At 62.3% G+C, this 44,595-nt stretch carries 44 protein-coding genes, 1 tRNA gene and 1 pseudogene (1 of these 46 cut by a window edge); 25 read left to right on the top strand and 21 right to left on the bottom strand.

Translation table 11 applies throughout. The features are described 5' to 3' along the window. Positions 1 to 216 precede the first annotated feature (216 nt). The 7 genes from ASD99_RS32745 (at position 217) to ASD99_RS33645 (ending at position 8,606) form a co-directional block, all read left to right on the top strand. The gene (locus tag ASD99_RS32745) at positions 217 to 2,508 is read left to right on the top strand and encodes an N-6 DNA methylase (protein WP_244497891.1); all 2,292 of its coding nucleotides are present in this window, start codon (positions 217 to 219) and stop codon (positions 2,506 to 2,508) included. Continuing rightward, positions 2,508 to 3,272 carry a hypothetical protein gene (locus ASD99_RS25070; RefSeq protein ID WP_057145234.1) on the top strand — a complete coding sequence of 255 codons (765 nt, stop codon included), beginning with the start codon at positions 2,508 to 2,510 and terminating at the stop codon, positions 3,270 to 3,272. Before ASD99_RS32745 ends, ASD99_RS25070 begins: the two co-directional genes overlap by 1 nt. A 346-nt stretch (positions 3,273 to 3,618) precedes the next feature. After that, positions 3,619 to 4,137: a hypothetical protein gene (locus ASD99_RS25065; RefSeq protein ID WP_156389071.1), complete on the top strand. Its 519-nt coding sequence runs from the start codon at positions 3,619 to 3,621 to the stop codon at positions 4,135 to 4,137. A gap of 77 nt (positions 4,138 to 4,214) precedes the next feature. Continuing rightward, positions 4,215 to 4,427 (top strand): helix-turn-helix domain-containing protein, encoded by a 213-nt coding sequence (locus ASD99_RS25060; RefSeq protein WP_057145232.1) that lies wholly within the window; start codon positions 4,215 to 4,217, stop codon positions 4,425 to 4,427. Further along, positions 4,420 to 6,630 carry a bifunctional DNA primase/polymerase gene (locus tag ASD99_RS25055; protein WP_057145231.1) on the top strand — a complete coding sequence of 737 codons (2,211 nt, stop codon included), beginning with the start codon at positions 4,420 to 4,422 and terminating at the stop codon, positions 6,628 to 6,630. Before ASD99_RS25060 ends, ASD99_RS25055 begins: the two co-directional genes overlap by 8 nt. A 560-nt stretch (positions 6,631 to 7,190) precedes the next feature. Then, positions 7,191 to 8,228: a tyrosine-type recombinase/integrase gene (locus tag ASD99_RS25050; RefSeq protein ID WP_057145230.1), complete on the top strand. Its 1,038-nt coding sequence runs from the start codon at positions 7,191 to 7,193 to the stop codon at positions 8,226 to 8,228. A gap of 216 nt (positions 8,229 to 8,444) precedes the next feature. Further along, positions 8,445 to 8,606, top strand: a complete 162-nt coding sequence (locus ASD99_RS33645; RefSeq protein ID WP_156389070.1) for a hypothetical protein — start codon at positions 8,445 to 8,447, stop codon at positions 8,604 to 8,606. 195 nt (positions 8,607 to 8,801) lie between these two features. Here ASD99_RS33645 and ASD99_RS25045 read toward each other — a convergent pair whose 3' ends face one another. Beyond that, the gene (locus tag ASD99_RS25045) at positions 8,802 to 9,362 is read right to left on the bottom strand and encodes a hypothetical protein (RefSeq protein WP_156389069.1); all 561 of its coding nucleotides are present in this window, start codon (positions 9,360 to 9,362) and stop codon (positions 8,802 to 8,804) included. A 68-nt stretch (positions 9,363 to 9,430) separates the two neighbouring features. Beyond that, entirely contained in the window at positions 9,431 to 10,162 is a 732-nt protein-coding gene (locus tag ASD99_RS25040) for a hypothetical protein (protein ID WP_057145228.1), read from the bottom strand. Between the two features lie 141 nt (positions 10,163 to 10,303). On the opposite strand from ASD99_RS25040, the gene ASD99_RS25035 reads away from it, so the two are divergent. After that, the gene (locus ASD99_RS25035; RefSeq protein WP_057145227.1) at positions 10,304 to 10,510 is read left to right on the top strand and encodes a helix-turn-helix domain-containing protein; all 207 of its coding nucleotides are present in this window, start codon (positions 10,304 to 10,306) and stop codon (positions 10,508 to 10,510) included. 82 nt (positions 10,511 to 10,592) lie between these two features. On the opposite strand, the gene ASD99_RS25030 is transcribed toward ASD99_RS25035, so the two are convergent. The 3 genes from ASD99_RS25030 to ASD99_RS25020 form a co-directional block, all read right to left on the bottom strand. Then, on the bottom strand, positions 10,593 to 11,705 hold the full coding sequence (locus ASD99_RS25030; protein WP_082583415.1) for a beta family protein: 1,113 nt from the start codon (positions 11,703 to 11,705) through the stop codon (positions 10,593 to 10,595). A 4-nt stretch (positions 11,706 to 11,709) separates the two neighbouring features. Beyond that, a complete protein-coding gene (locus ASD99_RS25025; RefSeq protein ID WP_244497890.1) occupies positions 11,710 to 12,984 on the bottom strand; it encodes an ImmA/IrrE family metallo-endopeptidase in 1,275 nt (424 codons plus the stop codon). Between the two features lie 308 nt (positions 12,985 to 13,292). Further along, positions 13,293 to 13,367, bottom strand: a tRNA-Gly gene (locus tag ASD99_RS25020). A gap of 261 nt (positions 13,368 to 13,628) precedes the next feature. On the opposite strand from ASD99_RS25020, the gene ASD99_RS25015 reads away from it, so the two are divergent. The 4 genes from ASD99_RS25015 to ASD99_RS25000 all read left to right on the top strand — a co-directional run bounded on the left by ASD99_RS25015 (position 13,629) and on the right by ASD99_RS25000 (position 16,478). Then, the gene (locus ASD99_RS25015; protein ID WP_056586787.1) at positions 13,629 to 14,126 is read left to right on the top strand and encodes a prolyl-tRNA synthetase associated domain-containing protein; all 498 of its coding nucleotides are present in this window, start codon (positions 13,629 to 13,631) and stop codon (positions 14,124 to 14,126) included. An 84-nt stretch (positions 14,127 to 14,210) separates the two neighbouring features. Then, positions 14,211 to 15,212 (top strand): thioredoxin, encoded by a 1,002-nt coding sequence (trxA, locus tag ASD99_RS25010; RefSeq protein WP_056585609.1) that lies wholly within the window; start codon positions 14,211 to 14,213, stop codon positions 15,210 to 15,212. Between the two features lie 176 nt (positions 15,213 to 15,388). Continuing rightward, positions 15,389 to 16,060: an LON peptidase substrate-binding domain-containing protein gene (locus tag ASD99_RS25005; RefSeq protein WP_056585611.1), complete on the top strand. Its 672-nt coding sequence runs from the start codon at positions 15,389 to 15,391 to the stop codon at positions 16,058 to 16,060. Between the two features lie 172 nt (positions 16,061 to 16,232). Beyond that, the gene (locus ASD99_RS25000) at positions 16,233 to 16,478 is read left to right on the top strand and encodes a Trm112 family protein (protein WP_056585613.1); all 246 of its coding nucleotides are present in this window, start codon (positions 16,233 to 16,235) and stop codon (positions 16,476 to 16,478) included. 55 nt (positions 16,479 to 16,533) lie between these two features. On the opposite strand, the gene ASD99_RS24995 is transcribed toward ASD99_RS25000, so the two are convergent. Genes ASD99_RS24995 through ASD99_RS24985 form a run of 3 tightly spaced genes read right to left on the bottom strand, consistent with a single transcriptional unit; the run spans position 16,534 to position 22,338 of the window. Continuing rightward, positions 16,534 to 19,887 carry an error-prone DNA polymerase gene (locus ASD99_RS24995; protein WP_057145225.1) on the bottom strand — a complete coding sequence of 1,118 codons (3,354 nt, stop codon included), beginning with the start codon at positions 19,885 to 19,887 and terminating at the stop codon, positions 16,534 to 16,536. Next, positions 19,884 to 21,362 carry a DUF6504 family protein gene (locus ASD99_RS24990; RefSeq protein ID WP_057145224.1) on the bottom strand — a complete coding sequence of 493 codons (1,479 nt, stop codon included), beginning with the start codon at positions 21,360 to 21,362 and terminating at the stop codon, positions 19,884 to 19,886. The genes ASD99_RS24995 and ASD99_RS24990 overlap by 4 nt, the downstream gene beginning before the upstream one ends. Beyond that, the gene (locus ASD99_RS24985) at positions 21,304 to 22,338 is read right to left on the bottom strand and encodes an ImuA family protein (protein WP_057145223.1); all 1,035 of its coding nucleotides are present in this window, start codon (positions 22,336 to 22,338) and stop codon (positions 21,304 to 21,306) included. The genes ASD99_RS24990 and ASD99_RS24985 overlap by 59 nt, the downstream gene beginning before the upstream one ends. Positions 22,339 to 22,520: 182 nt before the next feature. Between ASD99_RS24985 and ASD99_RS24980 the strand changes: the two genes are divergently transcribed. Beyond that, positions 22,521 to 22,943: a metallopeptidase family protein gene (locus tag ASD99_RS24980; RefSeq protein ID WP_023763026.1), complete on the top strand. Its 423-nt coding sequence runs from the start codon at positions 22,521 to 22,523 to the stop codon at positions 22,941 to 22,943. A gap of 21 nt (positions 22,944 to 22,964) precedes the next feature. Here the strand turns inward: ASD99_RS24980 and ASD99_RS24975 are convergent, their stop codons facing one another. Both ASD99_RS24975 and ASD99_RS24970 read right to left on the bottom strand, forming a co-directional pair. After that, positions 22,965 to 23,171 (bottom strand): DUF1737 domain-containing protein, encoded by a 207-nt coding sequence (locus ASD99_RS24975; RefSeq protein WP_056585621.1) that lies wholly within the window; start codon positions 23,169 to 23,171, stop codon positions 22,965 to 22,967. A 35-nt stretch (positions 23,172 to 23,206) separates the two neighbouring features. Then, on the bottom strand, positions 23,207 to 24,082 hold the full coding sequence (locus tag ASD99_RS24970; RefSeq protein WP_057145222.1) for an HpcH/HpaI aldolase/citrate lyase family protein: 876 nt from the start codon (positions 24,080 to 24,082) through the stop codon (positions 23,207 to 23,209). A 411-nt stretch (positions 24,083 to 24,493) separates the two neighbouring features. Here ASD99_RS24970 and ASD99_RS24965 point away from each other — a divergent pair, with 411 nt between their 5' ends. The 4 genes from ASD99_RS24965 to ASD99_RS24950 are packed head-to-tail and all read left to right on the top strand — an operon-like array spanning position 24,494 to position 29,529. Next, on the top strand, positions 24,494 to 26,038 hold the full coding sequence (locus tag ASD99_RS24965) for a DUF4173 domain-containing protein (protein WP_056585625.1): 1,545 nt from the start codon (positions 24,494 to 24,496) through the stop codon (positions 26,036 to 26,038). 3 nt (positions 26,039 to 26,041) lie between these two features. Continuing rightward, a complete protein-coding gene (locus ASD99_RS24960; protein WP_056585627.1) occupies positions 26,042 to 26,734 on the top strand; it encodes a response regulator transcription factor in 693 nt (230 codons plus the stop codon). After that, positions 26,725 to 28,326 (top strand): ATP-binding protein, encoded by a 1,602-nt coding sequence (locus ASD99_RS24955; RefSeq protein ID WP_057145221.1) that lies wholly within the window; start codon positions 26,725 to 26,727, stop codon positions 28,324 to 28,326. Before ASD99_RS24960 ends, ASD99_RS24955 begins: the two co-directional genes overlap by 10 nt. A 36-nt stretch (positions 28,327 to 28,362) precedes the next feature. After that, complete coding sequence (locus ASD99_RS24950) at positions 28,363 to 29,529, top strand: NAD(P)/FAD-dependent oxidoreductase (RefSeq protein WP_057145220.1); 1,167 nt, start codon at positions 28,363 to 28,365, stop codon at positions 29,527 to 29,529. Here ASD99_RS24950 and ASD99_RS24945 read toward each other — a convergent pair. The 5 genes and pseudogenes from ASD99_RS24945 to ASD99_RS24925 all read right to left on the bottom strand — a co-directional run bounded on the left by ASD99_RS24945 (position 29,526) and on the right by ASD99_RS24925 (position 32,132). Then, a complete protein-coding gene (locus ASD99_RS24945) occupies positions 29,526 to 30,257 on the bottom strand; it encodes a DUF72 domain-containing protein (RefSeq protein WP_056585632.1) in 732 nt (243 codons plus the stop codon). The genes ASD99_RS24950 and ASD99_RS24945 overlap by 4 nt on opposite strands. A gap of 74 nt (positions 30,258 to 30,331) precedes the next feature. Further along, on the bottom strand, positions 30,332 to 30,820 hold the full coding sequence (locus ASD99_RS24940; RefSeq protein ID WP_244497888.1) for an SRPBCC family protein: 489 nt from the start codon (positions 30,818 to 30,820) through the stop codon (positions 30,332 to 30,334). 46 nt (positions 30,821 to 30,866) lie between these two features. Further along, positions 30,867 to 31,313: an SRPBCC family protein gene (locus tag ASD99_RS24935; RefSeq protein WP_056585636.1), complete on the bottom strand. Its 447-nt coding sequence runs from the start codon at positions 31,311 to 31,313 to the stop codon at positions 30,867 to 30,869. Then, positions 31,313 to 31,630: an ArsR/SmtB family transcription factor gene (locus ASD99_RS24930; RefSeq protein ID WP_082525391.1), complete on the bottom strand. Its 318-nt coding sequence runs from the start codon at positions 31,628 to 31,630 to the stop codon at positions 31,313 to 31,315. The genes ASD99_RS24935 and ASD99_RS24930 overlap by 1 nt, the downstream gene beginning before the upstream one ends. A gap of 76 nt (positions 31,631 to 31,706) precedes the next feature. Then, positions 31,707 to 32,132, bottom strand: a pseudogene (locus ASD99_RS24925) (GNAT family N-acetyltransferase). A 291-nt stretch (positions 32,133 to 32,423) separates the two neighbouring features. Between ASD99_RS24925 and leuD the strand changes: the two are divergent. From leuD to leuB, 5 genes are all read left to right on the top strand, one after another. Continuing rightward, a complete protein-coding gene (leuD, locus tag ASD99_RS24920) occupies positions 32,424 to 33,029 on the top strand; it encodes a 3-isopropylmalate dehydratase small subunit (protein WP_056585642.1) in 606 nt (201 codons plus the stop codon). Positions 33,030 to 33,090: 61 nt separating this feature from the next. Next, complete coding sequence (locus ASD99_RS24915) at positions 33,091 to 34,014, top strand: hypothetical protein (protein WP_057145219.1); 924 nt, start codon at positions 33,091 to 33,093, stop codon at positions 34,012 to 34,014. A 222-nt stretch (positions 34,015 to 34,236) separates the two neighbouring features. Beyond that, positions 34,237 to 34,620: a RidA family protein gene (locus tag ASD99_RS24910; RefSeq protein ID WP_056585646.1), complete on the top strand. Its 384-nt coding sequence runs from the start codon at positions 34,237 to 34,239 to the stop codon at positions 34,618 to 34,620. 13 nt (positions 34,621 to 34,633) lie between these two features. Then, the gene (locus ASD99_RS24905; RefSeq protein ID WP_056585648.1) at positions 34,634 to 34,984 is read left to right on the top strand and encodes a VOC family protein; all 351 of its coding nucleotides are present in this window, start codon (positions 34,634 to 34,636) and stop codon (positions 34,982 to 34,984) included. Between the two features lie 167 nt (positions 34,985 to 35,151). Beyond that, on the top strand, positions 35,152 to 36,255 hold the full coding sequence (leuB, locus tag ASD99_RS24900) for a 3-isopropylmalate dehydrogenase (protein WP_057145218.1): 1,104 nt from the start codon (positions 35,152 to 35,154) through the stop codon (positions 36,253 to 36,255). Positions 36,256 to 36,323: 68 nt separating this feature from the next. Here the strand turns inward: leuB and ASD99_RS24895 are convergent, their stop codons facing one another. After that, on the bottom strand, positions 36,324 to 37,022 hold the full coding sequence (locus ASD99_RS24895; protein WP_057145217.1) for a DUF805 domain-containing protein: 699 nt from the start codon (positions 37,020 to 37,022) through the stop codon (positions 36,324 to 36,326). Positions 37,023 to 37,176: 154 nt separating this feature from the next. On the opposite strand from ASD99_RS24895, the gene ASD99_RS24890 reads away from it, so the two are divergent. After that, positions 37,177 to 38,592: a glycosyltransferase gene (locus ASD99_RS24890; RefSeq protein ID WP_057145216.1), complete on the top strand. Its 1,416-nt coding sequence runs from the start codon at positions 37,177 to 37,179 to the stop codon at positions 38,590 to 38,592. 23 nt (positions 38,593 to 38,615) lie between these two features. Here the strand turns inward: ASD99_RS24890 and ASD99_RS24885 are convergent, their stop codons facing one another. Continuing rightward, positions 38,616 to 40,487: a DEAD/DEAH box helicase gene (locus tag ASD99_RS24885; protein WP_057145215.1), complete on the bottom strand. Its 1,872-nt coding sequence runs from the start codon at positions 40,485 to 40,487 to the stop codon at positions 38,616 to 38,618. Positions 40,488 to 40,923: 436 nt separating this feature from the next. Here ASD99_RS24885 and ASD99_RS24880 point away from each other — a divergent pair, with 436 nt between their 5' ends. Beyond that, a complete protein-coding gene (locus ASD99_RS24880; protein WP_027059343.1) occupies positions 40,924 to 41,958 on the top strand; it encodes an aspartate-semialdehyde dehydrogenase in 1,035 nt (344 codons plus the stop codon). A 336-nt stretch (positions 41,959 to 42,294) separates the two neighbouring features. On the opposite strand, the gene ASD99_RS24875 is transcribed toward ASD99_RS24880, so the two are convergent. Further along, complete coding sequence (locus ASD99_RS24875) at positions 42,295 to 42,702, bottom strand: ACT domain-containing protein (protein WP_056585653.1); 408 nt, start codon at positions 42,700 to 42,702, stop codon at positions 42,295 to 42,297. Positions 42,703 to 43,026: 324 nt separating this feature from the next. Here ASD99_RS24875 and ASD99_RS24870 point away from each other — a divergent pair, with 324 nt between their 5' ends. Then, a complete protein-coding gene (locus ASD99_RS24870; RefSeq protein ID WP_057145214.1) occupies positions 43,027 to 43,290 on the top strand; it encodes a YMGG-like glycine zipper-containing protein in 264 nt (87 codons plus the stop codon). A gap of 84 nt (positions 43,291 to 43,374) precedes the next feature. Here the strand turns inward: ASD99_RS24870 and rpsP are convergent, their stop codons facing one another. The 3 genes in view from rpsP to ffh are tightly spaced (at most 39 nt apart) and all read right to left on the bottom strand, a layout consistent with a single transcriptional unit that may run on beyond the window. Next, positions 43,375 to 43,776 (bottom strand): 30S ribosomal protein S16, encoded by a 402-nt coding sequence (gene rpsP / locus ASD99_RS24865; RefSeq protein ID WP_013528800.1) that lies wholly within the window; start codon positions 43,774 to 43,776, stop codon positions 43,375 to 43,377. Between the two features lie 39 nt (positions 43,777 to 43,815). Continuing rightward, on the bottom strand, positions 43,816 to 44,142 hold the full coding sequence (locus ASD99_RS24860; protein WP_057145213.1) for a chorismate mutase: 327 nt from the start codon (positions 44,140 to 44,142) through the stop codon (positions 43,816 to 43,818). 8 nt (positions 44,143 to 44,150) lie between these two features. After that, on the bottom strand, positions 44,151 to 44,595 hold the 3' end of the coding sequence (gene ffh, locus ASD99_RS24855) for a signal recognition particle protein (RefSeq protein WP_056585657.1). It continues 1,154 nt past the right edge of the window; 445 of the gene's 1,599 nt are visible here — the last part of the coding sequence; the start codon falls outside the window, past its right edge; it ends in the stop codon at positions 44,151 to 44,153.

Below are 44,595 nucleotides of genomic sequence, written 5' to 3'. Positions count from 1 at the left end.
TGGATCATCTTCTACAACTACCAGCGGCCTCACGCAGCCCATGGCGGACAGCCGCCCGCCGTGGTCTACTTCAACAGCATCGAAACCGATCAGCAGGCGCGGAGAGTAGCTTAAACCACCCAGAAATCTGTCCGAAGATCGGGGAGTAGCTCAACCGGCGAGTTCGAACGATATCGATGGTCGAAGCTGGTCGCGTCCGGTGTGTCCGGGCAGGACATGCTCAACACATATTCTGAGGCGCTCGCCAAGATGGTCGAGAACGAGCGCCTACCGGCGCTCTTCCGCTCGATCTTCCGCAACGCCTATCTGCCCTATCGCGATCCCGAAACGCTCCGTAGCTTTCTGCGCGAGATTAACACGTTCACCTACGACCATAGCGAGCGGCTCGGCGATGCCTTCGAGTACTTGCTGTCGGTGCTTGGCAGCCAGGGAGATGCCGGCCAGTTCAGAACACCGCGCCATATCATCGACTTCATGGTCGAAGTCATCGATCCAAAGAAGAACGAGGTGATTGTCGATCCCGCCTGCGGCACTGCCGGCTTCTTAATCTCGGCCTACAAACACATTCTGAAGGCGAACTCGACCCACGTCATAAACGGCAACGCCAAAGGCGAGGAAACCGACGCTGCTGAACAGGCGCTTGAAAGCCCCATGCGATTTCCGGGCGATCTGCTGACGACGGAAGATCGTGACCGCCTGGCGCGCAACATCAAGGGCTATGACATTTCGCCCGACATGGTGCGCCTTAGCCTCGTGAACCTTTACCTGCATGGTTTTGCAGACCCGAAGGTGGAAGAATATGACACGCTGACCAGTGAAGAGAAATGGACCGAGATGGCCGATGTCATCTTCGCCAATCCGCCCTTCATGTCGCCGAAAGGGGGGATCAGGCCGCACACGCGGTTTCAGGTCCAGTCGAAGCGCAGCGAGGTCCTGTTCGTCGACTATATCGCCGAACACCTGACACCGCAGGGCCGAGCCGCCGTTATCGTGCCCGAGGGCATTATCTTCCAGAGCCAGGGCGCGTATGTGCGGCTTCGCGAGATGCTGGTACGAAACCATCTCGCCGCCGTCATCTCGTTGCCTGCAGGCGTGTTCAACCCCTATTCCGGTGTGAAGACCTCAATCCTGATACTCGACCGCGCCGTTGCGAAGGCAAGCCAGCACATCGCCTTCTTTAAAATCGAGAATGACGGCTTCGCCCTCGGTGCGCAGCGCAAGGCGATCAAGGGAGCGCAACTGCCGCAGGTGAAGGAAGAGCTTTCGGGATGGTTGGCGGCTGCTCGGACTGGCCGTGGCGAGGAATTGGACTCGCCTCTCGGCTTTGCGGTGGCACGGGAACAGCTCGCAGCAGGCGGCGACTACAATCTCATTGGGGAACGATACCGCGAGGAGGAACACAAGCAATTTGAAATTCCTCGTGTACCGATCGGCGAAATCTCTGTCTTGAACCCGCCGAAAAACGAACTGCGGAATATGGACCCGAGCACGGAAGTCTCGTTTGTTCCGATGGCCACTTTGAACGAATGGCGTATCGATTTCGACTCTGAGGAAACGAAGCAACTAGGTGAGGTCGGCAACAGCTACACCTATTTTGCGGAAGGCGACGTCCTGCTTGCGAAAGTCACTCCCTGTTTCGAGAACGGCAAGGCTGGCATTGCCAAGAAACTGAAAAATGGGATCGGGTTCGGATCGAGTGAGTTCTACGTGCTCCGACCGGGAGAGCGTGTTCTTCCGCAGTGGATTTATCGGTGCATCACGCACGAGGCTTTTCGGTCGCGCGCCATTCCGCAGATGACAGGGACGGGCGGTTTGCAGCGCGTGCCAAGGGCATTTGTCGAGCAGTTCAAGATTCCGCTTCCTCCATTGGACGTGCAGCGGGAGATCGTGGCGGAGATCAACAGCTATCAGCGCATCGTCGATAGCGCCCGCGCTATCATCGATAACTACCGGCCCCACATTCCGACTGATCCCGAGTGGGAGATTTTCACTCTGGGTGACGTGTGCGACCTGTATCAGCCCAAGACGATTACTTCTTCAGACTTGAAAGCAGACGGCGAGTACGTGGTCTACGGCGCAAATGGCATTATCGGACGCTATGATCAGTACAATCATGAGCATCCCGAGGTGTTGATCACCTGTCGCGGGGCAACATGCGGCACGATCAACATGTCACAGCCAAAATCTTGGGTCACGGGCAACGCAATGGTTGCGACACCTAAGGACGACAGGCTGGACAAGTATTTCCTGCACGCGCTGCTGCTGTCCTCTGACCTCTCCTCGACCATATCGGGATCGGCACAACCCCAAATCACCCGCCAGAGCCTTTCCCCTTACAAAATTCCGTTGCCGCCCATTGAGGAGCAAAAGGCAATCGCCGCCGATATCGAAGCCGAGCGGATCCTCGTTGACGGCAACCGCGACCTGATCGGCCGCTTCGAAAAGAAGATCGAAGCGGCCATCGCCAACATCTGGGGTGAGGCCTTTGAAGACGCGGAAGTTGCCTGATGGAAGAGGCGCTTGAACTCGGCGAACACCTTCCGCAATCCTTCGCGAACGCGAATGAGCAGACTTACCTCGAATTTCTCTGGTCGGCCTTCAGGACGAACTATGAAGCCGAACGTTACGAGTTCGCAAGCCTGGCCTTCCACCTACTATACATGAGCTTTGTCAGCTTTTCGATCTGGCAAATCAGGCTCGCCCGGCCTGAGCCGTTCGCAATGGCAATGGTCGGCTTCCGGTCGGAGGAAGAAGGCAGTTTAATGGAGTGCGAAAGCCCGTTCAAATTCTACGACAGGCTGAAGGAGTCCCAGATTTTCCGCTTTCTAAAGCTGACAGGCTGCAACAATCAGCAAGTGGGGGAATTCGCAAAATTCGTGAAGCGCCGCAACAAGATCGCACATCCGACCGGCACCATGTTCTTCAATGATCAGGCTGCCATAGATCAGGAAATTGCCGAGATGATGCGTGAGGTGCGCAATATTGAGATGCATATGCAGCCGGTGATCGGTCAGCTGTATAAGCGCTTCCTACGGGATAGCGCCGATCCAGACGAACGCGAATATGCGGTGCTCGAGGACGAGATCACCGCGAACTTCGTACACAGGAATTACATGTCCGCCGCTGACATCACGTTCTGTCAGTCCTTCGACATTGAAACACTTCGAGATGAACCTTTCCACGGCGCCATAGAAGAATTGCACAACGCTGTCACAGCCCTGTATCCCCGCGAGGAAGATATAGAGGCGGCCGCCCAGGGTGGACCTATTTGACCGAGATGAAAGCTGCGATCAAAGTAACAATGGATCGGAAATTTCGCTTCGTTTTCTCGCATCGCAGGCGTGGATCTGACATGGGATAGGTCGATTCCGCAGCCGCTCCCCGATACGTCGTTTTTCCATCATACCCGCCGCGCCACCGCTACGCACATATCACGCTTTTCAGCAGCGGCGCACCTACATGGGCGCGCGACCCCTCCCCACACTGGCCGCAACCATGACAGCAGTGTAGCGTCACCGCCGCCACAGCGTCACGTTGGTGATGACAGTGACGTGCGTGACGGCGGCTAGGCTGCCGGTGCAGGCCCTCCACAGGGAGGGGAGGAGTGGGCGACAAAGCGTGGTCAAGGATAATTTGAAAGAGCCAAAGCCCGAACTCCTTTTGGAACGCAGCGAACGGACGCTTCGCATCATCTTACGTGCGATAGTTCGGGGTTACCCCGATGAACAACACCGCACGGACGAGGCGCGTGTGGCTCAAGCTGTAGCTATCCTGCTCGGCCGGAAGTCACAACGCGGTGCGCCGGGGCTATGGCGCGACGACATGCTGGAAATGATGGCCTTCATGTATTCTGTGGCCGCTTACGCGAAACGACCGGTCGCGGTAGAGAAGCTGGCCAATGCGGTTATCGATATGCCGGGCGGGGCCGGAAAAGATCCTGAAGGTGCTGTTGCCAAAGATTTGGTGCGCAAGTTCAATGCCCACCGCGATGAGTTGCTCGCTGCACACTCGTTCGACGGCCGCGAAGATTTCGGCGAATTTTACAACCCGATAGCCGATGTCTTTGACGGCCTTCGACGAGCCGGGGTGGCCATTGATAATCATGTGATCCCCATGGGAGCCCGGCGAAGGAGATAAATCCTGGATTTTTCTCCGGTGCGCAGGCCGCGCCGGTGTGAATATTAGGCAGCCTTCTTAACAACAAGGAGGCACCTATGCCTGAATCAACCATCCCTATATCTGTCGAGCCTTATCTTACCATCCTTCAGGCAGCAAAGGCGCTTGGCATCCATCCATGGGCGCTGCGGCGCGCAGCGAAGGCGGGTACGATCCCGGCTTACACCCTTCTCAATAGCCGGAAACTTGTCCGCCTCTCTGAGGTGATTGCGGCGATCAACGCCTCTAAAATCGGAGGCGAAAATGTCTGACAGTATCTTTGGAAACGAAGCGCCCAAATATTGGGAGCGGAACCTGCCCGTGATCCCGGTGAGCGGCAAAGCGCCTATTCAGTCGGGTTGGCAGGGGAATTTAGGCGGTATTCCTAATGATGAGAAGCAGAAGGAGTTGGTTGCGACCTTCCGGGAGAAGAATATTGGGTTGCTTCTTGGTGTCCCTATTGGGGACGAGAAGATCCTTGCGGCCGCCGACGTAGACGATGATCGCCTGACGAAGTTTACGCTTCATTTACTCGGCCTGAACCGTGCGGAGCGCAAGGCTATTCTTGCAGGCAAGCGCGGCAAAAAAGGCGCAACGATTTTCGTCCGCGCTCCGAAATCGCTGAAAAATACCGTGATCCAAGGTAAATCCGGCCTCGGCAATATCGACTTCCTCGCCACCGGAAAGATGACGGTCATGCCGCCATCAATCCATCCGGACACAGGCAGGCCCTACGAGGTGCACGGGAAACCACTATTAGAAGTCGATTTCTCGGAACTTCCCGAAATCACCGAACACCAGATTAAGTTGCTTAAGGCGACGATCGGATCCGAATACGCTATCGTCATCATTACCGGGAAGGCCACACACGACGCTGGTGTCGCCTTGGCTGCAGTTCTGGTTCGGGCCGCCGCGACGGACGATGAGATCGTCCAAATCTTCACCGGACTTCTGCCCGATGGCTATGAGGGCAATACGCTCCTGGAGCTTCGCGGTTGGATTGAATCCGCACGAGACAAGAACTTCGACGCCGGAGGGGAGCAGACGAATTCCTTGACTGCGGCGATAGTGACACTTGCATTGAATAGCTCAATGGTACTGTTCAACGATGGCGACGGCACCGCTTTCGCCACTTTACCACATCTGGGACAGTCCGTGGCGATCCGTGTTGGATCGTCGTCGTTCAGCCTGTGGTTACGACATCTGGCACACAATGCTCTGGAGCGTCCGGTTAGTAGCGGGCCGTTGAGGGAGGCGGCTGCGACACTGGAAGCCATCGCGCTGTTCGACCACGAATCGCAGCCCGTTCATGCAAGGATCGCCGGTAACAAGAAAGGCGTGGTCATCGACCTGGGGACGGCGAACGGCAGCGTTGTTGAAGTCAATCAAACTGGCTGGCAAGTCGGGCAACGCGCCTCACACAAGTTTGTCCGTGGCGCTGGCTTCGAAGCGTTGCCGGTGCCTCAACACGGAGGCGATCTTGGGGCTCTGCAAACGTTCCTTAGTTTGGACGACCACAACTATCGACTATTGATCGCCTTCCTCATCAATGCGCTGAATCCCGAAGGGCCGTACTTCATTCTCTTGGTTGAAGGTGAACAGGGTTCTGGCAAAAGCTTTGTCTGCGAAATCATCAAACGGATCATCGACCCGAATAAGGCAATGCGTTTGCGACTGCCTGACAAGCCTCAGGATTTGATGATTCAAGCAAAGGAGTATCGACTCCTCATCTTCGACAACGCGTCGGGAATGAAGGCGGAGATGTCCGATGCCTTGTGCGCTCTGGCAACCGGTGGCGGCATTGCTGTGCGCAAGCTCTACAGCGACGGTGACCTTTACGTGATGAGTTACTGTCGCCCGTTCGCTGTCAACGGGATTTCCGGATATGCCAACCGGCCCGATCTGATGGAGCGGGCAATTCCGATCAAGTTGTCGCCTATGCCAGAACGCGGGCGCAGAACCGAGGCAGAATTGCTTGCCGAGTTCGACAAGCTTCTGCCCGGCATTTTGGGCGCGCTTTACGCCGCCGTGTCATATGCCATCCGAAACTACGACACCATCGAGCCCCCGCGCAATCTTCGCATGGCCGATGCCGCCAGATGGGTCGCTGCCGCCGAAATTGGCCTCGACGAAAAACCTGGTGTCATCATCGACGCCATCGCCCAAGCCCAGCATGAATTCGTTGTTGAGCGCGTCCAAGACGACCCTTTGTTCATGAGGTTGCGGGCGCTTACGCGTCGGGGGCCATTCCAGGGATATATTGGCGATCTGTTTGCGGAACTGGTCGACAACCAAAATCGGGCCTTCGAAAAGGGCCTCCCGCAAACGCCCTCCAATCTTTCAAACCAGCTTAATCGCATGAAACCGGCGATGGCCAAAGCCGGCGTCACCGTCGAATTCCTCGGCAAAGATCGGCGGGGTAAAAAGATCAGGATATTCTCGGCTCCCGACGACAGCGGGCCTCCGAAATTCTGAGGTGACGGCGGTGACGCATGTGACGGTGGTCTGGGCTCCCGTGGGTCTGGAGCGTCCGGGAGGGGGTACTTCCCTACTGGCGGCCGGCAGCTAGCCCCCCGCTGGCTGCCGTCACCACCACCACACCGTCACTTTGCCGCGAGTTTTCACGCTGCGATTTCAACCTCGGTGACCGAGGAATCCGAGATATCCGAGGCCGCGTCGTCTCGCGGCTTCGACCTTTCCCAACATGCCGAGGTTACGCGTCTGGTTACAGTTTGGGTCGTTTCACGGGCTCGCTGGCCGCTCTGGCGATTACTTGTGCTGGTTACCAACGCGTGTTTTCGTTCCCGCTTTTTTCCTTTTGAACAAGCAACGCCATGACTGACTTCAACGTGTCCATCACCACCGCAACGCGTCGCCGGAAGCTGCGCGACGGGAAGGTCGCACTCTATCCGTAATATTACTGCGAGTATCGCGATCCGCTGACCCGGCAGCGCCGCCGCCGCGCCTTCAACCGCAAGAAGGACGCCGAAGCGTTCCGGAACTCGCTGCTGCTTAAGGTCGCGGAGGGCAGCTACATGGATGAACGCAAGGCTCCAACCGTTGCGCAGGCCATCGAACACTGGCTCCAGACAAAGGAAGGCAACGTCAAGTCATCGACGCTGATGGGTTACAAGGTAGTGGTATACGGCGCAATCCGGGGGCCGCTGCTGATAGGAAGCCGGCAGGAACGTGCGGACTTCACCGAGACCGGTATTCCGCCCAAGAACGCCCGCTTCATCAAATTGCTTGGACATATCAAGCTATCGGACCTGACAACTGCGATGATCCGCGTGTGGCACAAGACCATCACGGAGCAGTGTGGAAGCTATACCGCCAACCGTGCGAAGTCGCACCTCAAATCGATCCTGGCACTGGCAGAGGAAGATTTCTCCATCCGGGCGCCCTCAATGCCGACCGGGCTCGCGAGGGCGCGCCACAAGGTCAAGAAGTCGATCCTGACTACCGAGCATATCGCCAAGCTCATCGCGGCGGCCAAGAACGATCTGGAACAAGGCATCTACTACGCCTTCGCTTTCCTCGCCGGCACTCGGCCGTCCGAGCAACTTGGTTTGCTATGGTCCGAAGTGGATTTCGATAGGAACGTGATCCGCATCCGCCGCATCCAGGAGCGCGACGGCTCGTTGACTGAGATGACCAAAACGGAGGCCGGCACCCGCGAGATCCCGATGAGCGCCGTACTTCGCGAGATGCTGCTGGCATGGCGGGTTCGTTGCCCAAGGTTGGGCAGGGAGCTGCATCGCGTTTTCCCAGGCCCTGGGCGGCTACAGGAATGGCCGAAGCCCCGTATCGGCGGGGGCGGCCCACTGCTTTATCAGAATTTTCGGAAGCGCTACTGGGCACCGGTGTTCGCCGCGCTCGGCCTGCCCTATGTGACGCCCCACTCTGCCCGGCATTCGTTTATTTCGATGCTCCAGGCGCAGGGCATCGAGATTGGCCTTGTGGCGCAGATCGCTGGTCATGCCAATCCCACGGTGACGCTCGGCCACTACACCCAGGCCGTGCGCGATGGCAGCGCAGCCATCGCCGCGCTGGACCGGGCCTATAGCGGGTAAGCCCGTACGCATGGCTACGCGTCAGCCCGCCGGGCCGTACGCCTAGCGTGTAGCCGCCAGCGCCGGCCACGCGGCCCGCACCGCCCATAGCGGTGCGCAGCGGGCAGTGCACCTGTGCAACAATTAAAATCACGATAACATGCTGATATCACTCATATAATTGTGCCGGCATTCGCGCTGTGTTTTACTGTCCTGTTGGACAGTAAGGAGAGATCGATGCACATCCTGATCAGGGACAAGCGGACCGGCAATGAGGAATGGATGCCGATCGAAGCCGCCGCGAAGGTCATGGAACTGGACGCAACCGAGATCGAATGGGCCCTGGAAGAGTTTGGGGAGTGTGAGTCGGTCGATCACATCGCCATCGAGCCGGAATAAGCCGTCACCACACAGCTGTGCCTCCCCTATGCGGCGGTCGACCTTCGATCGCCGCATTTTCGTATCTGCGCTTTCTCTCCGGGCGCGCGCCTCGACCCTCCCCCCTTGCAACAGCAATAGTACAGTAGGTCGATGGGACCCGTTTGGCCCTGGTAAGGGTCGACAGCGAATACGCGCTACCCGCAGCGCCACCCGTCACTCGATCCGATAATCAACAGAGGTCGGCGAGACGCGGATAACCCGCAGCGTTCTACCTTCGACCTTTACGCTTTGGCCCTTCCCGAGCGCGATCTGGATCGGCTGCGCCGCAGTTGCATATTGGGATGAGCCGCGCGCGGGGATGTATTGGAAGGAGGTTGACGTTGCCGTGGCAGAAACCGGAGTTCCACCGATCGTGCCATTCACGTTGGTGTTGGTAGTGTTGGGGAGAATGAGTGGCGTTTCGCTCATCGTGGTTGCGTTGCTCTCGACTGTTACGTCCGACCGTTCAAAAACTGCCTGTGCGCCACGCGTACCGAGAAATCGGACTGTCGTGTGCCCGGCATCAGTCGTGCGGCCGAACAGGTCGGCCTTGCCGACGATGTTGGGTAGAGAGCGCCGGGACTGGAAGTTCAACACGACGTCGCCGGGACCGGCCGAGCGGACCGTGCCTGTGGCGGGGGTGAGCAGCGATGTTTTTGTCTCGACCGGCGTACAGGCGGCGAGTGCCATTACCGATAGGAGGAATGCAGATCGTGCCAGCGTCGTCTTTGTCATGAATTTACCCGCCCAACATCCTATTGAAAAAGCGTCATAATTGGAAAAATCATGCGCGAAATCCACTGTCAATTATTGGCAGCGTCGCGTCGACAGCCGAGATACTCGCCTCGGACGAACACCGGGTCGATGTTGTTGCAGGCCTCCATTGCTGCGATCGCCAGACGGGTAGGACTCTCAGGGTGGACGAGCAGGAAGAACACCACATGTGCGGTGGTGAGCGTCCAGACTGCCGCGCCGGCGGCGACAGCGTGTAAGCGTGACGCGGAAGCGGTAATGAATGTCCGTCGTTCGACGTGCGGAAAGTGTTGGTAGATCAGCAGCGACTTGCCCGCTTCATAGAACGCCGCCACCTCATCGAGGTACAGATATTTGGATGAGTTTTTGCGGCCTTTCGGCAGCGACACCTCCAAGCCGTTGTCGGGATCGAAGAACACCAGCTCGGCGTCGCGGAACTCCGACGCGCAGCGCTCCATGAAGGCAGTGCGGCAGGCGGCATCGTCTGGCAGCATGTCATTATAGTAGGAGGCGTTGGGGATCGCCCCGCTGTCCTCGATACTCTGCAAACGGCGACGATCCGGCTCCGAAGCGGCGTGAGCCAGAATGTCGAACAGTTCTGGGTCGAAGTGCCGATACCGTTCAGGCTGTTTGAGATAGGCCAGCTTGCCGCCATCGGAGCTCCCGTCTGAGGGCGTCAGCATCCAGCAGACGCCGACCCGGTTAACGCCACCCCCCGACAGCGCCCGCAGGAGTGCATATTTCCGATAGTCGCTGATGTCCCCGACGTATTGATGCTTCACGTTCCCCGCCCCGAATCTCTCTCGGCGGGAGCATGCCAGAATACCCTAATTTGGGGTACTCCAAATTCGGGTTCTATTGAAGCGCTGGTCTCAGCACTGGCGTTTCCGTTGTCCTCACTTCGATCCGATCTCTATCAACGAATGATCGAACTGCTTGTGCAGGCTCGAAAGGACGCGGGCATAACACAGGTAGAGCTTGGGAAACGGCTGGGACAACGCCAGACGTTCGTATCGAAATTCGAGCTTGGTGAGCGGCGGCTCGATGTTGCCGAATTTGTCGCCGTAAGTAGGGCAATTGGTGTCGATCCTTCGGAGTTGATTACCACGGCGGAATGCAACGATATCTAGTCTCTAGTTGGGGGTATGTATCTCAGAGGCTAATCAACAGCCTTGTTGCCGTTGGCCGGCCTAAGCGGTTCAGCCGGCCATATTAGTTGACTAGGTTGTCCTCAAACAGCGAATGTTGGCCAGATTCCGCCGTTACGTGGCCCGGCGAAAACTCGACACCGGTTAGCGCACCGAGGTCACGGATTACTCGCATCATGTGATGCAGCATGTTCCATTCGCGCCAATTAGATGCACTACCCGGTGCTGGGATGATGCCTTTCGCGAGGCAGTAGATGCGGTCGTCCGCCGCCGAAAATGCCTGCCCTGCGAAGTGTTCGCTCTCTACGATCCGCTTGCAGACATCGGACATTACATCGGCATCTCTTCCCGTGTCAGCGCCGCGCACCACAAATGTATTGGTGGGAGTTGTATAGCGGAGCTGTCGGTGCGCCCGCCCGCCGCCCTTCTTACGGGGAAAAGCCATCTTCCCGTGGTCAGCACCGAAATCGCCGTAGCCTAGTCGGTCAGGCGGTATGCCGCATTCCTTCAACGCGGCATGGAAGACTTCCCATTCGTGACGTGGAATGAGTTCCGTCTTACCTGGTGCAGCTGGGTTCTTCTTGGGAAAATTGGAGCCCTGAAACACAACGCGTTGCCAAAGACCCACTTCACCAACGCGATCAAGTACGCCACTCACCGAACCTGTTGCTATTTTTGGATCAAGGGGGGCACCCGTGAAATCAACGAAAATAACGCAGTCTGACGGTTCCAAACCTGCGGTCTTCAGCGCATCGGTGATCACCTTTCCGTCCGCTTGTTCGTAACCGACGAGCACAGCAAGTTTTGTTGAACCATTACACCAAAGGTTCCGGAACAGCGGGTTAGCCAAGTCCGTCAATCTAGCCACCGGCACTATCTCTGCGTTCCGCCGCCACACCGTACGGAAGAGACGCAGAAGGCCTACGTCGCCAAGGTCCCGTGCGATGAAGTGCGTATCCAAGAATGCCCGTTTGAACGGCCAATGCTTTCCGACTCGGTGGCCGGTTTCATGAGCAATTTCATCCACCTTGGGTGTTCGTTCCAGTGCAGGGTCAAACTCGGTCAGAGACGGCACGACGAAGCGAGGCTCAACGAACCGCTGAGCATCATGAGGCAGCTTGCCTGCGGCGGTGTATTCACCCTGCTTGAAACGCAGGCCGGGGTAGTATGGAAGCATTGAATTACCTTCCTTTGGCTCCTGCAATCAGTATATTTCGCACCTGCCCTAATCCGATCTTCTGGGAGAAGAGCGAATAATCATTTCGTTCTTTTCTGATTCGTCCAAACACAATCGCAGGATGGACACCGATTTCCGCAGCAAATCGCTCAATTACGTCTGGCGATTGGGCAATACGAGCGGCAGACCTACGCCACCTCTCCTCAGGAATGAGGATATTTGACGCGAACGCATCGGCTTCCGCTTCCTGATCATCAAGCGATTCCGCTTCCGTCTGATCAAAGAAACCAACGGCCAAACCTGTGCGATAGTGCAAAATGGCATGGGCTATCTCATGCAAAAGCGTGAACCAGAAATTATCCAGTGCGTCTCGCCGCAGCGTCACGCCAATCACCGGGATTCCATCGACCAGGAACGCCGCGCCGTCTATAGCCAAGCCGGCAATCTGCCGCTCGGCCACTAGAACAATACCGTGCTCTAGAAGTATGTCCCGTGCACGTTTCGGCCCGTCAGCAAACACACTTTGGCGAGCGAGGTCAGGAAGCCATGTAACGTCAAGCGGTATAAACCGTGGCTTGCTCGTATCAATGGTTTCCAGCGCCCGGTTTGTGACCCTAGCCCGCCACGCATGGAGAAGGATGTCCTCACTATGGTCCTTGACGTTCAAGCCCGTACGCAGGAGTGACGGGCTGCCGAATGCGATCCTGTTCTCCGCTATAAACCGGCGCAGTTCTTCCTTGTCCGCACTCTCAGAAAACCAACCATTCTCCTGACCGTGCTTCAGTATTTTCCTGATGTCCTCCTTGGAGACATCATCGATGACCAGATCCAGCCCGCGAAGTTCTCTGATTTCGGAGATCTCTGCTCGGAGATTTACACCCAGAAGGGTGGCGACTCGCTCATAGTTCTTGAGGCTTATGGTTCTGTATCGGTCGGCCTCATATCGCTGAACCTGTTGTTCCTTGATGCCAAGTCGCCAAGCCAAGTCTCGCTGCGACATCCCTTTCGCAATGCGAGCAACAATCATAGTCAAGCCGGGATCAGTGCCCGCCCGTTTCTGAAGTGGACGATGATCGCCGCCATCCTTGGCACTTTCATATGCCCCGATAACCTCGGCCAGTTCTGTGCGTTCGGCCTTCATGGCTCGCGCCACTTGGACAACGACCTCAGGTGGCAAGCCCTTCACCATTGGCTCAAGCGCACGCTCAGAACTCAAGGCGGCATCTAGCACGGCGACGCTGTTCCGCGCTTCTCGTAGGTCCCGCTCGTTGAGAATCATGCCTAAGGCCATTGCCTTACATACCACAACATAATTGTTGTGGTATAGGCCATATTGGAACTATTGCTCATTGAGCTGCATAGGGCCCAATCTGCTTCGTGCCTGCTTCATCGGGCTCACGTCTGCTGCCGGCGAGCAACTTCAGCGCCGCCGCGATTCCACGCTGCGTTGAATCCGCGAATTGGTAACCCACGTGTAACCGAGATCTATTGAGGCGCTTCGTTGGTCCCGAATTTCAACCGCCCAGAAACGCGAAAAAGCCGCGGCGGACCGCGGCTTTTCGATGCTTGATTCCCCTGTAAGGAAACTGGAGCGGGTGAAGCGATTCGAACGCTCGACCCCAACCTTGGCAAGGTTGTGCTCTACCCCTGAGCTACACCCGCTCGCACGGCGTCTTGGCCGCAAGCCGGGCCTATATGGCTGAAGAGCGCGGCGATTGCAACAGGGAAATCGCAGGCTTTTTTTGCGAAGCGGCGGGCGATGTCCGCAAGCCGCCGGCACTGTTGCGGGCGCGAGTGGCGGGCGGCGGGCGCGCCACCGCGAAGGCGGTGCCGCTCACCGTGATGTCGCATGACGGTCTTGTGTCGGCCGCCCGATTGGCCGTAAACGGCATTGGCTTGAGAAACGGGACGAAGACGAGACCGATGCCGAAGACCGAAGCCGACCTTTTTGCCTTTCTCGCCGATCTCGGCATCGCCGTGTCGACGAAACGCCATCCGCCGCTCTACACGGTCGCCGATTCGCAGGCGCTGCGTGGCGAAATCGCCGGCGGGCACACGAAAAACCTCTTCCTGAAGGACAAGAAGGACAATTTCTTCCTGGTCACCGTCGGCGAGGACGCGGTTGTCGACCTGAAGCAGATCCACCAGGTGATCGGCGCCGCCGGCCGCGTTTCCTTCGGCAAACCGGAGATGCTGATGGAGCTTCTCGGCGTCACGCCGGGCGCGGTCACGGTCTTTGGCGTCATCAACGATACGACAAACAGGGTCAAGCTCGTGCTCGACAAGGATTTGATGGAGCATGCGGTGATCAATGGGCATCCGCTGACCAATGAGGCGACGACATCGATCGCGGCGGGCGACCTGATCAAATTCGTCGAGGCAACCGGGCACGATGCTGCTATCTTGAAAGTCTCCGCGTGATCGCCACATGGATGGCTTGAAACCGATGGTCTGAAGCATGTGGCGCCTGGCTGCCGGCCGGCCGCGTCATGGAAGGGTAAAGAGATGAGCGACAACAATCCGTTTGGCGGCCCCTTTGGCGGCAATGGCGGTCAGTACACCACTTCCGTGCAATATGGCGGAACCGCGCCGGCGCCGGCGAAAGTCGCGCTTGGCGATGTGCCCGCAGCTCCGGCCGATGTCATCAAGGACACGACGACAGCCGCATTTGCCGCCGACGTCATCCAGGAATCGCGCCGCCAGCCGGTGCTGGTCGATTTCTGGGCGCCCTGGTGCGGACCTTGCAAGCAGCTGACGCCGCAGCTGGAGAAGGCGGTGAAGGCCGCCGGCGGCAAGGTCAAGCTGGTCAAGATGAACATCGACGACCATCCCTCGATCGCCGGCCAGCTCGGCATCCAGTCGATTCCCGCGGTCATCGCCTTCAAGGACGGCCAGCCGGTCGACGGCTTCATGGGCGCCATCCCGGAGAGCCAGATCAACGAATTCATCACCAAGGTCGGCGGCAAGGGCGATGGCGCGCCGCCGGTGGCCGAGGCCCTGGCCGCGGCTACCGAGGCGCGCGACGCCGGCGACATGCAGACCGCGGCCGACATTTATGACGCCGTCCTGGCGCAGGCGCCGGAGACGATCGAGGCAATCGCCGGGCTGGGCGAACTGCTGTTCGAGGCCGGCGACACGGAAGGCGCAGAGGCGCTTTTGGCAACAGCGCCGGAAGCCAAGAAGGATGCACCGCCGCTGGCCGCCCTGCGCGCCAAGATGGCGCTGGCAGCCCAAGCGGCCGCCCTTGGCAATCCGGCCGAGTTCGAGCGGCGGCTGGCGGAAAATCCCAAGGACCATCAGGCGCGCTTCGACCTGGCCATGATCCAGAACGCCAACGGCGACCGCACGGCGGCCGCCGACAATCTGCTGGCCATCATCAAGGCGGACCGGACGTGGAACGAGGACGGCGCCAGGACGCAATTGCTGCAGCTGTTCGAGGCCTGGGGCATGACCGACGAGGCGACGCTTAGCGCGCGCCGCAAACTGTCGGCGTTGCTGTTTTCCTGAGCGGTTGTTTTGCCGCACGGGCTTGGCGTCGGCGATGACCGCGCCAGATTAATGCATGTCGCCCAAAAGTGGGTCCCGGTTTTGGGAGAGCGACATGCATAAACAAAGACTAAAGCGCGCGACGCGCTTTAGGATGGAATTGACGCGCTTCCTGGTGGCGCGATCGGAGGAATGAGGTGCAAGCGGGAAACGCGCATTACCGGCTCGCCAAGGATTTGCCGTCGACGATCCCGATCTTTCCGCTCGAGGGTGCGCTCTTGCTGCCGGGAGGCCGCATGCCGCTCAACATCTTCGAGCCGCGCTATCTGCAGATGGTGGACGAGGCCATCTCCGGCTCGCGGCTCATCGGCGTCATCCAGCCCAGTCTCGACGGAGCCTTGCGCGATGACGGCGAGCCGGAGCTCTGCAGTGTGGGCTGCGCCGGGCGAATCATTGCCTTTTCCGAGACCGGCGACGGCCGCTATCTGATTTCGCTGCAGGGCGTGTGCCGGTTCCGCATCGCCCACGAATTGACGGTCAAGACGCCGTTTCGCCAGGGCAAGCTGGCGCCCTTTCTTGCCGATCTCGATGAAGATCAGGCGGCGAACGAGATCGACCGGCCATCGCTGCTCAAGGCATTTCGCGCCTATCTGCAGGCCAACGACCTGGAGGCCGACTGGGAAAGCGTCAGCCGGGCCGAAAATGCCATGCTGGTCAACGCGCTGTCGATGATGGCGCCCTACGGGCCGGCCGAGAAACAGGCGCTGCTCGAAGCAGCCGACCTGAAGACACGGGCCGAGACGCTGATCGCCATCACCGAAATGGCGCTGGCGCGCGAGAATGAGGACTTTGGTTCGAGTTTGCAGTAGGATGTGCCGACATTCAGGTGATGCCGGCCTGCAAATGACGGCTTCCGGTGCTTCCGGTGCTCACGTACGAAACGTATGCTCCGCTCCGGTTCTCGGATGCCACCATTTTCGACTCGACCTAACCTGAACCTCAACACATCTTGGGCCTGCAACGGGCTGGGAAGAGAATCTTATGGCCGCGGATGGGCGTGACGGAAAGAAGGCCAATGTCGACCCCAAGCTGCTGGAACTGCTGGCCTGCCCGCTGACCAAGGGGCCGCTGGCCTGGGATCCGGAGCGCGGCGAGCTGGTCTCGCGGGTCGCCAAGCTCGCCTATCCGGTGCGCGACGGCATCCCGATCATGCTTCCGTCGGAAGCGCGGACGCTGTCTGTTGAGGATGTGCTGGCCCCGCCGCCGCGCCAGAGCGGGCCGGGCTGAGGGGGGCGAAGGATCGCCGACGTCCGCTTTCATTCCGCTCTTGGCATGGCCATGCCTACTGAAAATTACGCCCCTTGGGCATGACCCTTTCCGCCTCTTCCGACAGCGTTGCGAGATCCTGTCGGATCGGCTTGTCTTGTATCGCGGGACGGCTGGGGCGATCGCGCGCCCTGGGAGCGCGTTCCGGAGGACCGGCGGTCGCTGGTGCGGCCTCGCTGACCTTCTCCAGAAGCACGGTCAGCCAGGGCGTCAGGTCCTCGATCTTTTCGGCGACGATGTGGACCACACCCGATTCCGACTGCAATTTGCCGGTGACCCGTACGAACCGCGCGCCCATGACAATCGGCCGGTATCGGTCAAAGGTTCTTTGCCAGAAGATGACGTTGGCGACGGCCTTGTCGTCCTCCAGCGTCAGGAAGATCGCGTTGCCCTTGCCGGGGCGCTGCCGCACCAGCACGAGGCCGGCAACGGAGACACGCCTGCCGTCGCGCACGGAAGGCAGGTTCGCATTGGGCGTTACTCCGGCCCTGTCCAGCCGTTCGCGCAGGAAGGCGACCGGATGTGCCTTCAGCGACAGGCCGAGCGAGCGGTAGTCGTGGATGACATGCTCGCCAAGCGGCATTTTCGGCAGCTTCGTCTCGGGCTCCAGCTCGCGCAGGTGGAGCGCAGGCTGGTCGAACAGCGGCAGCCTTTCGGCGGCGCTCTTGCCGTCGAGCGCGCGCACCGCCCACAGCGCCTCGCGGCGGTCGAGGCCAAGCGAACGGAAAGCGTCGGCCTGCGCCAGCCTTTCGATCTCGTGGACATCGAGGCCGGAGCGCAGCCAGACATCCCTCACGGATAAGTAGCCTGAGCCGCGCCGCTCGACGAAAGCCTCCATGCGGTCCTTCGACAGACCCTTGATCTGCCGGAAGCCGAGCCGCAGCGCATGATTTGTCTCGATGACGCCGCGCATTTCGGCGTGGCGAGGGAGGATGCGGGCCGGATCGAAAGGGAATTCCTCCAGCGTGCAGTCCCAGACCGAGAAATTGACGTCGACGTCGCGGATATCGACGCCATGGTCGCTTGCGTCGCGGACGAGCTGGGCCGGCTGGTAAAACCCCATCGGCTGCGAATTCAGGATCGCGGCGCAGAACACGTCGGGGTAGAAGGTCTTGAACCAGCAGGAAGCATAGACGAGCAGGGCGAAGGAGGCGGCATGGCTTTCGGGAAAGCCGTATTCGCCGAAGCCCTCGATCTGCTTGAAGCAGCGCTCGGCGAAGTCCTTCGTGTATCCCTTGCCAACCATGCCGTCGATCATGCGCTGGCGGTAATTGCCGATGGTGCCAGTGCGCTTGAAGGTGGCCATGGCACGGCGCAGTTCATCGGCTTCGCCGGGCCTGAAGCCGCCGGCGACGATGGCGATCTTCATCGCCTGCTCCTGGAACAGCGGTACGCCGAGTGTCTTGCCAAGAATTTCTTTCAGCTCCGGCTTGGGGTATTCCGCCTCCTCCTTGCCTTGCCGGCGGCGCAGATAGGGATGCACCATGTCGCCCTGGATCGGACCCGGGCGCACGATAGCCACCTCGATGACGAGATCGTAGAACTCGCGCGGCCTGAGACGTGGCAGCATCGACATCTGGGCGCGCGATTCAATCTGGAAGACGCCGAGCGTATCGGCGCGGCAGATCATGTCGTAGACCCGGGCGTCTTCTGCCGGCAGGGTGGCCAACACATAGGGTTGCCCGTATGAGTCCCTTGCCTTCGGATAGTGGTCAGTAAGCAAGGTGAAGGCGCGCTGGAGGCAGGTCAGCATGCCGAGCGCCAGGATGTCGACCTTGAGGATCTTCACCGAGTCGAGATCGTCCTTGTCCCATTCGACCATCTTGCGCTCGTCCATCGCCGTCTTGACGATGGGCACGATCTCGTCGAGCCGATCCCGGGTGATGACGAAACCGCCGACATGCTGGGAAAGGTGACGGGGAAAGCCCATGATCTCGTTGGCGCGTTCCATCACATGCCGCGACACCGGATCGGTGCGGTCGAGGCCGCCGGCGCGGGCTTCCTTCTCGCCGAGTTCAGAGGTCGACCAGCCCCAGATCGAACCGGACAATGACCCCCTGACGTCTTCCGACAGCCCCATTGCCTTCGACACTTCGCGCAGCGCCGAGCGGCCGCGATAGCTGATCACAGCGGCGGCAAGTGCGGTCCGTTTGCCGCTGTATTTCTTGTAGATGTACTGCATGACGATTTCGCGCTTTTCATGCTCGAAATCGACATCGATATCTGGCGGTTCGTTCCTCTCCTCGGAAATGAAGCGCTCGAAAAGTGTGTCGATCCTGTCCGGCCCGACTTCGGTGATGCCGATGCAGAAGCAGACGATCGAGTTGGCGGCCGAACCCCGGCCCTGGCAGAGAATGTCCTGGCTGCGAGCGAACTTCACGATGTCGTGGACGGTCAGGAAATACCGGGCGTAGTTGAGGCGTTCGATCAGAGCGAGCTCTTCCTCGATGCGCTTGATCACGGAAGCCGGCACACCCGCCGGATAACGGTCTGCCGCTCCCTCCAGCGCCAGCCGTTCCAGTTCGGCCTGCGGCCCGAGGCCCGATTCCGTCGGCTCGTCGGGGTAATTGTACTGGAGGTCGCTCAGCGAAAAAGTCAGTTCTTCCGCAAACCGCAAGGTCTCGGCCATCGCCTGCGGATGCCGGCGGAACAGGCGGGCCATTTCCATCGGCGGCTTCAGATGGCGTTCAGCATTGGCCGCCAGTTGCAGCCCGACCTCGGCGACGGGCGTGTTGAGGCGGATCGCGGTCAGCACGTCCTGTAGCGGGCGCCGTTCGGCCGTGTGGTAGAGGACATCGTTGGTCGCCATCAGCGGAATGCCGGCGCTATCGGCCATCGCCGCTGCCTGCTCGATCCGGAAACGGTCATTTCCGGCATAGTCAGGCGAAACGCCAAGCCGCAGGCTTTTGCCGAAGCGGCCCTTGAGCTCACCAAGCAGGGTAAGACTATCTTGCGCTCCCGCCGACAGATCGGGCAGCACCGCCAGGGACATCAGATCCCCCCATTCGAGGAGGTCGCTGCGCTGGAGAAGGGTGGCGCCCTTTTCGTTCTCGTCGCGCAGATTGGCCTGGGTGAGCATGCGGCAGAGATGCCCCCAGCCCTTGCGGTCTTGGGGGTAGGCGAGAATGTCCGGCGTGCCGTCACCAAAAACCAGCCGACAGCCGGGATGATAGGAGAGTTTTTCGACCTTGGCCTGCTGCCAGGCGCGCACCACGCCGGCCACTGTGTTGCGGTCGGCAAGTCCGATCGCGGAGAAGCCGAGAAGCTTGGCCGCGACCACCAGCTCCTCCGGTTTGGAGGCGCCGCGCAGGAAGGAGAAATTCGACTGGATGCCGAACTCGGCATAGGGGATGACGGTCAGCGCGTTCATGCGAAGACCCCATGCAGGAACCAGCGCGGCGGCACTTGCGAGCCGCCGCCGTAAAGGCCTTGCCGGTAGAGCCAGTAGCGGCGGCCATCGGCATCCTCGATGCGGAAATAGTCGCGCGTCGATGCCGCCTCGTCGCTTGGCACTTCCCGCCACCATTCGGCGGCGATGCGTTCCGGCCCCTCGGCCCGGGTGACGCGGTAGAGCGCGCGCCGCCAGCGGAAGTTCAGCGGCGGTCCCTCCGGCATCTCAGTGGCCGGCACGTCGATGGGCTCGGGCGAGCGGAACAGCCGGATCGGCCGTTCCGGCGGGAAGATGGTTTTTGGCGCCTGCAGCCTGTCCGGCTTCTTCGGCGGCGTGGTCCGGCGCGGCGCTTCGGTGAAGGGGATCGTGACGACGGCACACTCCGGCAGATGGCTTTCGACCTCGACCGGTTGCAGAACCGCACCCTCGCCGAGCCTGGCGCGGATGCGGTCGGCGAACAGCGCGATATCGGCGCCGTCGTCGATCACCTCGCCGGCAAGGTCGGCCTGCTGCATGTCGAAAGCGGCCGCCGTTAGCACCGAGAGCCGCACCAGATCGAAGCCATAGCCGACATCGATATCCTGTTCGAGCGCGGCCAGCCGTTCATGGAACAAGCGCTGGATCAGCCGGGGTTCGCGCATCGGCCGCGAGGTGCCGATGGCGATGCGGCTGACGGCGCCGTCGACGCGAAAGAGCAGCAGCGCCAGCGTCCTGGCGCCCTCGCCGCGGCGCTCGAGATCGGTCTTCAAGGTCGCCGCCAGCATGCCCACCAGCCGTTCGATGTCCTCGGTCAAGGTGACGGGTTCGGCCAGATGACGTTCGACCGAAAGCGGCGCGACGGGCAGGCGTGGCGACACCGCTTCGTCGAGGCGGCCAAGCGCCTGGTCGAGGCGCAGGAGCAGCAAGGCGCCGAAGCGGCGGGCAAGCGGCGCGCGCGGTGCCGCCATGACGGCGCCCGCCGTGCGCAGGCCGACGCTTTCCAGGCTGGCGCGGGTCGCCGGCTCGATGCGCAGTGCGGCCAGCGGCAGGGGGGCAAGCAGCGCCTCTTCCTCGCCGCAAGGCACGATGCGGTCGCCGGCAAACCGTGCCGCCGCCCAGGCAGCACCCGGTGTCGCGGCAAGCCCCGCGCGGACATCGAAGCCCTGGTGGAAGAAACGCGACAGGATGTCGTCCAGCATGGCGCGTTCGCCGCCGAACAGATGGGTGCAGCCGGTGACGTCGAGAAACAGGCCGTCCGCCCCGTCCAGCGCCACCAGCGGGGTGTAGCGGTCGCACCAGTCGGCAAGGCCTTCGAGCAGGCGGCGGTCGGCTTCCGGATCGGCCTCGACGACGTCGATCGACGGATGCATGGCGCGCGCATCGGCGATGCCCATGTCGCGCTTCAGGTGCAGTGCTTCAGCCCGCTCGTCGAGGGCCGAGATGCGCTGCGCGTTGCGGTCGCGATGGCTGATCACGAGCGGTGGGTGAGATGGCGGCAGGTGATCCGACGGCCGGGAACGCCAGGACCGCCCCAGGCGCTGCCGCAGGATCCTTTCCACGGCCAGATAGGGAAACCACAGGGACAGAATTCTTTGCCCGTTGTCTTTCCTCCCCCCCTCTTTGCCCGCTTGCTCTTTCGTCGAATGCGCGTTCATCGGGGTTCCACTCCAGTGTGAATTGTCCAGGCAGGGCCGTGCGGCTCTTGCCGATGGTGAGGGTGAAGGCCGGGCGGCCGATCGAGCCGGCGAGCGGCCCGGCGATGGTGTCGCGCGGCGCTGCCGGCGCCGAGGCGACGATGAGGCGGACGGGCGCCGCCGTCGGTTCGGGCTCGGCCGCCTGCCGCAGCAGGAACACCGGCCGGCCGGCACCTTGCGCCCTTGCATGCAGCCGGCGTGTCGCGGTCAGGTCCAGCCGCTGCGGATGGCCGCGGATTTCCAGGATGACCGCGGCAAGCGCCGTCATCCGGGCCGCCTCCTCGGCGACCCACAGCGCATCGACAAGTCGGGGCGCCTCGGAAAACAGCAATTGCTCCGGCCCGATGCCGAAGGAGGCGTGAAGCCCCCGGGCATAGGGAAAACCGGCCTCGCGGAAAATCTCCGTGGTGCCGATCCACAGCACCGGCAACCCCGGCGCCTGCTTGAGGATCAGGCTTGTCAGCGACAGGGCGAAACCGGCGACGGCCCCGGCATCGCGGGTTTGCGTGCCATGGATTTCGCTCAAGGCGGCCTTCGGCAGACCGCCACTCAGGGCGGCATCGAGACGCTCGACGCCGATGGGCAGGAAAGCATCCGGCAACCCCGCGGCAATGCCGCGCCGGACGATTGTGAGATCGGTGTTGACGTCAGCATCGGAGGTCGCGGCAGCCAAGCGCTCGGGCAGCGTTCCCTCGATTTTCGCGATCTGGCGGCGCAGGGCAAAAACAGTCTCCCGCGCCACGGCGGTCATCGCCATGACGGTCAGCTTCCATTCACAATTGTTCCTGTTATGTTCTTATAGATTCCAGAGGGACCCGGAAGAGTCAAGCGGAGTCATGGGGAATTTATTCCTCTCCGCAAGGATGGCGTAGGCGCATCAGCCCGTTTGTTTGCCGATTCCGGTGCGAAAGCCTATATGCCGGGATTAAAGGACAAAGCATGGCTCGCATCTACAAGACCCGCACCTGGCACGACGAACTCTCGCCCTCGATGGACGAAATGGAGTTCCTGGCGCTGGAGGCGTACGCCCATCTGCCGGAGGATTTTCGCAAGCTGACCGGCGAGATCGTCATCCAGATCGCCGAATTCCCGACCGACGAGATCATGGACGATCTGTCGCTGGAAACGCCCTTCGACCTGCTCGGCCTGTTCGAGGGGCGCGGCATCGCCGAGCGCTGGAACCCGCAGACCGGCGAAGGCCCGAACCGCATCACGCTCTACCGCCGCGCCATCCTCGACTACTGGTCCGAGAACGAAGAGACGCTGGGCGACATCGTCACCCACGTGCTGATCCACGAGATCGGCCACCATTTCGGCCTGTCGGACGATGATATGGAGAAGATCGAAGAGGCAGCGGAATAGCGGGGTGCTTCAGCGAAAAGCCTACCAGTCGCTGAGCTTGGTGTCCGGCCCGTATTCCTGACCGTCGATATCCTTCACGACGGCCTGGCCGCAGCGCATGGCCTTGGCTTTCTTGTCGTAGGCATAGGTCGGCGAGCCGAACAGGTGCCAGCCCTTGTTCAGCGCCGCCGTCACCTTGTGGCAAAAGCTGGCATCGTCCGGGCCGGTCAGAAAGCGGTAGAGTTTCATGTCTCAAGTCCTGTCGTGAATAACCTTAGCCGATATCATGCCCCGATGGCGGCGGCCTTCGCCAGCAGTTTTTCGGCCTGCGCCAGGTGCAACCGTTCGACCATCTTGCCGTTCAGCGCGATCACGCCCTTGCCGGCGTTCTCGGTGAGCGCGAAGGCATCTCTCACCTGCCGCGCATCGGCCACTGCCTCAGTGGATGGCGCAAAGGCGTGGTTCGCGGCTTCGATCTGGGCCGGGTGGATGAGGCTCTTGCCGTCGAACCCCATGGCGGCCGCCTCGGTGCATTCATGGGCGAAGGCGTCGAGGTCGCGAAAATCGTTGGAGACGCCGTCGAGCATGTCGATGCCGCCGGCGCGCGCGGCCAGCACCATCTGCATCAGCCATGGCACGAGGTAGCGCCGGTCAGGCGTCGCCAGCACGCCGGTCTCCTTGACGAGATCATTCGTTCCGGCAACGAAACAAGCCAAACGTGAGGCCGGGTCGCGGCCCAATTCGGCGATGGCGCCGATGTTGAGCAGCGCCTTGGGCGTCTCGATCATCGCCCACAGTTTCACGCTGTCGGGAGCAAAATTGTCGTCGAGCACATCGCCGGCCTCGAGCAGGTCGCGCGGCGTGTCGACCTTGGGCAACAGGATGCCGTCGGGTTCGCAGCCTGCGGCGGCCAGCAGGTCGTCGGCACCCCATTCGCTGGCCAGCGCATTGATGCGCACCACCATCTCGCAGCGACGGCCGTCACGGTTGGCGAAAATGCCGGCCAGTTTTTTGCGCGCGGCGATCTTGTCGGCTGGAGCGACGGCGTCCTCCAGGTCGATGATGACGGCGTCGCAGGAAAGCTGTGCGATCTTGGCCAGCGCCTTGTCGTTGGAGGCCGGGACGTAGAGCACCGAGCGGCGCGGGCGATAGGTTTCCATGCGTGATCTATGCCGCGTGCGGTTGGTGGAGGCAAGCGCGCAGGGCTTTGCGCCCATCCTCCCCCTTGTGGCGAGGGTCGCTGCGAAGCAGCGGGGTGGGGGTGCGGCGCCGGACCCCCACCCGGACCTTCGGTCCGACCTCCCCACAAGGGGGAGTTAGACGCTCGGCGCCCCTGTCTGCACAAAAACTGCACACGCTTGCCGAAAACCTCCTCGGATCCGCCCTGCGATCTCCCTGCCGGCCTGCGAGACAGGCGGCATGCAAAAGCGAGCAAAACCCCGTCTGCCTCATCGGTTGCGCAGCGAAGGCTGGTGGCTGGCCGATCCGCCGCGCATGACGGCGATCCTCATTCCCTTTGTCCGCAAGAGCCCGCCGGCAATTCGGCGGGACGCCATCAGGAAAGCCAGGTCGTGACAGCGTTGTTTTCCGCCGCGCCGAGCTATTGCAGCCGCCTTGGCGTTGCCGCCCTGCTGGTCGGGCTGGCGGATTTTCTGTTCTACGGCCAGCCCGCCGGGATCACGGTTTTCCTGTTCGCCCTCCTGATTGCCGCCGCGGTCGTCGCCGTGCACCCGGCGGCCTTCAGCGACGGCAGGGTCTGGCTCAAGCCCATCGCCCTGCTTGTCGCGCTGCTGCCGCTGGCCGAGACCGTCAGCGCCCTGTCGGTCTCGACCGCGCTGGCGGGGCTGGTCGTCTTCGCGCTTTCGCTCAGCGGCCGTCTGCGACATAGCATCGCCCGCATTGCCGGCCAGATCGCGCTGTTCCTGCTGGCGGCGCCTTTCCGGCTCGTTGGCGATTTCATCCGTTGGCGCAAGACGGCGCGGCGCTTTGGCCGGCGCCGCGTACGCCTGGCGGCGATCGCCGTCTGGGTCATGCCGCTGACCTTGGGCGCAGTCTTCCTGGCGCTGTTCGGCGCCGCCAACCCGGTCATCGACTACTGGCTGTCGCTGATCGACCTGCTGAAGCTGCTCGATCTCATCCAACTGGCTCGGCTTGCCTTCTGGCTGTTCGTGCTCGCCGGCGTCTGGGCTTTTCTGCGGCCACGCCTGCCACGTCTGCTCCGCCGTCTCCCGCGCGCGACGCCGGTGGCTGATATCAGCGCTCAATCCGAGGGAACCATCACCACCATGGAGGACATGCTGTTCGGCAAGGCGGCCATCCTTCGCGCGCTTGTTATGTTCAACATGCTGTTTGCGCTGCAGACCGGGCTCGACGCCACCTATCTGTGGGGCGGGGCCGCCCTTCCCGACGGGCTGAGCTACGCCGCCTACGCGCATCGCGGCGCCTATCCCTTGATCGTCACCGCGCTGCTTGCCGCCGGCTTCGTGCTGGCGGCGCTGCGGCCCGGAAGTGCTGCATCAGCCGATCCGGTCATCCGCCGGCTGGTCTATGCCTGGGTGGCGCAGAACATCATGCTGGTCATCTCGTCGATCCTGCGGCTCGACCTCTATATCGGCATCTATGCGCTGACCTACTGGCGCGTCGCCGCCTTCGTCTGGATGGGGCTGGTGGTATCAGGCCTTGCCCTGATCATCGCCCGCATCGCGCTTGGAAAATCCAATGAATGGCTGCTGTCCGCCAATCTTCTGACGTTATCTCTGACGCTTTATGCCTGCTGTTTCATCAACTTCGCTGCGCTGATCGCCAATTACAATGTCGACCATTCCCTCGAAATGACCGGCCAGGGTATTTCACTCGACGCCTGGTATCTGCGCTCGCTCGGTCCGGGCGCGTTTCCGGCGCTTGATCGTTTCTTCGATCACCAGGAAAAGACGGCTGCCGCCGGCGCGGTCCGCGAACTTGCCAGATTGCGTGGGATCGACGAAGGCTGGTATCGCATCATCCAGCAAAACTGGCGAGCCTGGAGCTTTCGCGACTGGCGGCTCAATCGTTATCTCGACAGGAGAGGCCCGCTCGTGATTCCCTCCGCTGCCGAACCTTACGTGCCGGGCCGCTGATCCATGCCGCATCACATCCTCGTCGCCGACGATGATCCGCATATCCGCGAAGTGATCTGCTTTGCGCTGGAGAAGGCCGGCATGAAGACGCAAGGTGTGGCCGACGGCGCGGCTGCCCTGCAAGCGATCGGACGGCGCACACCTGACCTGGTCGTGCTCGACATCGGCATGCCGGAAATGGATGGGCTGGAGGTCTGCCGCCGGCTGCGGCACACATCCGATGTGCCGGTGCTGTTCCTGTCCGCGCGCGACGAGGAGATCGACCGCATCCTCGGGCTCGAAATGGGCGGCGACGACTATGTGACGAAACCGTTCAGCCCGCGCGAGCTGGTCGCCCGCGTCAACGTCATCCTGCGGCGCGCTCGCCCGGCACCGCCCGAACCGGCCGACGACAGGCAGTTCGCGCATGGCAAACTCACCTTGGCGCCGGCCAGCCATGCCGCCAGCTTCGACGGCCAGCCGCTTGCCCTGACGGGGATAGAATTCTCGATCCTGAAGGGGTTTCTGGCGCGGCCGACGCATGTGCTCGACCGCGACGCGGTGATGGCCAGCGCCTATGCCGGCAAGATCCATGTCGCCGGCCGCACCGTCGACAGCCATATCCGCAACATCCGCGCCAAGCTGGCGGCAGTGGGTTGCCCGGATGTTATCGAGACCGTGCATGGCGTCGGCTTCCGGCTCGGCCGATGCGGCTGACGACTTCCAGCAAATGGATCGGCCGCAAATGGCGACCTCGCCTCGCCATGGTCGTCGTCGCCATCCTGATCCTGGTGATGGCCCTGCCGCTGGTCGGCCTGTTCTTCTTCCGGCTCTACGAGAACCAGCTGATCCGCCAGACCGAGGCGGAGCTGATCGCGCAAGGCGCGGCCATAGCCGCCATCTATGCGCAGGATGTGAGCGACGCCGGCATTCCGGCGGAAAAACTCGGCGCGCCGATGCCGGGGCCAAGCGGGGATTCAAGCCGAAGCGCGAATCCTGACCCGCTGTACAGGCCGATCGAGCCGCAACTCGATCTCGCCTCGGATCATGTGCTTCCAACCCGACCGGCGGCGGTCGCTGCGACCATCGATCCAGCCTTCGCGGCGTTCGGCGCGCGCCTGTCCGGCATTCTCGACACCACGCAGAAAACCACGCTGGCCGGCTTCCGCCTGCTCGATCCCCGGGGCGTTGTCATTGCCGGACGCGGCGAGGTTGGACAATCGCTCGCTGACGTTGAAGAGGTGCGAGCCGCACTCGCCGGCCGCTATGCCAGCGCGCTCAGGCTGCGTATCCCCGACCAGCCGGCGCCACCGCTCTATTCGGTCAGCAGGGGCACCAAGGTGCGTGTCTTCGTCGCCTTGCCGGCCGCTGTCGAGGGCAAGGTCGCCGGCGTGGTCTATGTGTCGCGGACGCCCAACAACATCATCAAACATCTCTATGGCGAGCGCGGCAAGGTGACGTTGGCGGCCATCGCCATAATCGGCGGTACGCTGCTCATCGGCCTCGTCTTCCTGCGCACCGTCAGCCGGCCGATCTATGCGCTGATCGATCGCACCCAGCGCATCGCCGCCGGCGATCGCGCGGCGATCAGGCCGCTCGACCACCACGGCACATATGAGATGGCGGAGCAGTCCGCCGCTTTCCTCGACATGGCCGAAAAACTGCAGGCGCGATCGGACTCGATCCAGACTTTCGCCACCCATGTCTCGCACGAGCTCAAATCGCCGTTGACGGCGATCCAGGGCGCGGCCGAATTGCTGCGCGATTCGGGTAGCGCGATGGATGATACGGAGCGGCGGCGTTTCTCCAACAATATCGTCACCGATGCCGGGCGGCTCAATCTGCTGGTGCGGCGCCTGCTTGACCTGGCACGCGCCGAAAACCTGGCGCCGAGCGGCGAAAGCACCTCGACCGGTGCGGCACTGGCGCTGCTGCCCGTCGACAACAGGCTGACGGTTCGCGTCGAGGCCGGCGGCGATCTGGCCTTGCGCATATCGGCCGAGAACGCGGCGATCTTGCTTGCCAATCTCATCGACAATTCGGCCCGACATGGCGCGACGCTGGTTTCGGTCACGGCGGCGAGCGCCGGTGGCAAGGCGACCATTCTGGTCAGCGACGATGGCGCCGGCATTTCGCCGAGCAACCGGGCGCGCATTTTCGAACCGTTCTTCACCACGCGCCGCGATTCGGGCGGCACCGGCATGGGCTTCGGCATCGTGCTGGCCCTCTTGAAAGCGCATGATGGTATGATCCGCCTGGTTGACTCCGAACGCGGCACGCGCTTCGAGATCATTTTGCCCGCCGCGTAATTTGATCAGCGGCTCGAATCGGAAAGGCGAGAAAGCGTGCGCTACGACATCGTCATCATCGGCGGGGCCATCGTCGGCTCCTCGGTTGCCTATTATCTGCGCGAGGAAGGGTTTTCCGGTTCGATCGCGCTGGTCGAGCGCGACCCGCAATTCGCCCACGCGGCAACGACGCTGTCCATGGCCTCGATCCGCCAGCAATTCTCGATCCCGGAAAACATCCGCCTGTCGCAGTTCACGCTGAAACTGTTCCGGCGGCTGAAGGAAGAGTTCGGCGCGGATGCCGATATCGGCTTTCGCGAAGGCGGCTATCTCATTCTTGCCGGCGAGGACGGCTTGTCGATCCTCAAGAGCAATCACGAGGCGCAGATGGCCGAGGGCGCCGACATCGTGCTGGAGGACGTGGATCAGCTGGTCCGTCGGTTCCCGTGGCTGTCGGCCGAGGGCATCGCCGCCGGCGCCTATGGCCGCAGCGGCGAGGGTTGGTTCGACGCGCATGCGATGCTGATGCTGTTCCGCAAGGCGCTGCGGCAGAAGAAGATCGATTTCATCACCGCTGATGTCACCGGTATTGCGCGCGACGGCAACCGTGTCATCGGTGTGAGCCTCGACAATGGCGAGGTGCTGGAAGCCGGCACCATCATCAACGCCGCCGGGCCGAATGCCGGCAAGGTGGCAGCTCTTGCAGGGCTGGCGCTGCCGGTCGAGCCGCGCAAGCGCAACGTCTTCGTCTTCGAGGCGCGCGAGAAATATGCCGACATGCCGCTGCTGGTCGATCCCTCCGGCATTTATGTCAGGCCGGAAGGCTCGGTCTATCTCACCGGCGGCGCCGAGCCGGAAGAGGGCGACGGTCCCGCCGCCCCCGGGGATTTCGACGTCGATTGGCCGCTGTTCGAAGAGGTGATCTGGCCGGTGCTGGCGACCCGCATTCCGGCTTTCGAAGCGATCAAGCCGACGCGTGCCTGGGCCGGGCACTACGATTACAACACGCTCGACCAGAACGCGGTGATCGGCCCGCATCCCGAGGTCGGCAATTTCATCTTCGCCAACGGATTCTCCGGCCACGGCCTGCAGCAGGCGCCGGCGGTCGGCAAGGCGCTGGCCGAGTTGATCGTGCATGGCGGCTACCGCACGGTGGACTGCTCGGCGTTTGGCTATGGCCGTGTTGCGGAAGGGCGGGCGTTTCGGGAATTGAATGTGATTTAGCGAAGCATCGCATCGATGGCGAGAGCGTTGCCGAGCGCGTGCCCCGATGCCGTGTTGTCGAAAATGCACCAGGCCTCGGCGCCTAAAGCCACCACCCCTTCCACTTGCCGCGCAAACCCGTCGAGACTTTCGGCATCGTAGTCCGAATAATAGACGCGCGGCACGCCATGCCAGCGGAAATAGGCAAGGGCGGGCCAGCCGCCCGGGATCGCCGCTGCAGGCACCGGAGCCGGGTCGGCCGCAACACGCGCAACCTGGCGGCTAGTCAGAAGCGTATCGGCCTCCGCATCGAACCAGCTTGAATGGCGCGGCTCGCATACCAGCCTTGCCGGGGTTCGCCTCCCCAACATGTCGAAGAAACCACCTGCGACGCCTGCCTCGAAGGGCAAACTTGGCGGCAGCTGCACCAGAAGCACGCTTAGCTTTTCGCCGAGACCTTCAACCTGCTGGAGAAAGGCCTCAGAGAGCATCTCGCAGCCGACGAGACGCTGCTCATGGGTCATCGCCTTTGGTGTCTTGACGGCAAAGCGGAAATGATCCGACACGGAGCCCGCCCAGCGTTCATAGGTCTCGCGGCGATGCGTCTTGTAGAAGGAGGTGTCGATCTCAACGATAGGAAGGCGCTTGGCATAGCGTTCGAGGTGAGAACCGGGTTGCGGGAAATCATCCTTGTATCGCGTCGGAATTCCCCAGCCGGCCGTACCTATGAAACATCCCTGCTTTTCCATGCATGGGATGTGGACCAGATCAGGTGTAGGTCAAGGCGAGGGTGCGTGAAGGGCCGCTGCCACTGACCCGCTGCTCAGGCCGCCGCCAGTCTTTCAGCCTCGACATAGGCCTGCAGCCAGGCCAGCACGCGACCCCAACCCTCGGCATGCTCGGTGGCCGCTTCGCTCACCCCAGAAAAACCACCATGGCAGATGGTGAGGCGCGTGCCCTTGGCGGTCGGCTCCAGCAGCCAGGCAATCGTCGTTTGCCGTCGGCCAAGTGTTGGATGGTCCCATGCATAGACCCGCGTCTGCACGATCCGGCGCTGCGCCTCGAGCTCGAGGAATTCGCCGCCGGCCGGCAGGTCCCTGCCGCCAGCCGTCCGGACAACAACGGTCCAATGGCCACCGACGCGGAGGTCGGCCGACCAGTCGACCATCCGGTAGGTAGCGGCAGATCCCCACCATTGCTCGACTTCCTTGCCGACCAGCGCTCTGAAGATGCGTTCCGGAGGCGCTTCGATCTCGGCGGATGCCATGATCGTCTCGCCATTGGTCATGCTGTGCACTCTGGCAATTTGCATCACGGATGCCTCCACATCAAATTTGTTTCGCTCTCGAAACGAGGTTTCATCCTTTTGATGGCGGACGCTCAAAACCCTTGCCGGTCTCGAGCAGGCTCTTCAAGCTGGCCAGTACCAGCGGCCACCCCTTGGCGACGTTCCCGATCAGGCTGTGCGGCCCGTCCGCTTCATGGGTGACGGCAAGCTTCATAAGCTCGCCGTCCTGCTCGATGATGAAGGTGCAGCGCGTGTAGCCGTCGGCCTTCACCTCCGGCATCCATTCATTGCGCCATTTGATGACCAGGCGTCTGGGCGGGTCGATCTCGAGGATTTCGCCGCTGTCGGCAACGCGCCCGTCCGGGAACATCAGATTCCAGCTGGAGCCCACTTTCCAATCGCTCTCCTGATAGGAGCAGAGAAAGAACTGCCGGTTGAATTCCGGCTCGGTCAGCGCCTCCCAGAGCTTTTCGGGCGTGGTGCGGATGTAGGTCACGTAGACGAACTTGTTGCTCATCAGTCTTCCCTTTCGAGGCGTTTCTTCAAGTCGCCGAGAGCGGTCAGCCGCCCCCGCTCGAATTTGCCGATCCAGCGGTCGGCGATCTCGTTGATGGGAACGGGGTTGAGATAGTGCTCCTTCTCGCGCCCCTTGCGGATGGTGGTGACGAGGTTGGCCTCCTCCAGGATCGCCAAATGCTTGGTCACCGCCTGGCGCGTCATGTCCATCTGTTCACACAGCGCGTTCAGCGTCTGCCCGTTCCTGGCATGGAGGCTGTCCAGCAACTGCCGACGGGTCGGGTCGGCCAAGGCGCGAAAGACGGCATCCATGCTCATAGCTTTAATATGCAACCATCTGGTTGCATGTCAAGCGACCAAGGTCATCAGAAACGTCACGGCTTTGTGAGGAAGGTCAGCCCTTGCGGGAGAACCAGAAGGCGTCGGCCATGCGCTTCATGCCGATGCGTTCGTAGAAGCCGACGGCGTCGGGCATGGAGATCAGGCTGATGGCGACGGACGGGCCGAGTTGCCGGCGCGCCTCGGCCATCAGGCCCTTGCCGATGCCGAGCCCTTGCGCCGATTGGGAAACGGCGAGTTCGGAGATGTAGCAGACCTAGGAGAAGTCGGTGAGCGCCCTGATAACGCCGATCAGCGGCTTGCCCTCCACGTCGAGACGCGCGGTCAGCACCAGATTGGCGCCCGATAGCATCGCCTGCAGCCTGATGTCGTCATCGACGGGGCGTGTCCCGCCGAGGCCGGATTCGACCAGCACGCGACGGAATTCGGCGACGTCGAGTGCTGGTTCGCGTGCATAGAGGATGTGAGAGTTTTCTGCCATGACGGCCAGATTGCATCAGCTGGCCAGGATCTCGAAGCCATTTTTGAGGTGGTTCAGTTTCAGCGGGTGGCATGATACAGCCACTACGGCGGCCCGTAGCTCAGGGGAAGAGCGCCAGCTACATGCTGGAGGCCCCCGGTCGAGACGGGGCGGGTCGTCGCCAGATTTTCAAACTGGCCTTGCCTGCTATAGGCGATGCGTCCCGCACAAACAGTTGCCTTTTATTTGCCGCCGGCTTTGTGTAAACCGGCGTCAGCAAATCCTCCCGCAACGAAAACACGGGCAAAAGCCATGGAAAAATTCACCAAGCTCACCGGCGTCGCCGCTCCGATGCCGATCGTCAATGTCGACACCGACATGATCATCCCCAAGGATTATCTGAAGACGATCAAGCGCACCGGGCTTGGCACCGGCCTGTTCGCCGAAATGCGCTACAAGGACGACGGTTCGGAAAATCCGGATTTCGTGCTCAACAAGCCGGCCTACCGCAAGGCGCAGATCCTGGTTGCCGGCGATAATTTCGGCTGCGGCTCGAGCAGGGAGCACGCGCCGTGGGCGCTGCTCGACTTCGGCATTCGCTGCGTCATCTCGACCTCGTTCGCCGACATCTTCTACAACAACTGCTTCAAGAACGGCATCCTGCCGATCACCGTCAGCCCCGAGGATCTCGAGAAGCTGATGGACGATGCGTCGCGCGGCTCCAACGCCACGGTGTCGGTCGACCTCGAGGCCAAGGAAATCCGCGGGCCGGATGGCGGCGTGGTCAAATTCGACCTCGACGACTTCAAGCGGCACTGCCTGCTCAATGGTCTCGATGATATCGGCCTGACCATGGAGAAGGCCGACGCCATCGCTTCGTTCGAGAAGCGCAACGCCGAACAGCGCCCCTGGGCCTGAGTGGTAGGATCTGACCCGGCCGCCACAGGCCGGGTTCGTGGCGACTCAGCGGAGGACAGTCATGACTCGTTCGCTTCTTGCTGGCACCTGCGGGCTGGCGTTTCTTTTGATGCCTGCCACTTTGAGCCATGCCCAGACGCAGACGCCCACCGCGCCGTCTGCGGCCGAAAAGTCTGCTACGGACCAAGGGACAGACGCCGCCGACGCTTCCGATGACGACAGCCAAGCGCCTGTACCCTTCGAGGGCGGCACGCTGACCATCACCCAACCGGAACAGGACGGTGAGAAGGTGCTTGCCTATGACGGCAAGCAACTGGCCACCAACTATGACGTCTTCTTCGACAGAATAGTCGAGGTCGGCGGCGTCAAGGTGGCGCTGTTCGATGTCGGCGATGGCGGCAACCAATGCGGACCGGCCACGGTGATCGTCTGGAAGCCGGAAGGCGGCACCATCCAGAGCACCACCGTCGAGCAGGACGACTGCGGCGCGCCGCCCTCGGCGGTGTCCGACAACGCCATCTATTTCGTGCCCTATCTGTTGCCGGGGGATGAGAAGCCGGCCTTGCAGTGGTCGCCGACCGACGGACTGACGATCTCGGGCAACCTGACCTACATGCCGGAACCCGGCACCGACTGGAAGGACATCGATCCGGAAAAGTACCAGAACATCATCGACGCTTTCCACAACGAGGCCGTCTACAAGGAAGCGGAAAAGCTGCTCGGCAAGGACATGCCCGACATGGCGACCAGCCTGCTGGTCGGCGGCGGCACGGAAAAGACCGCTTCGGGCGTCTTCTACGCCAGCGGCTGCGTACCGCATGACTGCGGCGGCAATGACGGCTTCATGGCGGTCGACCCGGCCCAGCACAAGCTCTACTTCGCCCGTCGCGGCGACAAGCCCGAGCCCGACGCCTGGCCGGCGGTGACGACATGGCCGGCCGATGTCAAGGAGGCGCTGGACAAGGCGCTGGGGACTGCAAATTGAGGCATTAGCGTTGCGCGGCGCCCCCCGCGCTTTCGTCATCCAGGGGTCTGCGCCGTGTCGCTACGCTCCTTGCTCCGCCATAGGATGACGACGGAAGGGATGCTTCAGCCAATCTCGGAGGTTCGCGCTTCGCTTCCGGGCTAACAGTTCGCCTGGCTTGGCCCACGACCCGCGCCGTTCCGCCTGCTAATCTTGGCCGACAACCCAAGCAAGGCCCCTCATATGCGAAAACTGATCTCCACCGGTTCCCCGTTCGAAAAGACCGCCGGCTATTCGCGTGCCGTGGTGCAGGGCGACTGGTGCTTCGTGTCCGGCACGACCGGCTACGACTATGCGACGATGACGATGCCGGAGACGGTCGAGGCGCAGACGCGCCATTGCCTGGCCACGATCGGCAAGGCGCTCAAGGATGGCGGCTTCGAGATGGCCGACGTGGTGCGGGCGCATTATTACATCACCGACCAGGCCTTCGTGGACATCGTCTTTCCGATCCTGGGCGAGACGTTCGGCGACATCAGGCCGGCGGCGACGATGATCGTCTGCCAGCTCAACAAGCCGGAAATGAAGATCGAGATCGAAGTCACCGCGCTGCGGCGCACGGCTTGAAGGCGGTCAAGCGATGAAAGTCCAGCGCATCGTTGCCAACATCGCCACGCAAGACATCGTGGCGGCAAAACGCTTCTACCAGGACGTACTCGGCCTCGACGTGCTGATGGACCTTGGCTGGATCGCCACCTACGGCTCCCAAGCAAAGATGGATGTCCAGATCAGTTTCATGGCACATGGCGGCTCCGGCACGCCGGTGCCGGATCTGTCGATCGAGGTCGACGATGTCGATGCAGCGCTCGATGCCATGAAGACCGCCGGCTTCGCCATCGAATACGGACCGGCCGACGAGCCCTGGGGCGTGCGGCGCTTCTATGTGCGCGATCCGTTCGGCCGGCTGGTCAACATTCTCTCGCATCGGTGATGGCATAGGTCTGTAAGCGCCAAGGCGAGTGCGGATCTTGAGATGTCGGCGGCCAGGGATCGCCAAAAGAACGTTGCTCATATTTCATCCCCGCGTTCCTGCTTGCGCGTCGGCCGTTCGGCGTTTAGCAAGGCCGCGGTTCAAATTCTTTCTGGGACGGTTTCTCCATGGCAACGAAACATCTTTTCCTGCTCCCCGGCGACGGCATCGGTCCGGAGGCCATGGCCGAGGTCAAGAAACTGATATCAGCCATGAACGACAAGCTCGGCAGCGGTTTTACCACCGAGGACGGTCTGGTCGGCGGCTGCGCCTATGACGCGCATGGCGCGGCGATCTCCGATGCCGACATGGAAAAGGCGATGGCGGCCGACGCGGTGCTGTTCGGCGCCGTCGGCGGTCCAAAATGGGACGCGGTGCCCTACGAGGTACGCCCTGAGGCCGGCCTGCTGCGGCTGCGCAAGGACATGGAGCTGTTCGCCAATCTGCGCCCGGCCATCTGCTATCCGGCACTGGCGGCGTCCTCCTCGCTAAAGCAGGAGGTGGTCGAGGGTCTCGACATCCTCATCGTGCGCGAGCTGACCGGCGGCGTTTACTTCGGCGAGCCCAAGCAGATCATCGATCTCGGCAACGGCCAGAAGCGCGGCATCGACACGCAGGTCTACGACACGTTCGAGATCGAGCGCATTTCCGGCGTCGCCTTCGAACTGGCACGGACGCGCAAGAACCACGTCACCTCGATGGAAAAGCGCAATGTGATGAAGTCGGGCGTGCTGTGGAACGAGGTCGTCACCCAGACCCACAAGGCCCGCTATTCCGACGTCAAGCTCGACCACATGCTGGCCGATGCCGGCGGCATGCAGCTGGTGCGCTGGCCAAAACAGTTCGACGTCATCGTCACCGACAATCTGTTCGGCGACATGCTGTCCGACATTGCCGCCATGCTGACCGGCTCGATCGGCATGCTGCCGTCGGCCTCGCTCGGCGCGCCTGACGTGAAGACCAAGAAGCGCAAGGCGCTCTACGAGCCGGTGCATGGCTCGGCCCCCGACATTGCCGGCAAGGGCATCGCCAACCCGATCGCCATGATCGCCTCCTTCGCCATGTGCCTGCGCTATTCCTTCGGCATGGTGGCGGAAGCCGACCGTCTCGAAAGCGCCATCGCCGCAGTGCTCGACGATGGCCTGCGCACCAAGGACATCATGTCCGCGGGCATGACCGAGGTCGGCACGGTCGAGATGGGCGACGCGATCATCGCCAAGTTCCTGGGATAATCGCGGCGGTCATCGTCCGCCGGGCGACGACCGAAATTGTCCGCGACGCTGAAACGGCTTGGGGGCTGTCAAACCCGGACGCCTGCCGGCACTGGTCCCCACTGGTTTTCCCGGGCTTGCGTCGGGATCAGCGCGAAGACCAGGATGATCAGGCTGCCGATGGTCGGAATCAGGATCAGCAGGCAGAGCCAGCCCGACAGGCCGATGTCATGCAGCCGGCGCACGATCATGCCGAGGCTGGGAAGAACTGTCGCCAGCAGGAAGGTGCCGCACAGCCCAACCGTTACCGCCCCCGAGATATCGCTGTCGAAGCCGCCCATATCCATATCGGTGTACAGGCCGGTGCCGCCGATGATCAGCAAGCAAACCGTCCAGAACAGGCAGTAGCCCCAATATTCCTTGCGATGCGCGCGCCCGGCGAAATTGAAATAGTTCTGCGTCACGCCACGCCAGAAATAGCCCCAGAGATCGCTGGGCTCGGCTGTCTCGGAAGACCGGCCGAAATGCTGCGCGGGAGGCGCTGTTGCAGGTGGAACGCTGACCTGGGCCAGTGCGGCCTTGGTGCCGGGGTGTGCGGCGGCCGGGGCGGCGATCGAAAAGACGTCGCGCGCCTGGCCGCCGCCCGGCTGGAACTCGACGGCCGTGCCGTTGGGCATGGCGGATTGCCGGCGCAGGTTCTCGCGGGTGAAGGTATAGCGGTTGCCGTCGGCTCCGGTGATGAAGCCAAAACCCTGGTCCTCGTCATAGTGAAGCACTTCGCCGCGCATATGCCACCCCTCTCGCCACGTCCCTGCCCGAAGGTGTGACACAGGGCCGAGCCGATGGGCAATACCGGGCCGCATGGCTACCGTGTTGGCGGCAAATGAAGCATAAGGCATCAAGTGCAACCGCCTTTGCCAAAAGCAGACCCACAAGCAGACAATGACAGCCGAGCGTTCCGACACCAGCGCCGTGATAGAGGGCAGAGAGGCCGCAAGGCCTCCGAGGCTGGCCATCGACGCCACCGGCCTGATGTTGTGGCCGCCCGGCGAGGGCCTGGCCGGCATCCCACGGGTAGAAAGCTTTCTCATCAACGCGGCGTTGGCGGATCCCGACCCATGCGTGGAGGTGGTGGCGTTCAGAGCCGATGAAGGCCGGTTCCGCGCGCTTGCCCCCTACGAGCAGGACCATGTCGCGGCGGGCGAGATTTCACCGCATCATGTCAAACGATGGCCGGGGAGATGCACGGCGCTTTCGCAGGCCCTCGAGGCAGTCAGGCAGCAGCCGTGGGGCAAGCGCGACGCTGACCGCCATCTCGCCAGGACGGTGACCAATGGCCGCAAAGGGATTGCCTATCAGGTGACGAGGCTGCTGATCCGTGCCTATCGTCTGTACCGGCGCGCCCTGTTGGGCTTGCGCCAGGAAGCTGCACCCCTTGCCGCGCAGGCGGAGCCGGGTCTGGTGCTCATCAGCCATCATATCCTGACCGAGGAAGACCGATCCGCCGTCTCGGGCGGTGCGGGTGATCTTGCTTTCCTTTGCCACGATCTCATCCCGGCATTGCGTCCGGACCTGCTCGGTGCAGGCCCTCGCGAGACCCGTTTCGGGTCCTATCTCGAGCACCTCGTCCGCTCCGGTGCTCCGGCGTTTTGCGCCTCCGACGAGGTTGGCGCCACACTCGCCGATCATATGCGCAAAGCCGGCGTCGCCGCGCCGGTCGTGTATCGCTTTCCGATGCCCTCCATCCTGCATGCAAACGCATCGCGCGCTGGCACGACCTCGCGCATCGAGACCGACGAGCCGTTCGTGCTCTACTGCTCGACCATCGAAGTGCGCAAGAACCACATCCTCTTGGCGCGGATCTGGCAGCAGGCGCTTGACGAGGGCGTCAAGCTGCCGAGGCTCGTCTGCGCCGGGCGCTGGGGCTGGATGATCGATCCGCTGCGCGCCTATCTCAAGGCCCATCCCAGGCTGCTCGAGCGGGTCACGTTCACCGGGCTGGTCAGCGACGAGGAACTCATCGGCTACTATCGCAGCGCTTCCTTCGGCGTCTTTCCCTCGCATATCGAGGGCTGGGGCTACGGCGCGTCGGAATGTCTCGATTTCGGCGTTCCGGTCATCGTCTCGACAGCGCCGTCGCTGATCGAGGCGACCGGCGGCCTGATGCCGGCGGTCGATTCGCAGGACCAGCAAGGCTGGTACAAGGCGATCCGCAGGATGGCGCAGGACCATGCGTGGCGATCCTCTCTGGTCGAGCGCATCGCAGAGAAGCATCGGCCAACGCCTGCGGCGGCAAGCTGGGCCGCCATCAAGGCAGGCCTGAAGGAAAGCGCGTCCCGCCCGCGCGCCGAACGTTGAGCGCCTTGCCGGCAGGTCCAGCCCTACGATGGGCGCTTCTTCGCCTTCTTGTGCTTCGGCGCGCCGGTGTTTTCGAATTTCGGCTTGCCCGGCTTCGCCCACGGCTTTGCCTCATGCTCGGCTGCCGGGCGCTGGTCGGCTGATGCCGGTGCGCGTTTCTCGAATTTGCGCTTCGGGGCGTTGGGGTCGAACGGCGCCTTGCCGCGATGCGGTTTCTTGTCGGGGCTTGGCGGCTGGTAGCCGGCGCGCGACAAATCGGGCTGGCCGTCGAGCCGCTTCACCAGGATGTTGTTTTGCAGTTTGCGATCGGGACCGATCGCGGCCAGGAAGCGGTCGGCCCAGTCCGCGGCGATCTGCACGAAGGTCTCATCGGGCTGCATCTTGATGGCGCCGATCTCGCGCTTGCTGATGCTGCCAGTGCGGCACAGCATCGGGATGAGCCAGCGCGGCTCGGCATTCTGCCGGCGCCCGATCGACAGCGAGAACCAGACGCTGGCGCCGAAATCGTCGCGGCGGCTGGGTGCCTCGTCGCGACGCGCGAAGTTTTCGCCCGCCGGTCTTTCACGCGACGGCGTGAAGGGCGCGATTTCCATGAGGTCCTCGGGCGCCGAGCGGCTGGCGCGGCACTGGCGCACGAAGGCGGCGGCCACCTGTTCGGCGCCATGCCTGGCGAGCAGCGCGTCGATGAAACCGCGCTCGTCATCCTTCACCGGCTCGTCGAAAACCGGATCGGCAAGGATGCGTTCGTCGTCGCGCCGGATCACGTCGTCGGCCGAGGGCGGGCTCGCCCATGTCGCCTTGAGGCCAGCGTTCTGCAACAGCCGCTCGGTGCGCTTGCGGGCGCTGTTGGGCACGATCAGCGCGCTGACGCCCTTGCGCCCGGCGCGGCCGGTGCGGCCGCTGCGGTGCAGCAGCGTTTCCGGGTTGGTCGGCAAATCGGCGTGGATGACCAGTTCGAGGTTGGGCAGGTCGATGCCGCGTGCCGCCACATCGGTGGCGATGCAAACTTTTGCGCGGCCGTCGCGCATCGCCTGCAAGGCATGGCTGCGCTCGTTCTGGCTGAGTTCGCCGGAGAGTGCGACGACGGAGAAGTTGCGGTTGTTGAAGCGCGCGGTCAGATGATTGACGGCGGCACGCGTGTTGCAGAACACCAGCGCGTTCTTGGCCTCGTAATAGCGCAGCACATTGATGATGGCGTTTTCCCGGTCGGGCTGGGCAACGCTCAGCGCCCGGTATTCGATGTCGAGATGCTGTTTTTCCTCGCCGGCGGCCGAAATGCGCACGGCATCGCGCTGGTAGCCCTGCGCGAGCGTTGCGATGGAGCGCGGCACGGTGGCCGAGAACATCAGCGTTCGGCGTTCGGCGGGGGCCGCGTCGAGGATGAATTCGAGGTCCTCGCGAAAGCCGAGATCGAGCATCTCGTCGGCCTCGTCGAGCACCACCGCCTTGAGCGCGGACATGTCGAGCGAGTGCCGGGTGATATGGTCGCGCAGCCGGCCGGGCGTGCCGACGACGATGTGGGCGCCACGCTCCAGCACACGCCGCTCCGAGCGCATGTCCATGCCGCCGACGCAGGACGCCACGGTGGCGCCGGTCAGTTCGTAGAGCCACTCCAGCTCGCGCGTCACCTGCAACGCCAGTTCGCGCGTCGGTGCCACCGCCAGCGCCAGCGGTGCCGCCGCGTGGCCGAAGCGCTCGGCGCCTCCGAGCAAGGTTGGCGCCAAGGCGAGGCCGAAGGCCACCGTCTTGCCGGAGCCGGTCTGCGCCGAAACCAACGCATCGGCCTCACCGAGTTCGGGCGCCACAACCGCCTTCTGTACCGGCGTCAGTTCGGAATAGCCGCGTTTTTCCAGCGCCTTTGCCAGCGCGGGAACGAGTGCATCGAAGTTGGACATCTTACTCTTTCGGAATTCGGATTCTTATATGCCCAGCAATGGGTCTGTCTTCGGCGGGCGTCGGGACGCTCCATGAGCCGGATAGTCATGCCGTTCGTACTTCGTGCCGCCGCCATTGTACAGGGCAACAGGGCGCTCATCGCAATTGACTCTTGACGCAAACCGCGTAAAAGCCCGCTTCGAACGGGATCGTTTTTCGATGCGCGGCCTTTCGATGGCTCTTCTTGCATTCGATGCCCCCAGCCTCAATGCACATCATTGGGCCGGGCGCGTCGGCGCGTCTCCTCGTTCCAGCAAAACCATGGCCAAAACCACCACCAAAACGGTGTGATTCCCTTGGCCTAACCACCCTCTCCCGGGTTCGGCCCGGGGGACGGAACCCGCATCGGCCAGCGGGTTTCTCCAAAAACCAAGCGGAGAGGGACAGGAGATTTTTATGAGTTTCAAGGTTGCAGTCGTCGGCGCCACGGGCAATGTGGGCCGGGAAATGCTCAACATACTGGAAGAGCGCGGCTTTCCGGTGAGCGAAGTCGTGGCGCTGGCCTCGCGGCGCAGCCAGGGCACTGAAGTGTCGTTCGGCGACCGCACGCTGAAGGTCAGGACGCTCGACCAGTATGATTTTTCCGACACCGACATCTGCATCATGTCGGCCGGCGGCAACGTCTCCAAGGAATGGTCGCCGAAGATCGGCAAGCAGGGCTGCGTCGTCATCGATAATTCGTCGGCCTTCCGCTACGACCAGGATGTGCCGTTGATCGTGCCGGAAGTGAACCCGGACGCGATCTCGCTGTTCACGCGCAAGAACATCATCGCCAATCCGAACTGCTCGACGGCGCAGCTGGTGGTGGCATTGAAGCCACTGCATGACTTCGCCACCATCAAGCGCGTCGTCGTCGCCACCTACCAGTCGGTGTCGGGCGCCGGCAAGGAAGGCATGGACGAGCTGTTCACGCAGACGCGCGCGGTCTTCGTCGCCGATGGCGTCGAGGTCAAGAAGTTCACCAAGCGCATCGCCTTCAACGTCATCCCGCATATCGACGTCTTCCTCGACGACGGCTCCACCAAGGAAGAGTGGAAGATGGTCGCCGAGACCAAGAAGATGCTCGACCCCAAGATCAAGCTGACGGCGACCTGCGTACGCGTGCCGGTGTTCATCGGCCATTCGGAAGCGGTCAACATCGAGTTCGAAAAGCCGATCACCGCCGATGAGGCGCGCGATATCCTGCGCGAGGCCCCTGGCTGCCAGGTCTTGGATAAGCGCGAGGACGGCGGCTACATCACGCCGCTGGAATCGGCCGGCGAGGACGCCACCTTCATCTCGCGCATCCGCGAGGATTCGACCATCGACAACGGCCTGTCGATGTGGATCGTCTCCGACAACCTGCGCAAGGGTGCGGCCCTCAACGCGGTGCAGATCGCCGAGCTTTTGGTCGAGCGCGGCCTGATCCAGCCGAAAAAGAAGGCGGCTTAGTTTTCGCTCACGGGCTCGGCCTGCGGCCGACCTGATTTTCGCTCACGGGCCGCACCGCCGCTAGCGCGGCTGGCCCTCCGCGAGGGCGCCGGATCACCGGCGGTCCGCGGTCGCGGGCTCGGCCTTCGGCCGGGAGCCAATCTCCCCCCTTGTGGGGGAGATGTCCGGCAGGACAGAGGGGGGCGCTGTCCCGCTGTCCTCTCAATTGATCTCAGTTGCACTCGCAGACCCATTTTACTGGCCGTAGATGAGCGAAGTTGGCGTTCCTTGACGCCCCCCTCTGCCCTGCCGGGCATCTCCCCCACGAAGGGGGAGATCGGCAGCTTCGCCGATGCGCTACGCTCTGTTCTTCTCGGCCAACTCCATCAACAGCTCCAGCGCTTCCTCCGCCCGGTCGGCGGGGACGAACAGATGGTCGTGGTAGAAAGCCGAGACCGGATTGACGCCCATGCCGGCGGCGGCGAGCCGCGTGGTGATGGCGGCGAGGAAGCCGACGGCTTCCAGCGACGAATGGATGTTCAGCGTCACCATCCGGCAGCGGAAGGAAGCTGTCAGTGCAGCTGCGCTGGCCGCCTCCTCGGTCACGATCAGCGTCACGCCCTCGCGCTCACGAAACACCATCACCGGTTCGAGGCCGTCCGGCTGAGCGACGCCACGCGCCAGCGTGGCGAAGACATAGGTGCCGGCGAGCAGTTGCGGCGTCATCGATGCCAGCAGTGTCTTCAGATCGGTTTCGCCGGTCATTCGTCTTCTCTCGGCCGCAGAAACGGGCCGCAGCCCACATGCTCCTCAATATCCGCGACCGGCGCGTGCCGATAGTCCGCGCGCTGTACCCACGACATGGCGATGTCCCTGGCGGCTGGACTTGCCGGCTTGTCGCACCACACACCAGCGAGGCTGAGGATCTGCGCCCGTCCGCGATACCATGGACATTCAAACGCTCCAGCCAGTGCCCCCTGCTGGGACCTCAATCCCTTTGCCGGCAATGTCTTTGGGATCAAATCGCCGAGTTGCGAGTTAGAGATTCGCTTGGCGGCGGAGGCGTTTCCCTATCGGAGAGGAACGACAATGAAGAGAACGATGCTTTTGATGGCCCTGCTGGTGCCCCTCGCCGCTTGTTCACAAACGGAAAAAGGCGCTGCTGTCGGCGGACTGGGCGGGGCGGCGGTCGGCGCTGCCGTCGCCGGCGATCCGGTTGAGGGTGCCGTCGTTGGCGGCGCTGTCGGCGCTGTTGCTGGTGCGCTGATCGGCCGGGCGAGCGAGAGTGGCGAATGCCGCTACCGTGATCGCCGTGGCCGCGTCTACATCGACCGCTGCCCGAGCGGCTATTGATCGGGCCGCATTCGAGAATGAAGTCCACATAGCAAAACGGCGGGCCTGGGGCCCGCCGTTTTCCTGGATGTGATAGAGCAATATCTATTCGGCGGTAGCGGCTTCGGCCTCGGCCGGTGCTGCTGCGGCAGCGGCAACAGCGGCTGCGGCGTCTTCCTGCGCCTTCTTCAGAAGGGCAGCGCGTTCCTGCGCCTTCTTGCCCGGCTCGGCCTTCTTCGGGTTGGAGCGGGCGTCGCGCTTGACGAGGCCGGCCTCGTCAAGGAAGCGCAGCACGCGGTCGGTCGGCTGGGCGCCATGCGCCAGCCAATGCTTGACGCGGTCGGCATCGACCTTGACGCGTTCGCCATCCTTGGGCAGCAGCGGGTTCCACGAGCCGATCGACTCGATGAACCGGCCGTCGCGCGGCGAACGGGCGTCGGCGATGACGACGTGGTAGTATGGACGCTTCTTCGAGCCCGCACGGGCCAGTCGGATCTTCAAGGGCATTTCTTTTCTCCTAAGAACTCTAAGTTCGTTGATTGGGTTTCAGTTGGTTTTCGTCACGCCGTTGGAAGCGGCGATCTGTTCGTGGTGGCGGATCACTTCGCGGACGACGAAGTTGAGGAATTTTTCAGCGAAATCCGGGTCGAGATGGGCATCCTTCGCCAGCTGGCGAAGCCGGGCGATCTGCTGCTGCTCGCGTGCCGGGTCGGCCGGCGGCAGGCCATGCGTCGCCTTCAGCACGCCAACCGCCTTGGTGCAGCGGAAGCGCTCGGCCAGCATATGGATGAGGGCTGCGTCGATGTTGTCGATCGAGGCGCGGTAGTCGGCCAGTATGATGCGTGCGTCGGCCATGTCCTTTTCTTCGTTCATCCGTGTCCTCACTTCTTCTTGCCAAGGCCGGGCAGTCCGCCACCGCCGAGGCCGGGAAGCCCCGGAAGTTTCATGCCGCCGGGCAGGCCGGGCAGGCCACCGCCGCCGGGAAGGCCTTTCATGCCACCGCCGAGGCCGGCTGCCTGGGCCTGTTTCTGCAACGCTTCGAGCTGCTTGGGGTCCATCTTCGACAGGTCAGGCATGCCGCCGCCCATCATGCCGCCCATGCCGCCAGGCATCATGCCGCCGAGGCCCATCTTGGAGGCGAGGCCGCCCATCATGCCGCGCATGAGGCCGCCGCCTTTGCCCTTGCCGCCCATCGCCTTCATCATGTCGGCCATGCCGCGATGCATCTTGAGCAGCTTGTTGATTTCGGCCGCATCGGTGCCGGAACCGGCGGCGATGCGCTTCTTGCGCGAATGCTTCAGCAAATCCGGGTTGGCGCGCTCGGCC

This window comes from Mesorhizobium sp. Root695 (genome assembly GCF_001428185.1).
Classification (GTDB): Bacteria; Pseudomonadota; Alphaproteobacteria; order Rhizobiales; family Rhizobiaceae; genus Mesorhizobium.
The sequence above is the reverse complement of the archived record's forward strand: the minus strand, read 5'-3'. Positions and strand labels throughout refer to the sequence as shown.

What these genes read in the sequence shown, in the direction of transcription:
- ASD99_RS32745 (WP_244497891.1), top strand. Translation starts at nt 217, where the DNA reads ATGCTCAACACATATTCTGAGGCGCTCGCCAAGATGGTCGAGAACGAG.
- ASD99_RS25070 (WP_057145234.1), top strand. Translation starts at nt 2,508, where the DNA reads ATGGAAGAGGCGCTTGAACTCGGCGAACACCTTCCGCAATCCTTCGCG.
- ASD99_RS25060 (WP_057145232.1), top strand. Translation starts at nt 4,215, where the DNA reads ATGCCTGAATCAACCATCCCTATATCTGTCGAGCCTTATCTTACCATC.
- ASD99_RS25055 (WP_057145231.1), top strand. Translation starts at nt 4,420, where the DNA reads ATGTCTGACAGTATCTTTGGAAACGAAGCGCCCAAATATTGGGAGCGG.
- ASD99_RS25050 (WP_057145230.1), top strand. Translation starts at nt 7,191, where the DNA reads ATGGATGAACGCAAGGCTCCAACCGTTGCGCAGGCCATCGAACACTGG.
- ASD99_RS33645 (WP_156389070.1), top strand. Translation starts at nt 8,445, where the DNA reads ATGCACATCCTGATCAGGGACAAGCGGACCGGCAATGAGGAATGGATG.
- ASD99_RS25045 (WP_156389069.1), bottom strand. Translation starts at nt 9,362, where the DNA reads ATGACAAAGACGACGCTGGCACGATCTGCATTCCTCCTATCGGTAATG.
- ASD99_RS25035 (WP_057145227.1), top strand. Translation starts at nt 10,304, where the DNA reads ATGATCGAACTGCTTGTGCAGGCTCGAAAGGACGCGGGCATAACACAG.
- ASD99_RS25030 (WP_082583415.1), bottom strand. Translation starts at nt 11,705, where the DNA reads ATGCTTCCATACTACCCCGGCCTGCGTTTCAAGCAGGGTGAATACACC.
- ASD99_RS25025 (WP_244497890.1), bottom strand. Translation starts at nt 12,984, where the DNA reads ATGATTCTCAACGAGCGGGACCTACGAGAAGCGCGGAACAGCGTCGCC.
- ASD99_RS25015 (WP_056586787.1), top strand. Translation starts at nt 13,629, where the DNA reads ATGCCGAAGACCGAAGCCGACCTTTTTGCCTTTCTCGCCGATCTCGGC.
- trxA (WP_056585609.1), top strand. Translation starts at nt 14,211, where the DNA reads ATGAGCGACAACAATCCGTTTGGCGGCCCCTTTGGCGGCAATGGCGGT.
- ASD99_RS25000 (WP_056585613.1), top strand. Translation starts at nt 16,233, where the DNA reads ATGGCCGCGGATGGGCGTGACGGAAAGAAGGCCAATGTCGACCCCAAG.
- ASD99_RS24995 (WP_057145225.1), bottom strand. Translation starts at nt 19,887, where the DNA reads ATGAACGCGCTGACCGTCATCCCCTATGCCGAGTTCGGCATCCAGTCG.
- ASD99_RS24985 (WP_057145223.1), bottom strand. Translation starts at nt 22,338, where the DNA reads ATGGCGATGACCGCCGTGGCGCGGGAGACTGTTTTTGCCCTGCGCCGC.
- ASD99_RS24980 (WP_023763026.1), top strand. Translation starts at nt 22,521, where the DNA reads ATGGCTCGCATCTACAAGACCCGCACCTGGCACGACGAACTCTCGCCC.
- ASD99_RS24975 (WP_056585621.1), bottom strand. Translation starts at nt 23,171, where the DNA reads ATGAAACTCTACCGCTTTCTGACCGGCCCGGACGATGCCAGCTTTTGC.
- ASD99_RS24970 (WP_057145222.1), bottom strand. Translation starts at nt 24,082, where the DNA reads ATGGAAACCTATCGCCCGCGCCGCTCGGTGCTCTACGTCCCGGCCTCC.
- ASD99_RS24960 (WP_056585627.1), top strand. Translation starts at nt 26,042, where the DNA reads ATGCCGCATCACATCCTCGTCGCCGACGATGATCCGCATATCCGCGAA.
- ASD99_RS24955 (WP_057145221.1), top strand. Translation starts at nt 26,725, where the DNA reads ATGCGGCTGACGACTTCCAGCAAATGGATCGGCCGCAAATGGCGACCT.
- ASD99_RS24945 (WP_056585632.1), bottom strand. Translation starts at nt 30,257, where the DNA reads ATGGAAAAGCAGGGATGTTTCATAGGTACGGCCGGCTGGGGAATTCCG.
- ASD99_RS24940 (WP_244497888.1), bottom strand. Translation starts at nt 30,820, where the DNA reads ATGCAAATTGCCAGAGTGCACAGCATGACCAATGGCGAGACGATCATG.
- ASD99_RS24935 (WP_056585636.1), bottom strand. Translation starts at nt 31,313, where the DNA reads ATGAGCAACAAGTTCGTCTACGTGACCTACATCCGCACCACGCCCGAA.
- ASD99_RS24930 (WP_082525391.1), bottom strand. Translation starts at nt 31,630, where the DNA reads ATGAGCATGGATGCCGTCTTTCGCGCCTTGGCCGACCCGACCCGTCGG.
- leuD (WP_056585642.1), top strand. Translation starts at nt 32,424, where the DNA reads ATGGAAAAATTCACCAAGCTCACCGGCGTCGCCGCTCCGATGCCGATC.
- ASD99_RS24915 (WP_057145219.1), top strand. Translation starts at nt 33,091, where the DNA reads ATGACTCGTTCGCTTCTTGCTGGCACCTGCGGGCTGGCGTTTCTTTTG.
- ASD99_RS24910 (WP_056585646.1), top strand. Translation starts at nt 34,237, where the DNA reads ATGCGAAAACTGATCTCCACCGGTTCCCCGTTCGAAAAGACCGCCGGC.
- ASD99_RS24905 (WP_056585648.1), top strand. Translation starts at nt 34,634, where the DNA reads ATGAAAGTCCAGCGCATCGTTGCCAACATCGCCACGCAAGACATCGTG.
- leuB (WP_057145218.1), top strand. Translation starts at nt 35,152, where the DNA reads ATGGCAACGAAACATCTTTTCCTGCTCCCCGGCGACGGCATCGGTCCG.
- ASD99_RS24895 (WP_057145217.1), bottom strand. Translation starts at nt 37,022, where the DNA reads ATGCGCGGCGAAGTGCTTCACTATGACGAGGACCAGGGTTTTGGCTTC.
- ASD99_RS24890 (WP_057145216.1), top strand. Translation starts at nt 37,177, where the DNA reads ATGACAGCCGAGCGTTCCGACACCAGCGCCGTGATAGAGGGCAGAGAG.
- ASD99_RS24885 (WP_057145215.1), bottom strand. Translation starts at nt 40,487, where the DNA reads ATGTCCAACTTCGATGCACTCGTTCCCGCGCTGGCAAAGGCGCTGGAA.
- ASD99_RS24880 (WP_027059343.1), top strand. Translation starts at nt 40,924, where the DNA reads ATGAGTTTCAAGGTTGCAGTCGTCGGCGCCACGGGCAATGTGGGCCGG.
- ASD99_RS24875 (WP_056585653.1), bottom strand. Translation starts at nt 42,702, where the DNA reads ATGACCGGCGAAACCGATCTGAAGACACTGCTGGCATCGATGACGCCG.
- ASD99_RS24870 (WP_057145214.1), top strand. Translation starts at nt 43,027, where the DNA reads ATGAAGAGAACGATGCTTTTGATGGCCCTGCTGGTGCCCCTCGCCGCT.
- rpsP (WP_013528800.1), bottom strand. Translation starts at nt 43,776, where the DNA reads ATGCCCTTGAAGATCCGACTGGCCCGTGCGGGCTCGAAGAAGCGTCCA.
- ASD99_RS24860 (WP_057145213.1), bottom strand. Translation starts at nt 44,142, where the DNA reads ATGAACGAAGAAAAGGACATGGCCGACGCACGCATCATACTGGCCGAC.